This is a genomic window from Micromonospora endophytica (assembly GCF_003236305.1).
Taxonomy (GTDB): domain Bacteria; phylum Actinomycetota; class Actinomycetes; order Mycobacteriales; family Micromonosporaceae; genus Micromonospora; species Micromonospora endophytica.
Genome location: NZ_POTX01000024.1, coordinates 1 through 42717, shown reverse-complemented (window position 1 = coordinate 42717; position 42717 = coordinate 1). Strand labels below are relative to the sequence as shown.

The 42717-nt window shown below is 68.5% G+C and carries 49 protein-coding genes; 12 read left to right on the top strand and 37 right to left on the bottom strand.

Annotated elements, in window-relative coordinates:
* Window positions 1-3639 (bottom strand): carbohydrate binding domain-containing protein (locus tag C1I93_RS06075; protein ID WP_146603445.1); only part of this gene is annotated, 3639 nt, incomplete at its 3' end.
* Window positions 3639-6470, bottom strand: coding sequence for a phage tail protein (locus tag C1I93_RS06070; protein ID WP_111242231.1), 2832 nt, complete (start codon window positions 6468-6470; stop codon window positions 3639-3641). The genes C1I93_RS06075 and C1I93_RS06070, both read right to left, overlap by 1 nt.
* Before the next feature lie 105 nt (window positions 6471-6575).
* Here C1I93_RS06070 and C1I93_RS06065 point away from each other — a divergent pair, with 105 nt between their 5' ends.
* The 5 genes from C1I93_RS06065 (at window position 6576) to C1I93_RS31140 (ending at window position 10813) form a co-directional block, all read left to right on the top strand.
* On the top strand, window positions 6576-7427 hold the full coding sequence (locus C1I93_RS06065) for a peptidoglycan recognition protein family protein (protein ID WP_111242230.1): 852 nt from the start codon (window positions 6576-6578) through the stop codon (window positions 7425-7427).
* Window positions 7428-7437: 10 nt separating this feature from the next.
* The gene (locus C1I93_RS06060) at window positions 7438-7827 is read left to right on the top strand and encodes a hypothetical protein (protein WP_111242229.1); all 390 of its coding nucleotides are present in this window, start codon (window positions 7438-7440) and stop codon (window positions 7825-7827) included.
* Window positions 7824-8069 (top strand): hypothetical protein, encoded by a 246-nt coding sequence (locus tag C1I93_RS06055; RefSeq protein ID WP_111242228.1) that lies wholly within the window; start codon window positions 7824-7826, stop codon window positions 8067-8069. Before C1I93_RS06060 ends, C1I93_RS06055 begins: the two co-directional genes overlap by 4 nt.
* 265 nt (window positions 8070-8334) lie before the next feature.
* Complete coding sequence (locus C1I93_RS31145; RefSeq protein WP_146603444.1) at window positions 8335-10011, top strand: P-loop NTPase family protein; 1677 nt, start codon at window positions 8335-8337, stop codon at window positions 10009-10011.
* Window positions 10004-10813, top strand: a complete 810-nt coding sequence (locus C1I93_RS31140) for a hypothetical protein (protein WP_146603443.1) — start codon at window positions 10004-10006, stop codon at window positions 10811-10813. Before C1I93_RS31145 ends, C1I93_RS31140 begins: the two co-directional genes overlap by 8 nt.
* A 228-nt stretch (window positions 10814-11041) precedes the next feature.
* On the opposite strand, the gene C1I93_RS06050 is transcribed toward C1I93_RS31140, so the two are convergent.
* The 23 genes from C1I93_RS06050 to C1I93_RS05940 all read right to left on the bottom strand — a co-directional run bounded on the left by C1I93_RS06050 (window position 11042) and on the right by C1I93_RS05940 (window position 24688).
* Window positions 11042-11314 carry a hypothetical protein gene (locus C1I93_RS06050; protein ID WP_146603442.1) on the bottom strand — a complete coding sequence of 91 codons (273 nt, stop codon included), beginning with the start codon at window positions 11312-11314 and terminating at the stop codon, window positions 11042-11044.
* A gap of 38 nt (window positions 11315-11352) precedes the next feature.
* The gene (locus C1I93_RS06045) at window positions 11353-11703 is read right to left on the bottom strand and encodes a hypothetical protein (RefSeq protein ID WP_111242226.1); all 351 of its coding nucleotides are present in this window, start codon (window positions 11701-11703) and stop codon (window positions 11353-11355) included.
* Window positions 11704-11714: 11 nt separating this feature from the next.
* Window positions 11715-12146: a hypothetical protein gene (locus C1I93_RS06040; protein ID WP_220039556.1), complete on the bottom strand. Its 432-nt coding sequence runs from the start codon at window positions 12144-12146 to the stop codon at window positions 11715-11717.
* A complete protein-coding gene (locus tag C1I93_RS06035) occupies window positions 12146-12415 on the bottom strand; it encodes a hypothetical protein (protein ID WP_111242225.1) in 270 nt (89 codons plus the stop codon). Before C1I93_RS06035 ends, C1I93_RS06040 begins: the two co-directional genes overlap by 1 nt.
* 3 nt (window positions 12416-12418) lie before the next feature.
* Entirely contained in the window at window positions 12419-12964 is a 546-nt protein-coding gene (locus tag C1I93_RS06030) for a hypothetical protein (RefSeq protein ID WP_111242224.1), read from the bottom strand.
* A complete protein-coding gene (locus C1I93_RS06025; RefSeq protein ID WP_111242223.1) occupies window positions 12961-13743 on the bottom strand; it encodes a hypothetical protein in 783 nt (260 codons plus the stop codon). The genes C1I93_RS06030 and C1I93_RS06025 overlap by 4 nt, the downstream gene beginning before the upstream one ends.
* Before the next feature lie 7 nt (window positions 13744-13750).
* On the bottom strand, window positions 13751-14686 hold the full coding sequence (locus C1I93_RS06020) for a PKD domain-containing protein (protein WP_146603441.1): 936 nt from the start codon (window positions 14684-14686) through the stop codon (window positions 13751-13753).
* A 128-nt stretch (window positions 14687-14814) separates the two neighbouring features.
* Entirely contained in the window at window positions 14815-15198 is a 384-nt protein-coding gene (locus C1I93_RS06015) for a hypothetical protein (RefSeq protein ID WP_111242221.1), read from the bottom strand.
* Between the two features lie 83 nt (window positions 15199-15281).
* Window positions 15282-15569 (bottom strand): hypothetical protein, encoded by a 288-nt coding sequence (locus tag C1I93_RS06010; RefSeq protein WP_111242220.1) that lies wholly within the window; start codon window positions 15567-15569, stop codon window positions 15282-15284.
* Window positions 15569-15967 carry a hypothetical protein gene (locus tag C1I93_RS06005; RefSeq protein ID WP_111242219.1) on the bottom strand — a complete coding sequence of 133 codons (399 nt, stop codon included), beginning with the start codon at window positions 15965-15967 and terminating at the stop codon, window positions 15569-15571. The genes C1I93_RS06010 and C1I93_RS06005 overlap by 1 nt, the downstream gene beginning before the upstream one ends.
* Window positions 15964-16470 (bottom strand): hypothetical protein, encoded by a 507-nt coding sequence (locus C1I93_RS06000; RefSeq protein WP_111242218.1) that lies wholly within the window; start codon window positions 16468-16470, stop codon window positions 15964-15966. Before C1I93_RS06000 ends, C1I93_RS06005 begins: the two co-directional genes overlap by 4 nt.
* Window positions 16467-17009, bottom strand: a complete 543-nt coding sequence (locus C1I93_RS05995) for a hypothetical protein (RefSeq protein WP_146603440.1) — start codon at window positions 17007-17009, stop codon at window positions 16467-16469. The genes C1I93_RS06000 and C1I93_RS05995 overlap by 4 nt, the downstream gene beginning before the upstream one ends.
* A 135-nt stretch (window positions 17010-17144) precedes the next feature.
* Entirely contained in the window at window positions 17145-17516 is a 372-nt protein-coding gene (locus C1I93_RS05990) for a hypothetical protein (RefSeq protein ID WP_146603439.1), read from the bottom strand.
* Window positions 17517-17661: 145 nt separating this feature from the next.
* Entirely contained in the window at window positions 17662-17856 is a 195-nt protein-coding gene (locus C1I93_RS05985) for a hypothetical protein (RefSeq protein ID WP_146603438.1), read from the bottom strand.
* 115 nt (window positions 17857-17971) lie between these two features.
* Window positions 17972-18847, bottom strand: a complete 876-nt coding sequence (locus tag C1I93_RS05980; protein WP_181445030.1) for an N-6 DNA methylase — start codon at window positions 18845-18847, stop codon at window positions 17972-17974.
* Window positions 18848-19076: 229 nt separating this feature from the next.
* A complete protein-coding gene (locus C1I93_RS05975) occupies window positions 19077-19370 on the bottom strand; it encodes a hypothetical protein (protein WP_146603437.1) in 294 nt (97 codons plus the stop codon).
* Window positions 19371-19486: 116 nt separating this feature from the next.
* Window positions 19487-19813: a hypothetical protein gene (locus C1I93_RS05970; RefSeq protein ID WP_111242212.1), complete on the bottom strand. Its 327-nt coding sequence runs from the start codon at window positions 19811-19813 to the stop codon at window positions 19487-19489.
* 184 nt (window positions 19814-19997) lie between these two features.
* The gene (locus tag C1I93_RS05965; RefSeq protein WP_111242211.1) at window positions 19998-20390 is read right to left on the bottom strand and encodes a hypothetical protein; all 393 of its coding nucleotides are present in this window, start codon (window positions 20388-20390) and stop codon (window positions 19998-20000) included.
* 8 nt (window positions 20391-20398) lie between these two features.
* A complete protein-coding gene (locus C1I93_RS05960) occupies window positions 20399-21226 on the bottom strand; it encodes a hypothetical protein (RefSeq protein WP_111242210.1) in 828 nt (275 codons plus the stop codon).
* Window positions 21227-21289: 63 nt separating this feature from the next.
* Window positions 21290-22993, bottom strand: a complete 1704-nt coding sequence (locus C1I93_RS05955) for a major capsid protein (RefSeq protein WP_223256573.1) — start codon at window positions 22991-22993, stop codon at window positions 21290-21292.
* A 109-nt stretch (window positions 22994-23102) separates the two neighbouring features.
* On the bottom strand, window positions 23103-23552 hold the full coding sequence (locus C1I93_RS05950; RefSeq protein WP_111242209.1) for a SitI3 family protein: 450 nt from the start codon (window positions 23550-23552) through the stop codon (window positions 23103-23105).
* 15 nt (window positions 23553-23567) lie between these two features.
* Entirely contained in the window at window positions 23568-23966 is a 399-nt protein-coding gene (locus C1I93_RS05945; protein WP_111242208.1) for a CdiA C-terminal domain-containing protein, read from the bottom strand.
* Window positions 23967-24160: 194 nt separating this feature from the next.
* A complete protein-coding gene (locus C1I93_RS05940) occupies window positions 24161-24688 on the bottom strand; it encodes a DUF6244 family protein (protein WP_111242207.1) in 528 nt (175 codons plus the stop codon).
* A gap of 184 nt (window positions 24689-24872) precedes the next feature.
* Between C1I93_RS05940 and C1I93_RS05935 the strand changes: the two genes are divergently transcribed.
* Window positions 24873-25409, top strand: a complete 537-nt coding sequence (locus C1I93_RS05935) for an AAA family ATPase (protein ID WP_111242206.1) — start codon at window positions 24873-24875, stop codon at window positions 25407-25409.
* Window positions 25410-25532: 123 nt separating this feature from the next.
* On the opposite strand, the gene C1I93_RS05930 is transcribed toward C1I93_RS05935, so the two are convergent.
* From C1I93_RS05930 to C1I93_RS05905, 6 genes are read right to left on the bottom strand one after another with little or no spacing between them, the layout of a single operon-like run.
* Window positions 25533-26849 carry a thymidine phosphorylase gene (locus C1I93_RS05930; RefSeq protein ID WP_111242205.1) on the bottom strand — a complete coding sequence of 439 codons (1317 nt, stop codon included), beginning with the start codon at window positions 26847-26849 and terminating at the stop codon, window positions 25533-25535.
* Entirely contained in the window at window positions 26846-28147 is a 1302-nt protein-coding gene (locus C1I93_RS05925) for a PLP-dependent aminotransferase family protein (protein WP_181445029.1), read from the bottom strand. The genes C1I93_RS05930 and C1I93_RS05925 overlap by 4 nt, the downstream gene beginning before the upstream one ends.
* A gap of 14 nt (window positions 28148-28161) precedes the next feature.
* Window positions 28162-29061, bottom strand: coding sequence for a TauD/TfdA family dioxygenase (locus C1I93_RS05920; RefSeq protein ID WP_111242203.1), 900 nt, complete (start codon window positions 29059-29061; stop codon window positions 28162-28164).
* A gap of 12 nt (window positions 29062-29073) precedes the next feature.
* Window positions 29074-30336, bottom strand: a complete 1263-nt coding sequence (locus tag C1I93_RS05915) for a glycosyltransferase (protein WP_146603436.1) — start codon at window positions 30334-30336, stop codon at window positions 29074-29076.
* Window positions 30336-31085 carry an NTP transferase domain-containing protein gene (locus tag C1I93_RS05910; protein WP_111242201.1) on the bottom strand — a complete coding sequence of 250 codons (750 nt, stop codon included), beginning with the start codon at window positions 31083-31085 and terminating at the stop codon, window positions 30336-30338. The genes C1I93_RS05915 and C1I93_RS05910 overlap by 1 nt, the downstream gene beginning before the upstream one ends.
* Window positions 31082-32335 (bottom strand): aminotransferase family protein, encoded by a 1254-nt coding sequence (locus C1I93_RS05905; protein WP_223256574.1) that lies wholly within the window; start codon window positions 32333-32335, stop codon window positions 31082-31084. The genes C1I93_RS05910 and C1I93_RS05905 overlap by 4 nt, the downstream gene beginning before the upstream one ends.
* Window positions 32336-32637: 302 nt before the next feature.
* Between C1I93_RS05905 and C1I93_RS05900 the strand changes: the two genes are divergently transcribed.
* Window positions 32638-34134 (top strand): NsdA family TPR-like regulatory protein, encoded by a 1497-nt coding sequence (locus C1I93_RS05900; RefSeq protein WP_146603435.1) that lies wholly within the window; start codon window positions 32638-32640, stop codon window positions 34132-34134.
* 167 nt (window positions 34135-34301) lie between these two features.
* Here the strand turns inward: C1I93_RS05900 and C1I93_RS05895 are convergent, their stop codons facing one another.
* Both C1I93_RS05895 and C1I93_RS05890 read right to left on the bottom strand, forming a co-directional pair.
* The gene (locus C1I93_RS05895) at window positions 34302-34511 is read right to left on the bottom strand and encodes a DUF397 domain-containing protein (protein WP_111242198.1); all 210 of its coding nucleotides are present in this window, start codon (window positions 34509-34511) and stop codon (window positions 34302-34304) included.
* Complete coding sequence (locus tag C1I93_RS05890; protein ID WP_111242197.1) at window positions 34504-35406, bottom strand: helix-turn-helix domain-containing protein; 903 nt, start codon at window positions 35404-35406, stop codon at window positions 34504-34506. Before C1I93_RS05890 ends, C1I93_RS05895 begins: the two co-directional genes overlap by 8 nt.
* A gap of 689 nt (window positions 35407-36095) precedes the next feature.
* Between C1I93_RS05890 and C1I93_RS05885 the strand changes: the two genes are divergently transcribed.
* The 5 genes from C1I93_RS05885 to C1I93_RS05860 all read left to right on the top strand — a co-directional run bounded on the left by C1I93_RS05885 (window position 36096) and on the right by C1I93_RS05860 (window position 40061).
* The gene (locus C1I93_RS05885) at window positions 36096-36371 is read left to right on the top strand and encodes a hypothetical protein (RefSeq protein ID WP_111242196.1); all 276 of its coding nucleotides are present in this window, start codon (window positions 36096-36098) and stop codon (window positions 36369-36371) included.
* A 227-nt stretch (window positions 36372-36598) separates the two neighbouring features.
* Window positions 36599-37336: a GOLPH3/VPS74 family protein gene (locus tag C1I93_RS05875; protein WP_111242232.1), complete on the top strand. Its 738-nt coding sequence runs from the start codon at window positions 36599-36601 to the stop codon at window positions 37334-37336.
* 43 nt (window positions 37337-37379) lie between these two features.
* On the top strand, window positions 37380-38870 hold the full coding sequence (locus C1I93_RS05870) for an APC family permease (RefSeq protein WP_111242195.1): 1491 nt from the start codon (window positions 37380-37382) through the stop codon (window positions 38868-38870).
* A 14-nt stretch (window positions 38871-38884) separates the two neighbouring features.
* Window positions 38885-39541, top strand: a complete 657-nt coding sequence (locus tag C1I93_RS05865) for a GNAT family N-acetyltransferase (RefSeq protein ID WP_111242194.1) — start codon at window positions 38885-38887, stop codon at window positions 39539-39541.
* A gap of 187 nt (window positions 39542-39728) precedes the next feature.
* Entirely contained in the window at window positions 39729-40061 is a 333-nt protein-coding gene (locus C1I93_RS05860) for a hypothetical protein (RefSeq protein WP_111242193.1), read from the top strand.
* Between the two features lie 214 nt (window positions 40062-40275).
* Here the strand turns inward: C1I93_RS05860 and C1I93_RS05855 are convergent, their stop codons facing one another.
* From C1I93_RS05855 to C1I93_RS31395, 4 genes are read right to left on the bottom strand one after another with little or no spacing between them, the layout of a single operon-like run.
* Window positions 40276-41070, bottom strand: coding sequence for a hypothetical protein (locus C1I93_RS05855; protein ID WP_111242192.1), 795 nt, complete (start codon window positions 41068-41070; stop codon window positions 40276-40278).
* A 13-nt stretch (window positions 41071-41083) separates the two neighbouring features.
* Entirely contained in the window at window positions 41084-41398 is a 315-nt protein-coding gene (locus tag C1I93_RS05850) for a type VII secretion target (protein ID WP_111242191.1), read from the bottom strand.
* 1 nt (window position 41399) lies between these two features.
* A complete protein-coding gene (locus C1I93_RS05845; protein ID WP_181445028.1) occupies window positions 41400-42134 on the bottom strand; it encodes a YbaB/EbfC family nucleoid-associated protein in 735 nt (244 codons plus the stop codon).
* Window positions 42131-42553 (bottom strand): hypothetical protein, encoded by a 423-nt coding sequence (locus C1I93_RS31395; RefSeq protein ID WP_181445027.1) that lies wholly within the window; start codon window positions 42551-42553, stop codon window positions 42131-42133. The genes C1I93_RS05845 and C1I93_RS31395 overlap by 4 nt, the downstream gene beginning before the upstream one ends.
* Between the last annotated feature and the right edge of the window lie 164 nt (window positions 42554-42717).

The window sequence follows — 42717 nt, the reverse complement described above, 5'->3', positions numbered from 1 at the left end:
GTTCCCCGGCGACAGCCCCGCCCCGACACCGGCCAAGCCCGCCGCAGGCAGCGTCCCGTCGAGCTCCTGCACCGTCCAGCCCGGCCAGTAGCTGCCCGGCTCGTCCTTCCATACCGACGCCCGCACCACCTGACCCCGGACCTGCATGCGGAACCAGTACCAGTCGCCGACGCCGACCGGCACCTCCTCCCCCTGCCAGTCGCGCGCCGTCTCCAGCTCCGCCAGGACGATCGGCTCGCCGTCGTGCAGCATCTCCAGGCCGACGCCGACCGTGCCGTCCGGAACGAACGCCAGCCGAGCCGTGTACCCGTTCTGCTCGTCGACGTGCCGGCCGTGCAGGTACGCGTTGATCGGCTCCCCTCCCGGCGGCCGGGTGATCCGCACCCGCGCGTGCACCTCGACGTCCCGCACGGCAGGGCCGGTCACGACCTTCCTATCCACCGGCTCCGGCGTGATCCCGGCCTCGTCGATGAAAAGGCGATGCGACGGCGGAGCCTCGTCCGGCATGTACACGTCGCCGGCTACCTGCGCCGTGTCCTCAGGGGCCGTCCAGGAGAACGACAGCTGCACCCACGTGTTCGCCGGCACGGTCACCGGGTCGCTCTCGTCCAGGTCCAGCAGGTCGCCGTCGTCGTCGAACCAGTAGAGCGACAGCACCACGTCGCGGGACACGTCGCAGCGCACCCACGCTGCGAACCGCCACGTCGTTCCTGGCACCGTCTCGGGGCCCGGCTCGCACTCGACGAACACGAAGCCGTCTTCGCCGCTGGGCGTCAACAGACCCGACGCGACACCCTCATGGGCGTGCTCGGTCGACCGGACGAAAGTGCCGCCGGTCGGCTCCCAACCGGCCACGTCCGTCTCGAAGTACGGGTTCGCGTTCAGCGGCTCGGCCAGCTGGATTACCCCGACGCCGCCAGTCACCGACAGGTCCTCCGGCGGCCCGGACACCACCGCCCACGGGTCGCCAGGAATGTCGGTCGACCCGAACCCGCCGGCCGGCACCTCCCGCTCGAACTGGTCGTCCGCAGCCAACGGGTTCCAGCCGACGTCGGCCGGCGTGTCCGCTGCCGCGTACACCTGCGTCGTGTGGCCTTCCGGGCGCAGCCCCTCACACGGCGCCGGCCCACCGTCGACCGGCTCCGGCGTGTCCGCCACCTCGACGACCGTCACCTGCGCCAACTGCATCTGCCCGCGCTGCCGCTTGCGTCGCACCGACCCGGACGGCACCAGCAGCGTCGCCAGCCACCGGTTGTCCAGCTCGTCCCGCACGCACACGTACGGCACCTGGTCCCACGCCAGATCCCGCAGGCTACGAAACCCCCGGTCGAGGGTCTGCGCCGGCACCGCGACTGCGTTGACCAGCACGGTCCGAGTGAACTCCACACCGCCGCGTTCCAGCGGCCGAAACGCCGCCCGGTAGTCGCGGCCGTACATCGCCCGCAGCTCGACGTCACGCGCCTCCGGGAACGTGAAGTCCTCCCCCGCGTTGCGGTCCTGGTTCGTGACGTATGCCAGGTTGCCGGCCGGGTTGTGGTTGCTCGTCAGGATCAGCGCACCGACATCCACGCGGGTGCCGGTCACTCCCGGAGCGGGGATCGTCGCCGCGACCGGCGCCGACCAGGGCCCGGGAACCCCGATGCGGTGCACCATCCGAACCCGGTACCGCGACTCGACACCGACCCGCGCCTCGTAGTCGTCGACGGCGGTGACGTTCGGCGCGGCGACCAGCGCAATCGTCTCCCACGCCTCGTCGTCCATCGTGTCGTCCTGGCGCTGCACCTCGTACGCGCCCCACCCGGCCACGACCTCGCTGTTGACGGCATTCCACGCCAGCCGGTGGTAGCGGATGCCGGTCGGGATTCCGCCCGACGGCCGGTCGCACTGATCGTCGACGACCGCCAGCGGCTGCACAGCCGGCTGCACGACCAGGCCGGTCACCTCGTCCATCTCCCGGATCAGCATCAGCGTCAGGTCCGCCGACCGGTCGTCGGCGTCGTCGATGGTGGCGAACGCCTCCGCCCCGCCGTACGTCGCGTCGCTGATCGTGCTCGGCCCCCCGCTGCCCGGTTCGGCGTCCGCGCCGAGGACCTGCCACGGCGCTTCATCCTCGGCGGAGCTGGCGAACGCCCACCACAGCACCCCACCACCGCCGGCTGTCTCCAGCGGCGGATCCAGCCGCAGGGTGACCTCCCGCCACCCGTCGGCGACCTCCGGCAGCATCTCGAACTCGTCGACGCTGATCGTCGCCCTGGGGCCGAGGCTCATCCACGGGTCCGCCGGGTCGGCCTGGTACAGGTACAGCGGCTCCCGCGTGCCGGGCAGGTGCCGCGCGTAGAACCGCACCCACACGTACGTGCCGGCCTTGTCGTCGATGATCCGCTGCATCAGGTCGCCGCCGAAGAACCGCTCGGACACCGTGCCGATCGCCTGCGCCAGGTAGACGTGAGAACGGCTGTCGGCGTCGCCCGGCAGCGGCGACCCTTCGTACAGGACGATCGCCGGCAGGTCGTTGACCGTCTCCATGCTCGGCACGGCGCCCTCGCGGATCGTCTTGCGGAGCTGCACGCCGCGCAGGCTCGGCAGCGCGTCGACGGTGCCCAGCCGGTCAACCGGAACCGGCACCGTCGACGCCACGGACAGCTGTCCAGAGTGAGCCCGGCCAACCGTCACCGCGTACCGAGCACCCCGCCGCATGGACACCGGAAACCCGTAGTTGTACATCCCGAACAGCGGGATCTCGTAGTACGCCCCGCCCTGCTGGCCGGCACCTTCAGAGATGTCAAGCCCGCCGCCGCCGAGCCGGTTTTCCTCCCCGTACGTCACCTCCAACGCGAGGTAGTGCACGTGGAACACCGCATCCTCGAGTGCCGACCCGGCGACCTGGAGGCGCACGTTGATGTTCGTGCCGCCAGATGCCGCCCACGCCGTCAGCCCCGACGTCGGCGACGCCTGACCCGCCCAGTTGTACGGCATCCGCCACTTCGTGGTCAGCGGCGTCACCGCGGTGCTCCACCAGGGGTTGAGCTCGCCGAGCCGCGACCGCCGCACCTCCGTCGCCGCCTCGTGCAGCGCCGGCCCTGTCAGCGTCTCGTCCATCGGCCACACCACACCGGCCGACGGCCGTTCCAAGCCGAGAGTCACCGGCTCAGCCAAGTCGGCAAACGGGCCCGACATCACGTACAGCACCGACACGTCCAGGATCCGGCGCCGGAACAGGGCGGCCTGCGCCGCCGCGCCGGTCGTCGCGAACCAGAACCGGGCGGCGGCACCCGGCCCCGTCAGGGCGATGTGCCGAGGGTCGGACGGGTTCGCCACCGCGTTCTCCACGGACGTGGCGGACCCGGCCAGGGCCGCGCCAGCCAGCAGCGCCCCCGACGCGCAGGGAATCACCAGCTTCCGCACCGGTCCGGTGCCGGCGATCACGTCCGCCTGGTACAGGTTCACCAGCAGCTCGGTGCGCGTCGGCCGGCCCGGCGGCGTCGACGTCGACCGCAGCCACACTCGATCCACCTGCTCCGTGGCGGTCCTGAACGTGTACCCGACCTCGCTGGCGGTGTCCAACACGAGCGGCGCCTTCACCATCGGTGCCCACTGCATGCCCAGCACGTACGGCCGGTCCGGGTTGTACTCGCCCATCAGATCGTCCTCACCGTCGTGGCCACCGACCGCCGGGCCAACGTCTCCAACACGCCGTCGCCGACAGCCCGACCGGTGTCCAGGGCTTCCTGCCAGGTCGGCACGACACCCTCGAACACGACGGAGATCGCGCCCCTGTCGAACGTGATCGGCGTACCGCCTCCACCCATCTCTCCGGCGAGCAGAGCCAGCAGCCCGGACTCCTCGGCGAGCTGCCGGGCCCGCCGGGGCCGGGTCAGCGGGATAACCACCTCGTCCCCGGCCTCACCGCCGACGAACAGCGTCGGCCGGCGCAGGATCGCCCCGTTCGCCAGCATCGGGATTCGCGGCAGCGAGCCGGGGAGCACCGCGTCGACCCGTGCGATGCCCGAGTTGATCGCCCCAATGATCTTGTTCAGCTGGTGCCTGATCGTGTCCGAAATCGCCGACGCGATGCTGCCCAGCGACGGCACCTTCCGCAGCCCGTCGACGAGCTTCCGCACCAGCCCCGACCCGGCGGACAGGAACCGGCTGGCGTAGCCGGAGATCCGCCCCGGGATGCCGGCGATGAACGTCACGATCGAGTTGAAGCCGTTCACCGCTGCGGTGCGGCCCGCCGACACCGCGCTGCTGAACGTCGACTGGAGCCGCGTCCCCAGGCTCGACAACGCCGACAGCACCCGACCGGGCAGCGCCGTCGCGTACGACACCAGCGAGTCCACGCCCCTCAGGAACGCCGCCGCCGCCAGAGTCGCCGCCTGCTGGATCAGGTCACGCAGCCGGCCCGGCAGCGACGACAGGAAGCCGATGATCTGCCCCGGCAGCACCGTCACCGCGTACAGGATCAGCCCGATTCCGATGCCCAGGGCTTCCAGCGCCCGCCCGGCCGCGTCCGTGAACAGATCCCACAGGATCTCCGGCAGCCTCGACAGGAACGAGCCGATCTTGCCGGGCAGCTCCGCGAACCACGTCCCGATCGACTCGAAGAAACGCTTCACGGCCTGCCACGCCGAGGAGAACGCGCCGCCGATCGCTGACCCGACACCCGCCCAATCGATCGCGCTCAACCACGCGGCCACCTTGCCCAGCCACTCGGCGACCCCGGACAGCGGGGACAGCAGCCACACCAGCGCCGACGCGAGCGCCGACACCAGCGGCGCAACCGCCTTCGCCGCGAGGAACCCCACCAGCGCCGCCGCGACCCGGATCAGCGGGGCGACCAGGGCGACCGCGACGACCGCGAGCTGCGCCACCAGCTCGATCAGCGGCGTAATAGCCAACAAGATGTCGACCAGCGGCGGCAGCAGCCCCACGATCGTCGGGATCAGCGGCATCAGCGCCGACACCAGCTGCACGATCAGCGGCCCCAGCGCGGTCAAGATCGGCGCGAGGGCGGACCCGAGGGCGGCGACCACCTTGCCGAGCGGCGGGCCCAGCTGCGTGAACAGGTCGGCCAGCAAGCCGGCGACCGGCGCGAGAACCGCGGTGAGGGTCTGCCCAATCTGGAGCAGCACCGGAGCCAACGCGCTGACGACCGGCGCGAGCATCGGCCCGAGCGCGTTGAGGACCGTCGCCAGCGGCCCAACCAGCATCGTGATCAGCTCGCCGATCACCGGCAGCAGCGGCGCCAGCGCGAGAGCGATCGACGCGATGACCTCACCGACCGGGCCCAGCACCGGCGCGAGCGCCTGAATACCGACGGACAAGGCCTCCATCACCGGGCCAACCGCACCGGCGATCGCCGCGAGCGCCGGCCCGAGGGCCGTGACGACAGCTTGCATCGCAGGCACGATGGCCTGCGCCATCGACCCGAGCGCCGGCACCACCGACTCACCGATGATCGACAGCAGGGTCGTGAACACCGGCGCAAGCCCGGCCGCGAGGGTGCCCAGCGTGTTGAACACCCCGAGCAGGGCGCTGCTGCCCTCCGCCGTGGCGAAGAACTCCCGCACCCGGCCCGTCACCTCGACCAGGCCGGCGAGCAACCCTCCGGTGCTCGCCTCCGCAGCGGCTTTCAGGACGCTGGTCAGGATCGAGCCGACGTTCGCCGTCAGCTTGCCCAGCTGCCCCATCACCACACCGGCGCGGTCGATCGCCGTCACGGCGGCGCCGCTCTCCGCCATAGCCGACAGCCACGTACCGAACCGGACCGCAGCATCACCGGCGAGTTCGGACACCCGGCCGATCGACGGCAACGCCACCGCGGTGATGTCCCGGAACCCGGCCAGCAGCGGCTTGATCGACGTGGCCAGGTTCCCCACCGACAGGCGGGCGGTGTCGAGAATCCCCGACAACGTCTGCACGGTGCTCGTCTCGCGGGAGAACTCCAGCACCGCCCGTGCTGCCCGCCCCCACTCGGCGGCCACGCCGGTCAGGCCGGTGCGCAGCGGCCCGGCGAGCACCGAAGCGGTCGCGGACAGCTGTCCCACCAGTTGCGAGGTGAACGCGTCCTGCGCGGCGACCCGCACGTCCGACAGTGCCGGGAGGATCGCCCGGAACTCCCGTACGAGTCGCTGTGCCTGCGGCGACAGGTCCTCCAGCGCCTTCTCGAACTTCGCGAGATCGTCCTCGCCTGCGGCGGCGAACGCTTCGCCGAGGCCGCGGGTGGCGACCATCAGCGCGCCGAGCGCGGCCCCGCCGACACCGGCCGCCGCCGGCAGGGCGTACAGGGCGCCGCCCACCGACGCCAGCGACCCCGCCAGGCCGATGATCTGACCGGACGCGGCAGCGGCGCTCGCGCCGATCGCCGCGATACCGCTGACCTTCAGGGCCTTCGTCAGCCCCGCTCGTAGTTGCGGCGCAAACCGCGACACGTCGCCGATGATCTCGATGTACGCCCGCCCCAGAGCCACATCCTCAGCGTAAGCCAACCCGCACGGTCACTATTAAGCATTGCGGCCGTATAGTTGTGATGGTCGTCCCCCGACAGCCGATCGACGCTGCCGGAAGGACAACCAGTGGACATCATCAGCCGCGCCGAATGGGGTGCCCGACCACCCGAAAGCCGCGACGTGACCACCTGGACAAAGCGAACCGCCTTCATGGGCCACTACTCGGCCGCCAGCGCCACTCAAACCCCCCGCCAAATCCAGGACTTCCACATGCGGAAGCGCGGATGGGCGGACATCGGCTACAACTTCCTCATCTCGTCGACCAGCGGCGTGATCTTCGAGGGCCGAGGTTGGCTGACCATCGGTGCGCACTGCGCCGGCCACAACACCCCGGCGATCGGCGTCTGCGTCATCGGCGCAGACAAGCCGGACGTGCAGGACGTCTCCGACGCCGCCCGCCGCTCCTTCAAGTGGCTCTACGAGGAAGCCAACCGGCGTAAGGGCGGCAAGCTGACGCTCCTCGGCCATCGCGACCGCGGTGCGACCGCCTGCCCCGGCGACGAAATCTACTCGTGGCTCAAGGCCGGTCTGCCCATAGTCGGGCAGCCGACACCCGCTCCGAAGCCGCCCGCCGGCAGCAAGCCCGCGCCCGGCACGTCGCTCGCGTTCCCCTTGCCCGCCGGTTGGTACTTCGGTCCGGCCTCCGGCCCCGACTACTCGGTGTCCGGCCTGTACGAACGCTACTTCCGCGGCCGCACGGACCGGGCCTGGCTCAAGGAATGGGCTATCCAGCTCGGCCGGCGCGGCTGGAACGTCGGCAAGGGCCGCCGCTGGCTCAGCCAGCACGGCAACGACGGCATCTACGGCCCCGAGTACCGCGCCTTGGCGCTAGCGTTCCAGCGCGACCAGCGTCTCCGCCAGGACACGCTAATCGGCGTCAACACCTGGACCGCCGCCTTCAACAACCCGGTCACCTGACCCGCCGCCGATGACGCCCGAAGTCATCTTCCTGCTGCTCGGCGGCGGGTCGGTCGTGGGCGTCGTCGTCGACCGTCTCGTGACGTGGCTGGTCGGCCGGCGCAAGGAACGCATCTCGCTGGCCGACCAGTCGACCCAGATGGCGGAACGTCTGCTGGTCCGCATGGACGCTCAGCTGGCCGGGGCCGAAACGAAGCTCCAGCTCGCCGAGACGCAGATGGCGGCCGCGAACCTGACCATCGCACAGCTCCGCGAGGAGCTGACCCGCACCAAGGGCGAGGTCGCCCAGCTACGCGCTGAGCTACGCAGCCGCCAAGACGTCTCCGCTGAGCGTGACCGGCTCCTGGTCGAGAACGCCCAGCTCAAAGCTCAGGTCATCTCACTCGGAGGACAACCGTGACTCACACGACCCAGACCCGCCACCCGTGGCGGGCGACCCTTCGCACGATCTTCGCCGCCGTCATCGGCCTGCTGTCTCTCCTGCCGACCATCGCACTCGCGGCCGGCGTCGACGACGTGCCGCTCATCGCCCAAGCCCTCGGCGTCGCCGCCGCGGTGACCCGGATCCTCGCGATCCCCGGCGTAGACGCCTGGCTCCGGCAGCACCTGCCGTGGCTTGCCAGCGCGCCTGCCGATGGGTAACCGCCCGTGGGCATCCAACCGGGAGACGTCGCTGCCGCGCACCACCGCCCGGAGCAGTCAGCGCCACGGACCCGAAGGCCCGAAGACAAAGGGGTGCCCGCGCATCAGTGGTCGCTTCCGGAGTTGGTGACGTTGCGTGATGGGCGTTGACGGGGGCCGGTCGTCTCCTCGGTTCCGGTCAGACGAGAAGGGTGCTTGGCTGACTGCCTCCAAGGGGTAGCAGCATGTAGCCTGGCACAACGAATCACGATAGACGGGAGCAGTGATGCCCGAGGACGGCCTCGCAAGCGTCTTCGAGGAACGGGCTGAGTATCTTTCGGAAGAAGACCTACGAGCATGGACCCAACGAACTCCACGAGATTCCGAGATACTGTCCCGGCTTATAGGTCCGGGCCCAAAGCTACTCACTGGTCCACGCGGTTCCGGCAAGTCAACCTACTTGCGGCTAGCATACTTCAAGATGCTTGAAGAAGGCCAAGTACTTCCCATATATGTCAATTACGGCAAATCGCTCGCCCTGGAGCCATTGTTTCACCAGAAGGCCAACGCCTTGGCACTCTTTAGGCAGTGGGTCCTGGCAAAGATTATCGCGGGTGTTCCTCGATTCGCAAGAGAGTCACTGGCGGGCACTCCGTTCGATCAGACTCGCGAGATTGCAAACCGGCAAATCCGCAGCCTTGAAGCAGGCCAGGCACCCAACTCTCTAGAGTTCTCCTTATCTCCGTCCGAATTGGTTGACTCTCTTGAGGAGTGGGCGGCTGCGGCTGGTCGCCGGCGAGTTGTACTCCTGCTCGACGATGCGGCCCACGCTTTCTCGTCAGACCAGCAGCGGGAGTTCTTCGGCATCTACAGAGACTTGCGCAGCCGCTACGTGGCACCCAAGGCCGCCGTGTATCCCGGAGTAACAACCTATACTCCCACCTTTCACATCGGCCACGATGCCGAAATGGTTGAGGCATGGATGCGGCCGGATGACGATGAGTACCTTCCTGTAATGCGAGGGATTGCTGAACGGCGCCTACCCGAGGCGATGCGTAAGCGTCTTGAAGGTCGCGAAGAGTTGCTAGACCTCCTAGCCTTGGCGAGCTTTGGCCTGCCACGGGGCTTCATTCTGATGCTCTCAAGCCTTCTAGGCGTGGAGGAGGCAGCATCGCCACGCATCACGCGATCGCGCGCCGATGCGGCTATCAGCGAATATGCCTCTAACACGAGGGACGTGTTCAAGGCGCTAGCAGTGAAGTTGCCAAGATTCAAAAACTTTGTTGAACTCGGGATGCAGCTTCAATCATCGATGATTGCTTCCCTGCAGCGGTATAACCGGGGCAGGGCGGCCGAACCGGTTCGAGCCACGATCGTAGCAATAGGGGAGCCCGTCGAGGAAGAACTGAAGCGTATCCTCGCCCTGTTGGAATACGCGGGGATCATACGTCGAATGGGTAGCGTTAGTCGTGGCGAGCAGGGTTCGTTTGAGCGCTACTGGGTCCACCATGCACTACTACTTTCCGAGAACGGCCTTGCGCTCGGCCGGAATCCGTCGACAGCCTCCGCCCTTCGAGCACTTACTGGCAGAAACGCTCAGCTTTATCCGCGAACTAAGGGAGCCCAGCTCCTCGGCCCTGACTTCCGCGAGCGATGCACACTGGACCTTCCGCCGTGCGGTGCATGTGGTGAGCCCCGCCTCTCCGCCGAGGCTCGCTATTGCATGAAATGTGGTTCCAGGCTGACCGAGGCTTCTATATACAAGGAACTCTTGAGCGCAACGATTGACGCGTTACCAATTACACCGAACAAGATTGACAGCATCCTTGTCGGGACGAACCTACGGACAGTGCAAGACATTCTTTTGGACGACGAGGCAACTCAGCTGCGGTCTGTCCCGTACATCGGCCCCGTTTGGGCTGAACGAATCCGGAGGGCCGCCGAGGAGTTCGTGTATGTCTGAGCCGGCTTGGATAAGAGTATCGCAAGCAGGGGTTCCCGCAAATCTCCGCACAGAGAACCTAATCCAAACCTGGACCCCGTCACTTCGGTCGCCGATAGACGAATTCTTAGATGATCTCCGAGTTGTTGTAACCTCTGCCACGCCCATCCTGATCGAACGCGACCCACGAGCGGCGTCGATGCTCGTGGTTCGCGTTATTGGCAGCGTTGAGAGCTACATCAGGTCCGTCCTATCACGCGCAGCCTGCATCTGCCCTCGCGCCCAGGGCGTCAGCGATTCCAGTCAGGTTACTCTGTTCGCCGCGCGTCGCTACGAAGGAGACTTTCTTGCACTCACCGTGCTCGAAGGGAGCAGTTTGGCAGATGCAGGTGAGATCAAGAAGCGAACGAGGACGATGCTCGGCATCGAGATCAGGAATGGATCCGACCTCGACGAAGCTCTACACGAATTCTCGAAGGCGTGCCACTTTCGCCACGCCGTCGCCCATGCTGCTGGCATACTAAGTGCTCGGAATATGCTTGCCTTAGGCGTTGAGCCACCAAGCCAGCCACAGCAGTTCGCGATGACGGTCGCTGGGATCCAGGAAATATCGGCAGTATGCGAAACGATCGTTCGGACCTACAATCGCTACATTTTCCAGCGACTTGTTGAAGGCTGGCTGGGAGATGGCAGTCTAATCGGCACATGGGAAGACGATCAAAGGATATTCGAGCCAATATTTTCACTCTTCCATTCCGCCACCGACAACAGTGTTCAGATGAACCCGGCAGATATTTGGCGCGAGGTGATGAGAATTTCGTAAACAGTTGTTTCCTTGGCAAGGCTACAGGCCCGATCGCCGTAGACCGAATCTCGCATGCCGAGGACGACTCGCGTGCACAACGCTCTGAGCCCGGCCGACATCAGCTAAAACAAGCGGACGGAGCGCCCTTGCTCGTAAATTCACATCACTGCGGTCCGGTGCAAATACGGCCCCTCCGCTACGACGAAGCTCGCCTGCGCCATTAAAGCCACAGTCCAATCGCCGTAATCAACGGGTAGCGCCTCCCCTGCTCCGAATTTCATCCTGCCCCCGTACCGTCCGCCGCATCCCGCCCAACGCCCGGCTAAACGAGCCGTCCGTCTCGTCGTCCGACCATTCTTCGCGGCCATCCAGGTCGGCACCGGCGGGTGACGTCTCCAACGTCTGGCGAAACTTTGCCACGTCTTTCTCGGTGCCGCCCTCCACCCACCAGGCGTAGATCACGTCCAGCAGCGACGGCAGCGGCAGGTCCAACGGCTCCCGGCCGGTGCGCAGCAGCATCGTGCCGTGGAACTCGGGCCAGCGTTTGACCGCCAGGGTCAGGAGGCGCTGCCCGACCCAGTAGGGCGGCCGGACCACTCCTCACACACGTACTCGAAGATCCCCATGGCGTCGGCGAAGTCGAAGCTGTCCGTCGTGTTCAGCAGCCGGCGCCGGAACACCACCAGGCTGGCCGGGTCGAGGGTCTGCTCGAAGAAGTCGAGTACCGCCGCCACCTGGTCCGCGTCGGTACGGCTCGATGACGCCGCCGCCATCAGGTACGCCAGCTGGGCGTCCTTCGGCGCCCGGCAGACCATCTCCACCGTGTCCAGCTTGAACGTCACATCCGGCAGCTTCTTGCCATCGCCGGCCGCCTGCGCCGTCTTGGCGCTGGTCGTGAACTCCCTCATCGTGTCCTCCCCTATCTGCGGACGAGCCGGAACCCCTCCTGGCGCGCCACGTCTTCCATTGCCTCTCGCAGCCACGGCTGCGCCTTGGTGCCCGGGTGGTTCACCAGGCTGGTGAACACCACCTGGCCGCCTGTCACAAACCGCAGCACCCCACCCGTCCGCCGGGGGCGGATCACATGCGCTGCGGTGCCGTCGTGCACGGCCGCCGCGTACTCGACCGTGTTCTCGACGAACCCGTACACCCGGCCGACGCGCACCCCAACCTCTTCGCGGTGCGCCGTCCGCAACCGCCCGGTGTCCACCGGGCAGGTCAGCACCGCCCTGGTTCGCACCCGCCTCGCCACGCTTCCGATGAACCGCACCACCGGGCCGACCGGCCCGTACAGCAACCGCCGGATCTCCCCCGCGTTCAGGTCGATCCGCACATCGGTCCGCACCGCCATCAGCGCCGCCGCGACCGTCTCGCCGGCAGCGGCTCACCGTCGCCGGCCGGCGGCTCGTCACCGTCGTCGGCCGCCGGGCCCGACGGAGCGTCCTCGATGGCAGCCAACGGGCCCGCCGGAGGCTCGCCGCTGTCCAGGACCTCGTACCGGCCGGCGTCGACCAACTTCGCCAGCTGCGGCGTCCACTCCACCCCGTGGCGCACCTGCCTGTCGGCGACGCCGGGCATCGCCGTCAACGCCCGCACCGTCACCGTCTGCCCGTCCCGCATCGGCTACGTCTCCTCACACACGCAGATGTTCGTCATCACCGCGACCAGCACCTCCTGGCCGACGCAGCCGCCGGACGGGCCGACGCTGGACTGCTCACCGATCCACACCGACTCGACCTGCGCGCCGTTCTGCAGCTCGCACAGCACCGTCCGGCGGATCCGGCCGGCGTCGTCCGCGAGCTCACCGGCCGACCGTTCCAGGTCCGCTCCGGTCGGCGGGTTCCCGCCGTCGTCGATGGTGGGCGCGCACCGGGCGGTGCCTACGCCCAGCTCCACCGCCCAGAACGCGCCCGGGTCCGCGCCGTCGTCGAGCGGCGTGCCCCGCCCGCCAGGGAACTCGCCGGGCAGCACCGGGTAGGTGCGTACGATCCGCACCCACGCCTGCCCGTCGCAGCACGAGTCGATGGCCACATCACGGCCCGGCACCACCGCACACACCGCCGGGGGGCCACCGAGCGCGTCGGTCAGCGCCTCGTCGACGAGGGCCCGTAGCCGCACCGCGACCGGCCACGCCACCTCGTCGGCGACGATCAGCTCCGGGAGCGTCACGACGTTCGTCTCCTGCCCCTGTCCAGGTCCGGCGACCACACCACCGAGTCACGAGGCAGCCGGTGCGGGTTCACGATCCGCAGCCACTGGTCAACCTCCGGCAGACCGGTCATGCCGTCCCTCAACAGCTGCGACGGGTCTACGAACGTGGCCTGTACGCCTTGCCGCACCACCGACTGCACCCGCCTCGGCAGCCGGCAGGTGCTGTCGTTCGTCAACGCCTTCGCCACCTCGCAGGCGTACTGTCCGGCGGCGATCCGGCCGCCCGGCGGCACCGGAACACCACGGCGGTACGTGACCGCCCACGCGCCGGGCTCGTCGTGGCCGAGCCTCAAGTCCTGCGTCCACGGCCAACCCTCACCGTCGACGCGTACCAGCCACCGCCGGTCCTGCACCACGTACGCCTCGGCAGGCACCACCTCGCCGTCCACGACCACCCGGGTGACGTCGTTGACCGGGCCGGGCAGCGAAAGCTCAGCCGCCGACGGCACACACTCGCAGCTGCCGGCCCCGACGCAGCCGCACCAGGTCACCGCCAGGCTGCCGTACGGCATCGTCAGCCACGGCTCCCGCCGCAGCCACGCGTCGTAGGTACCGCGCCGGCACGGCCGCACCGTCGATGGGCACAGCCCGTACCGGCGGCCGGACAGCGACCACAGCACCTCCGTGGCGAGGTCCGCAGCTGCCGTCCGGGCCGCCTCGTCGATCGTGTCCCAGCCCTTGCAGTACGCCGTGTTCAGCGTCCACTCGCACGGGCCGGTCCGCGCCGGCTGCGTCACCGCAGCCTCAGGTGGCCGGAGCGACGAACGACAGGAACCGCTGCGCTCCCGACGCCGTATGCGTCACCGTCACCAGGTACGTTCCCGGGCTCGCGTACTGATGGCTCACCGACGCCGCCTCAGCTGGCCCCGCCGCCGAGGTGCCGTCACCCCAATCCACCGTGTACTCGGCGCCGGGTGGGCCCGGCACCCACGTCGCGGTGAACTCGGCGGTCATGTTCGTCTCGTCGCTGTCGTCGGCGGCCACGGTGCCGTCCGGTGGCCGCGGCGTCAGCCCGCACGTCGGTGCCGGCGGCGGCAGCAGCGTCCAGTCGAGGTGCAGCAGGTCGTCGTCGCCCATCGGGTCGGTCAGCGGCGCGACACCCGTCGTCCGCAGGTACACGTCGTACGGGCCGACACCCCACTCCGGGTTCTCGATCGCCTTGCCGGTCAGCGTGAAGTTCGCCGCCCCGTTCTCAATCGTGAAGTCCCCGATCATCCCGTCGATGATCTGCGGCAGCAGGAAGTACCCGAACCGTGGCCGGGCCATCGTGCCGCACCGCTTGAGCTGGGTACCCGACCACACCTCCAACGCCACCGCCGAGTCGAGGTTCAACCGGCTGGTGATCCGCAGGCCGGTGGCGGTGCCGTCCTCGTCGAGCAGCACCGGCTGCCCCGTGAACAGCGTGTACAGCTCCGGGTCGACCCGACCGCACGTGACGGTCACGTTGTACAGCTTGATCCGCCGCCGAGCCGGCTCGTACACCAGCCGGTCGCCGTTGGCGTCTTTCTGGTCGATCTCCTCGCCGTCGTCGACCTCGGCGGCGTACTCGACCGAGATGAAGCCCTTCGACGTGACGTGGACCGGCCAGCCTCCGGCGCCCAGGATCGGGTCGCCGCACACCCCGAGCTTGGTGGCCCGGAGCATCTTTCCCTTCACGGGGGTGTCGCACACCGCGGACATCGGCACATCCTCAGCAGGAGAGTCCCATGCCCGGCCCGCAGCCAGCGGCGTATACCCCGCCAGCGTAGCCGAGAGGGCGCCGGCCCTGGGTGGGACACAGCGCCCTCGTCAACGAGCTGTCAGCCGCACTACCGGGGTGCCGCCGGGTGAGTGCCGAGCACCAGGTCCCGCACCAGGGCCTCGATCTGCTCTGCCTGCCCGTGCGGCACCCGGAACGAGATCGTCGTCGCGCCGGCCACCACCGCGACCGCAGTGTGCAGTCCGTCGCGCTGCGCGGCCACCGACTGCACCGCCCGCATGGCGAGCATCTGCCGGCCCTGCTCCTTGAACCGGGGCCGGCACGCTCGGAACAGCAGCGTGATCCCGACCGTGTAGACCGCGAGGATCACCAGCAGTACGTTCGCCACCTTCGTGCGGCCGGGCTGGCTCCACTCGATCCGGTCGGGCCATACCACGACCCGCGCGTTCCGTCCGGCTACGTGGCTCTCGAACCGCGCCAACGGCTCCATCATGGTCGCTCCACAGTGAACGGGGCCACACCCTGGCTGGGTGCGGCCCCGATCCTAGACCGACTGGCACAGTGCCAGCCGTCCCATCAGGTCAGCTGACGGCCGTCGATCACCTTCACCGTCGCGCCGATCTCCGCGAGTTTCGCCCGCACGTGCTCGGCCACCTCGTCCCACGCTTCGCCCGTCAACACCGTGGCGGTACGCCGCCCGTCCTTGATCGCGGTCACCATCACCGCCGAGTCGACGTCGAGTGCCCGGCCCGTCCGCTCGCACGTGATCCGCCGCTGCACCGCGTACAGCAGCGTCTCCCGGTCCAGGTGCCGGTTCCGCTCTTCCTCGTTATCCGCCATCAAGGCCCTGAGCACGTTGTTCATCAGTGCCTCACCGGGGTCAACCACGGGCCGAGCGGCTTGTTCGACCGCGCCCGGCAGCCCACGCACAGCGGCTGCACGTCCACACCCGCCGCCACGTCGACGCGCACCGGCGTCGTCGAGGGGCACCCGGCGCAGCGCAGCTGGAGAGTCCGCTCCACACGCAGGCCCATCAGCAGCATCCCGCGCGGCACGAGGGTTTCCCTCGGCTGCCCGCCGCCAACCGGCATGATCACCAGGTTGACCGTCGTCGGGAAGTCCCCCACGGACTGCACGTCGGCGATCTCAACCAGCCTCCCGAACAGCAGCACCTGGTCGCGGCGGACCAACTCCTCGGTCCGGATCGGCTGGCCCTGCCTCGGCCTCGGCCTCGGCATCGGCTTCTCGTTCGACTCGCTCATGCTGCCTTGTCCTCTCCTTGGTCCAGCCAGCACCAGCGGGCCTCCACGTCGACCACCAACTGCTCCGTCATCCCGGCCCACACGTCGGCCGGCAGCGTCGCCAGGTGGTGCCACCGGCCGCCCCGGGCCGCGTAGACGTGCAGTGCCCCCATCTCGTGCTCCCACAGGTAGGCCCACCCGTCGTCGGTGGGCGTGCCGCCGCCCAGGTCCCCCGCCAAGGCCGGGCCGGGCTCGCTCGTGTTCGCCGCGAGCCCCAGGCCGCGCACGTACGCCCACTCGGGGCGACGCTCGGCGACGGCCTGCTCCGGCCACGGCTTGTACGCCAGCACCGACCAGTCGCGGCCCAACAGCGCCTCGACCATCGCGGCCGTGTCCCGCCGGAACTTCGCTGCCCAGATCACCCGCATCTGGGCGAGGGTTCCGCTGGGCTGGCCCTCCAGGGCGACCCGCCGGGCCTGGAACCGTCGGGCTCCGGGCTCGAACTTCCCGACCAGCGCGTTCACTGCGCGGTCACCTCCTTCATGCGTTCCCGCACGGCGTCCATGTACATCCGGAAGTCGGCCGCTCTCCACTGCGCCGAGTAGCCGGCCTTCTGGACCGACAGCACCTCGTCGAGGGGCAGCGTCGGCAGCTCGTGCACCGACCAGCACGCCCACGACCGCCACCGCTTCGGCCCGCGCTCGGGGAGCACCCCGAGGTAGACGTGCAGCCGGTGACCGCCGAACAGGTACGCCCACTCCCGGTCGTACGCGTTTTCGGTCGCGATGTGGCCGCGCAGCGGCTCTTCGTCGTTGGGGCTCGGCACACCGACCAGAGGCCCGGCGTCGCCGGTTCCCGGCAGGGTGTAGAGCCGCGACCAGTCGGTGCGCATCAGCTCGTCGACGGCCGCCTGCACGTCGTGCGCCATCAGGTCGTGCACCAGCACGGACAGGGCGGGCACGATCATCGTCGGGCACGCGTCGTGCTGGACATGCCGCGCCTGGTAGAAGCCGTCGGCACCTTCGGTGCCGACCAGCGCGCGTAGACCCACGTCAACCTCCACGTGAACTGGGTCTTGCTCGGACAGATACCTTGCCGCTGTCCGGCCGCAATCGTCAATAGCGGCCGGACAGCTAGAGCCCGGCTAGGGACTCCGCACCGGGGCCGGGCGACCAGCCCGACCCCGTCTACGCAGCCACTAGGCGCGCTGCGGGACCGTCACCACACCGATCCACTCACCCCACCCCTGCGCCGGGTCCGCGTCCGACTTCCGGTGCACCGCCACGGCTGGGCCACGCACGTCGAAGCCCTCGCGCAGCAGCACCTCGACCGCCCGGCGCATTTCCTCCACGCCGTTGTCCTCGCTGCGCAGCTCGATCACCGCCTGCGACACCACCATCGGTCGCGCGTCGCACTCGTCGGCCGGCTCGCCAGCGTGCACGCAGCGCGGGGCGTGCGGGTCCGCAATGTGCTCGCGGCAGTGCACGCACCGGTCCTCGCCGTCGTAGCAGGCACCGTTCGGCCCGCACTCCGCGACCCGCAGGCCGCGCTTGATGCTGTGCTTGCCCATGTTGACCTCCACGTGAACTGGGCAGTTCTCCTCACTCGTACGGCCACCTTTGTAGTTGGCGGCCGTACAGGTCGAAGCCCGGCTAAGGGCTCCACACCGGGGCCAGGCACCGCCCGGCCCCGCCTACGCAGCCACCAGACGGCCGCTACGCCGCCCTGGCCACGCCCTCGAACTCGGCCGGGCCGTGCTCCTTCTTCCGCCACACGCCGGCCCTGTCGCGGTGCAGCTCGAAGCCGGCCTGCTCCAGGACTGCGAGGATCTGGCTGGCGGTGGCCATGCCGTCGACCGCGCGCACCTCGACGTGCACCTCGAACGCCTCGGCGGGCCTTGCGTCGCTCATCTCGACCTCCACGTTGGGGACTGCATTGCGTACATATACATTGTATGCGATCGAACCTCACGCGCACATAGAATATGTACACACGAGGCTGTGTAGCGGGTCACACAAGCGCAGGTCAGAACAGGCGCCCCTGCCGGTACGCCGCCTCAGCGTCGAACGTGGACGAGGCCGGCGGCGACGGCGGGGGCGAGGGCTGCCGAGGTGCCGACTTCGGCACCGCCTTCCGCATGTGCCGATCCAGCGCACTTTCCGGCGTCGGCAGCTCCAGCAAATCCCGCACCGCACGGATCTGCTGGGCCAGCTGCCAGGCCCGCCGCATCTCATCGATGGCGATCTGCCGGGTCCGCAGGGCCTCGTGCATCCACGCTTCCAGCAGCCCGTCACCGCAGCCGACGACCACCCGCCAGCCCAACCCCCACAGGTGCATGTTCACCGCGCACAGCGCCGCCGCGAGGGGATCCAGGTCGTTCGCCCACCACTCGCACGTCGCCGGGTCGAAGCCCTTCTCCCGCATGGCCCGGGCCGCGCCGAGGAACATCGTGCCCGTGCCGGCGCACGGCTCCAGGACCCGCTGGCCCTCCTCCGGCCCCGCCATCTGGCCGATCAACTCTGTCACGTCGACCGGCGTCAGGAACTGGCCGATGCCCTTCCGCCCGCCGTGGCTCTTCATCTGCTGGAGTAGCGTCCCCAGCAGGTCGTAGTCACCCCACCCGTCCGGCCCGAACCGGCCGAGCACTCCGCGCCGCAGCGCCGCCTGGCCAACGGCGTGCACGGCGCGCTTCGTCGTCTCATCCGGCTCATCCTCGGTCCACTTCCACAGGTGCATGGTCCGCGGGTTCAGGTCGGGCCTCAGCGCCGCGAACTCACACCACAACCGCTGCATCAGCAGCCAGAAGCCCTCGTGGTCCAGGCGCTCCGCCATCTCGCCCACTCGGGCGAGATGGTCGGGGTCCGGCGCCTCTCGCGCCAGGATCGCCAGAACAGCCACCACCGACATCGGCACCTCGACACGGGAGCCGCCATACCGGCTGTGCCATGCCTGGTCGACCGCCTCCGCGATACCCCGCGCGTGCTCTCGCGGGTCTGACGGCACGGCGTTCGCGCGCCACGCCACCGTTGTTGACGTCATCTCTCCTCCACGTGAACGCCGCCGGCTCTTCCGCCGGCGGGAACGGCAGCGCCCCCGCAGCCAGGGCGGCTGCGGGGGCGCTCGGTGCGGCTCAGCGCAGCCGCAGCACCTGCATCTCGGGCACGCCCACCACCGTGGGGTGCGACAGGTCGTAGAAGTTCAGCCGAACGTTGCCGCCCAGGTCCTGGACCACCGCCACGGCGTGCGCGTCGGCGTACACCTCGGTCCAGTCGACGCGCGGCACGCTGTCGCGGCGGCGTTCGCCCAGGGCCGCCAGGTCGAACGACACGACGTCGCCGTCCTCCACCTCGGACAGCGCGACCGGCTTCCACTGGTCGGCGGTCGGAATCTGCTCGAACAGCTCAGCTCGCATGGTCGCGGCCATCTCGTTTCCCTCTCGTCTCTCTCGCTCGGTCAGCAGCAGGTGCCGCACGTGCCCGACGTCGGCAGCTAGCAAGAGCGCGCCGGCCGGGAAGCCCCGGCCGGCGCGCGCCGGTTTACTCAGCTCGCCCGGTGGGCCTTCACGGCCTGCGCGACGAGCGCGAGGGCCGTCCGCCGCTCGGCCACCTTCATCAGCGCCGCGTCCACCACCGCCGCCTTGTCGGTCACGGCGGCCAGCAGGTCGCCGCGCACCGACGTCCGCAGGTCACCCGCCGTCGCGACCGCCACGGCGCTCGCGGTCGCCTCGGTCAGCCCGGCGGCCTGCCGCTCCAGCTCCCGCTCGGCCTCGACCAGCCGCACGGTCAGCTGGAGGATCATGCCGCACCGCTCGGCGCCCTCAGCCTCGACACCGAACTCCTTGAGCAGCTCGTTGATCCGGTTCTCCATCTCGGTCCCTCCTAGCGGGATGGCGCGTTTCGTACATATTCATTGTATGCTTCAAGCACTCTCCACGTACATATTTTTTGTACGAAGGGGGTGTGGAGCGAGTCACACAACAACGCCGCCCCGCCCGGTCCACGGGGAAGGGACCAGACGGGGCGGCGCAGCCCGAGGCGTTGGGGTCAGCCGGTCAGCGGCTCCGCGATGACCGCGACCGGACCGCCTTGCTCGGCGGCTGGGACGCACCGCTGGCCGGCTCGGCGTCCATCTCGGATCCATCGGCCCGGGCGACGACCGACGCGCTCTCCTCACCGACCTCAAGCGGCGCACTCTCTCCGCCGACCTCAGCCGACGTGTTTTCCTCGCCTCCCTCGGCCGCCACGTTCAGACTCGGCTGCACCACCCGGCTATCGCCGGTGCCGAGAACCGCGTCCGCGATGTCGTCCGGCACCTCGAACGCCAGGCTCAACGCCCCGTCCGTGTTCGTCCGTACCTCGTGGTGCCGCTCCGGGCCGGCCAGGTCGAGCAGCTGCCGCGCCAGCCGCCCAGCGTCCTTTCGGTCCGTCGGGTAGATCAGCGTCATCTCTCCTCCTACGCCGGCACACCCGGCAGCTTGACCTTCACCGCCGCCACCGTGCAGCCCCACCCCACCGTGTAGAACCGCTCAGCAACCGCGAACACCTCGTTGCTTGTACGGTCCAGGGCCTCCGGAAGCCTCGGCAGGAACACCGCCGACCTGCGCACCATCACCGGCCCCGTCGCGTACAACCACGCTTCGTCCGCGTCCGGCACGTCGCCGTCCGGCCCGATGCCGGTCGTCTGCACGAAGGCCACCGGGTTACCCAACGGCGCGACGAGCCGCGGCCCCTCCAGGCGGGTCAACTGCTTCGACACACACCATCCGGCCGTCCACCGCGGAGCCCACAGCACGCCGAGCACCCCCGCCGCCTGGGCCAGGTGCGACTCCAGCAGGCCGACGCCCGTCTCCAGAGCGACCGGCGCCGCGTCGGAGCCAGCGAGCACCGGCGTGCTGGCCGCCGCCAGGTGCGGCGTTGTGCCTTCATCGCCGCTCCACACGTAGTGCTCCAGCGACTGCTGCTCGACCAGGCCCATCGCGCGCCGGGCCCGGTCCAGCAGGTCCGGCCTGCCCGGCAACACTCCGGTCAGACCCGTGTACAGACGGATCACCTGGGACTGCGCCAGCGGTACCCCGTCGGGTAGTTCCATCGCCGCCCGGTTCGGCTCGGACGCCGCCGCCGTGTTCGTCGGCGCAGGCGCATCGACGCACTGCGGTTCCCACTCCACCCCGGCATGGAACTCGCGTTGGTCCGCTGGGTCGACCACGGCCGCCGCCGAGAACAGGCCGTACCGGTACGGCATCGCCGTAGGGGCATCGACGTATACAAAGGGCTGAGTCACCCGCCACCTCCCTGTGAAACTGGCGGCCGCACCGGTAGGGCGCGGTCCCCGTCTACGGGTTGCTCAGTCCTCGGACGCCGCGCAGGAGAACGCGACGGTCTGCCCGGTGACACCGGCCGGGCACAGCGGCACGGTGAGCTTGTACGACACGTAGCACCGCTTCACCAGCAGCGTCGCCTGCTCCGTGAACAGCGCGATGTACTCGTTGTCCTTCAGCTTCATGCTGTCGTAGACGGCCGACAGGTCGATGATCGGTTTCGTGCCCTTCACCCAGGTACCGGGCGCGTAGATCAGGAAGTCGACCGCGCCCGGCCACTGGCCCGGCGCGGTGGCCCCGCCGAATCCGGCACCGCCCGCGTTGACGTAGCCGTCCTGCCAGTCGTAGATGAACTGCGGACGCAGGTGCCTCCGCGTGAACCATGCGGTGATCTGCTCGTCGGTCACGTCGAAGTAGTTCACCCCCGCCCGGCGCGCCATGTCGGCCCGGATCCAGTCGAGCAACCACAGCGGCGCGACGCACTCCAGCAGGGCCCGCCGGCTCATCCGGTACCGGTACCGGTAGTCGGTCGCCGCGAGCGACAGCGCACCAAGCACCGCGGTGGTCGTCTCGTCGCCGCCGATGTCGCCGCCCAGGGTGAGCGTGAACTGCGTCGACTGGGATGGCGCGGTGGCCATCCGCTGCACCATCCGCGCGTTGATCTTGTGCTCGTGGGCGGTCATGGCCCGCCGCACCACATCACGGGTCAGCTCCGGCCACACCGCGTTCTGCACGATGTCCTGCTCGATCTGCACCCCGTCGACTTCAAGACGCGTCTCCATGAACTCGACCGTCGGCACCCGGTAGCTCAGCTTCTCCGTACCGGCAATCGAGTCGGCTTCCGTCTGCACGAACCCGGTCGCCGAGTACAGGGTGGCGAAGTCAAGGTTCGCCGGCACCTTGATGCCGCCGCCGCGCGGGATCGAGATACCCGGCAGGTCGAGGATCCCCTCGGTCGTTTCCAGCCCCTCGCACAGCTCCCACAACGTCTCCGATGGCGCACCCCAACCACCTGCCGCAACGAGGTTCCCGCCGGTCAGGCGCGACTCGCTGCCGGCCAGGTCGATCAGTCCCAGGTCGACCAGGCCGCTGCCCCCAGCCACTAGGGCCTGGTCGACCGGCAGCTCCACCCGAGCCACGTTCTGCTTGATGCGCGTCTGCACCTGCGACCCCACGCCACGTGGGAACCCCGCGAACTTGTCATCGAATGCCGCCGCGACCTCGGTCACCGACGAGAACACGTGCCCGTGCGGCACGTTCGGCACATCCGCCGCCGCCTTGATGATCGCCGATCGGCCGCCCTGCGTCACCCTCGGCTTCGGCTGCCGGCGGGCCGCCCGCCGCGCCAGCGACGCCACGACCGGCGTCGGCTCCGGTACAGGTTGCTCCTCGACGGGCGTCTCCCCGACCGGGCTGCCCTCGGCCTCGTCTTCGCCTTCACTCGATTCCCCGTCGCTGTCGTCGCCCTCGGGCTCATCCGCGTTGCCGTGCACGGCGGCGTCCAGGTCGTCCAGCTCCGACGCGACGGCCGCCGCGTCCTGCTCGATCTGCTCCTGCCGGGCGCGTACCGACGTGACGAACGTGGCCAGCTCCCTCAACTGGGCTAATCCGGCGGCGTCAAGGTCCGGGGCGTCGCGGAGAGCGTCGAACGCGGCTACCGCTTCAGTCTCCAAGCGGTCCAGCGCATCGAGGTCGAACCCGTCCAGGCTCGAAGGGATCTCAAACTCCACCGTCGGCTCCTCAGCACGGTAGGGATCTCATCCCGACCGGCCCGCAGCCAGCATCGGCGGTACAGCACCCAGACTAACGCAGCGTGGAGTGCGCAGGCTCAAGGCGGGCTTACGGAAGGAGTTCCCCGACGCCGTAGTTGTCCCACCACGAGAGCTGGTGCGTGGTCAACGTTCCGGCTACGCGGGTGAGCAGAAGCCAGTTGCCGTTCAGGACCAGCGCGGCGTCTTCGGACCGACCAGCGAGCACCCGGGCCACCGCCGCGACCATGTCAGGCGTCGCCCTGCCTGCGGTGTCGTCCTTGGGCATGTGGAAGACGATGTTGACGTACGTGTCGGGTTCCCATTCCCATTGGGAGCCGTCGTCGTCTTCGGCGTCGAAGTAGCCGTTGCTGCCGCCATAGACGCTCACCGAGTACCCGGAGGTGTGCATGAGGTCCGCGCTGAGCAGCCGCGGGTAGCCCGGCACGGTCGACTCCTCGACGCCTTCCGGGGCGGCGAGTGCGGCCACCTGCTCCAGCGGGATGTCCCCTGCCAGGGTCAATCGGTACTCGATAGCCACGCGTTGCCTGCCTTCTCAGTCTCGCCGGACGATTTGAATGATCTCACCGTGGCGGGTCACGGCCGTGAGTTCCTTGAGGTGGTGGACGGGCCAGTCGTTGAACTGCTTCTGCAGGGCGCCGAGGTCACCGCGCCAGTCGTGCAGGTTCAGCACCACCCGTTGGGTCTGCTGGCTGGTCACCTTCTCCGACACTTCCGTCCACACGCCTCGCACACCCTTTGTGGGCGTCGGTGAGTAGCAGTCGAAAACGTGACCCTCGATCAGATAGTCCGGTGCCTTGTCCGGCTTCCCGATGTCGCCGGTGTTCTGGCGCGCTGCGGCGATCTCCGGTCTGGACGGGTTCTGATGGACCCAGTAACCCTTGCCGGCGACGGTGTCAGCGCAGGCGTTCTCCAACTCCAGTGCACGCCGCACCCGGGCGTCTTCCCGCGGTGGGATCCGAGTCCGCGGGCCGCTCGGCGATCCGCCAAGGACACCGGTGGGCTGCCGGCTCCACGGGACCAGGCCGTGTTCATCGGAAGCGCCACCAGCGTGCGGGGAGCCAGGGTTAGTCGACTCTGCGGCGGTAGACGGGTTCGGGCTGGCCGGTCCGTGACCGCCAGCCCCACTCAGTTTCCCGAGGAACCGAGCTGCCGCGCCTCGGCGACCGCCGACTCGACGTACTGCCGGGCGGTGCCGGTGCGTTGGACCACCATCACCAGGACCTGCTTGATGCCTTCCAACGCCTGCAACAGCGGACCAGGCTGTCCACCCTGCAACACCATGGTGACGAGTTGCTGGGCCTCACCGACCTGCTTGATGGTCCCGGCCGCCGCATCGCGGGCACTGTCCACCGCAGCCTGAACGGGTGTCAGCCCGGAGACTGTCTCCTGCGGAGTCGCTTCGCGCGGAACCGCCGCGGTCGCCTTCGTCGCCTCACCAATCGCACCGGAAAGGCTGCCCAGGCCGCCCTGGATAGCGGTGACGGCGCTACGCACCCGGGTCAACCCCGCCGCCACAGCGGCAAAGCCAGCCCCTGCAGCCCGTACGGCCACTTCCTGCGCCTGCCGGTCAGCAGCGGCCGCCAGTCCCTGCGCGCGCTCGACGCCCGTCAGCAGTGCACGCAACTCACCAGTGATCTTGTCAACGTGAGACATCCGACCGCCTATCGACCGAAGCTAGCAAAGGTGCTCGACCGCGAAGGTACGCCGCTCATCCCCGGCGCTCGCGGCGTGACTCGACAAGGCTACGCAAGAGCCGTTATCACCGACCCACGCGGTACGGTCCTGAGGTCTAGCGTGAGGTCGGACGTCCGGATCGGCCGATGAAAGGGGTTGCTCCATGCGGGTGATCTGGCTGAATGGCGCTTTTGGCGCGGGAAAGACGACTGTTGCCGAGCGGCTGATCAAGGACGATCCGCAGCTGTTGCTGTTTGACGCTGAGCTGCCGGGTTTCATGTTCCGCGAGATTGTGCCGCTCCCATCTAGCGGAGACTTTCAGGATCTTCGGGTATGGCGCCGCGGGGTGGTGGATACGGCAGTATCACTGCTGGAAGAGTACGGCCGTACGCTGGTGATCCCGATGACGGTCGTGGTGCCTGAGTACCTCGACGAGATTTTCAGCGGCCTGCGGGCGCGCGATGTTCACGTCGACCATTATTTCCTTGATGTCCCAGCGAGTGTTCTTCGGAAGCGCTGCGAGGCGCAGTCGATTTGGCCGAATGACCCCGAGCGTGACGCCGAGGTTCGTGCATGGCGGTTGGAACAGGTTGATCGCTGTGTCGCTGCGGCAGGCGCGGTGCCGGCTGGAACGACCGTCCTCGATGGCGACTTGCCGGTGGGTGAGCTGGCGGCACTGGTCGCTCGGTCAGCAAGCTGAGTCAGGCATCTGGCTTCTGTCCAAGATCGCCGTTCCCCCGCGATCTACACATGATTCGGCCCAGCTTCCTACTCGCAGCGCTTCGGAACCGGCAGGGCCTCCGTCCTTCATGGCAGCAGTGATTTACAGGCTGTAGTGGATCAGTGGTGGACTATCCGTGGCGGTGCTGCTGACAGCAACGGCTTCGGTCGCCTTCCGGTGCAGGTCATCGACGTCGGCAGAGGCCGCGGGAAGGTGAAGGTCGATGAGCGGTGCACCCGCAGTGACGTGCTGGCCGATGTGGACGTGTAGCCAGAGTCCGACGGCGGAGTCGATAGGTTGGTGGAGTCGGGTGCGGCCGGCGCCGAGGTACTGGCTGAGGTAGCCGAGGGCTTTGGTGTCGATGTTGCTGACCCATCCGGCCACCGGCGCGGTGACGGTGGTGACCTCGGCGGCACGCGGTAGCCGGTCTGGGCGATCGATGACGACGGGGTCGCCGCCGTGGTGGTCAACCCATCGGCGCAGCGCAGTGTGGGCTCGTCCGTCGCTCAGGGCGGCGGTCAGCTCCTCACGGATTTCGTCGGGGGTGCGATGCGGCCAAGCCTCAATGGCGATAAGGGTGGCCAGATGCAGCACGAGGGGTACCAGGCCGGGAATGTGCTGACCGCGTAGGGCAGCGATGGCTTCGGCGACTTCGAGGGCGTTGCCGATGGCATGACCGAGGGGTTGGTTCATGTCGCTGACGACGGCGCGGGTGGTCAAGCCAACGCGGGCACCGATGTCGACCATGAGCTGCGCCAGGGTAAGGGCATCCGCTTGGTCGTGGAGGAGCGCGCCGCTGCCAGTCTTGACGTCGAGGACGACGAGGGAGGCTCCGGCGGCGATCTTCTTACTCATGATCGATGCGGCGATAAGGGGGATGGATTCGACGGTGCCGGTGACGTCGCGGAGCTGGTAGAGGGCATGGTCGCCGGGAGCGAGGTCGGGGGTCTGGCCGGCGATGGCGAAGCCGACGGTCCGCAGGGCGTCCTGTATACCGATGGGTGTGTCGGGGAGCCGGAGCTCGGGGATAGCGGCGAGCTTGTCGATGGTGCCGCCGGCGTGGCCGAGGCCTCGGCCGCTCATCTTCGCCAAGGGTATGCCGACGGCAGCCAATAGCGGGGCGAGGACGAGAGTGGTCTTGTCGCCGACTCCGCCGGTGGAATGTTTGTCTGCAACGAACGCGCCGGCCCGGACATGAAGGCGGGTGGGGCCGATCATGGCCTGGGTGAGCGCGACCGCTTCTTCAGCGTCCATGCCTTGGCAGGCGATGGCCATGAGCCAGGCGGCGGCCTGGTAGTCGGGGATCTGCCCGGTCATGTAGCCGGTGACCATGCCGGTGATGTCAGCGTCGGTGAGACGTCCTCCGGCGCGTTTGCGGTTGATCACGGCGAGCGGATCGACGGCAGGCCGGGCGGTCATCGGGTGCCCGCCGATGCCGCCAGGGGCGTACCGAGGATCGTCGCGAGGGCCGGGTCGGCGGACAGCCGATAGCGGCTGGTGCGAGCGGCGCGCAGCGCGGCGACGTCGGCGGCGATGGCGGTGGTGGGGCGAGTGGCGCGGATCGCGGCGGTCATGAGTGCGGCGAGGTAGGGCATGTCGTCGGGGTCGAGTCCGCAGGTGACGGCTTCGGCAGTGCCGAGGCGCAGGGTGGGAGTTCCGGCAAGGCCAGGTAGGTCATCGAGAACGTTGACGTGGATGCCTGCGGCGTCGAGGCGCACGGCGGCGGTACGGGCATCAATCCCGGCCGGGGTGGTGTCGAGCCAGAGTTGGTGGCAGCCGGTGTAGCCGAGGTCGGCGGCATGTGGCGGGAGGCCGGCTGCGGCGAGGGCCGCGGCGAGCACCTTCGCGGTGGCGACAACGGTGCGGGCGTAGCGGGGGCCGTCGGTGAGGGTGAACTCGGCCAGCGCTAGGCCGAGGCTGCATACCCCGGCAAGGTGGTGGGAGGAAATCATCTCGTACTGGGCGTCGCTGATGGCTGCGGCGATGTGGGGGATGTTGGTGGCGAGGAACGCCTTCGGTGGGCCGGGAAAGGTCTTGTGGGTGGAGCCGCCGAAGCTGTCCGCTCCAGCGGCCAGCGGGTTGGGCAGATACGAGCCGAGGACCAGGCCCATGGTGTGAGAGACATCGGCGTGCACGCGGGTGGCGGTGCCGGCCGCCCGGACGGCGGCGACGACGGCGGCAATGTCGAGGGGGAACAGGCCGTGAGAGACGTCGAGGTAGACCAGCGCTGGCTGGTGCCGCGCGGTGAGAGCGGTCAGCGCATCCAGGTCGAGATGGTGCGGGGTGGGGCCGGCAGCGTGGAGGCAGCGCAGACCGAGGCGACGGGCAAGCGAAGCGGTGGCGTAATGACCGCCGCTGCGGGGGTCGATGGTGATGATGGTCTGTCCGGGTCGGGTGAGCGCGGACAGCAGCACGGTCATGGCGTGTAGTCCGGACAGGGGGCGGACGTTGACGTGGTCGGCGGCGGTGAGGTGGCGCAGCAGCGGCACGGTCAGCTGCGTTTCGATGCGGCCGGCGGTGCGGCCAGCGGGGAAGCGTCGGGCGTCGGGGTCTCCGTCGGCGAAGAAGTACCGGTTGAGCGCGTCGGTCAGGTACGGCAGCTGCGCCAGCGGGGAGCAGGCGTTCTCCGATGGGATCAGGGTGATGGTGCGCTGTGCGGTGGTGTGCTGGGTGGTGAGGTCGCGTAGGGCTTCGTCGAGTAGCCGGGTGGCGTCCATGCCGGGCTCCCTGGTCATCGGGGGGTGAGGTCGGTGGTGAACAGGGCGCGCAGTAGTTCGCGGGGCTGGTCGGGGTCGTCGGTGTAGGGGGCGCGGCCGTGGCAGACCCGCGAGTTGGCGAGGACGATGCCCTGCCCGGCGGTCATGGTGAACTCCAGCCGGTACGGCGAGCCCGGCTTCGCCAGGTCGTCGAGTGCGGTGAGTGCGCGGTCGACCGCGTCGGGATCGGTGCTGGCGGGTAGCCACCGGTCGGTATGGGTTCGGGAGTAGCGGGTCATTAGCCGCTGGTCGATGACGGCGAAACCGGGGCCGGCGGTGCTGTCGTCGCTGCCGTTGACGGTGGCGGTACGCACGAGGACGCCGGGTGTCATCAACGCGGCGGCGGCACCCGGGTCACGGTCGGCGAGGTCCAGGAACGCGGCGGCGGCGTTGAACAGCAGGGACTGTCCGCCGGACGCGGCGGGGCGTACGCACAGCAGCAGCGTGGTGCGGACTTCGCCGAGGTGTTGCAGGGTCCCGTCGACGTGCCAGTTCTGGCCGATCGCGGAGGTCGCGGGGTGCATCGGTGCCTGGGCATGGGTGCCGGCGGCGGTCAGGCGGGACACTCCGGCCGCGCCGACCTGCACGGTGCCGGGCCGCCGGTACAGCGGCGGCACGAACGGCTCGCCCAACCCCAGTGTGTCGGCTAGGGCTCGCAGGTCGTCCTGGCGCGGCGGCCGGTCGGCCTCGACCAACGCGAACCCTGCAGTGTCGACCCGGGCGCACAAGGTGTCGTAGGTGGCGGCTGGGATGCTCTGCCAGGTGGGCAGGCGGAGTGGGGTGCGGTCGCGGTCGGGGTCGAAGGCGGGCACTGTCGCGCGGGTCGTGGCGTCGGCGAGGAGCTGCCGCAGGACGCGAGGCGTGGTGGCGGGCATCAGGATCTCCTTCTAGATCGGGTTCGACGGGGCGGCGATCAGGCTCGGCCGGCGGCGCAGCAGCTGCGCCACCGCCGCCTGCTGTCGAGGGCTACCGGCGTCGGGAGCGCGCGTGCCGGTGCGCAGGAAGGCGAGCAGGTTGCCGATGTGGGCCTGGTAGCGGTGGGCGAGCCGGGCGCGGTCGATCGCGTCGAGGCACCGTTGATAGGTAGCCGTGTCGAAGACGAGCCGGGTCAGCGCGTCGGCCACGGCGTCCGGATCACGGGTGTCGACCGCGAGGCCGATGCCCCACTGGGTGACCCAATCGGCAGAAGCGCCGAAGGAGTCGATGACGACCGGCAGCCGGTACAGCAGCGCATCACGTAGCCGCAGCCGCAGGCAGGTGTGGTTCTCCGCGCCATCGCGGGCGAGGCAGACCAGCACCTTGCTCGCCTTGACCGCCGCGTCGCGGGCGGTGTGCGCAAGCGCCCCGTGTGGGTAGTCGATCAGCTCGTGCAGATCGAGCCGGTCCACCGCCGCCCGTAGCCGACGGGCCTCGGCGATGTCCTGCTCGGGCGGCGGCGCGTAGAGGAACCTCAGCCGGGCCGGGTGACCGGCGCCGCGCATCCGGTCGAGGGCTTCGGCGAGTACGACGGTGTCGTAGTAGTCCCAGATGCCACCCGACCACACCAACTCCGCCCCACCAGCGGTGACGGGGGCGGCGTCGGCGAGGGCGGCGGCCTGGTCGGTGAACCCGACCGGCAGCAGGGTCAACAGGTGATGCAGCGTGCGGGAACGGGTGTGGTGTGACGGGCCAAGCCGACCGATCGCGGCCAGCGTGCCGAGCACGCTGGCCCGCTCGACCGACGAGCGAACCAGAAAGTGATCACAGGTCCAGGTCTGGAGCAGGTATCGCTCCAACAGGTCGTCGTAGACGCCCTCCGGGTCGGTGGCCCCGGCGACCTGCCCGTAGTCCAGGTGCTCGATCGGCGTGGCGTTCTCGCAGACCAAGATCTTGCCGAGCTGGTGGGCATGGAGCAGCACCCGCTGGTCCGGCAGGTCGGTGGTCAACACCGCATCGGCGTCCTCCACCAACTGCGGCCAGGTGTCCTCCTCGAAGACCTCCACCCGGAGACCCGGCTGACTCCACGACACCGCCGAGCCGGGCGGTCCGGCGATGACGGTCTCGATGCCCTCGGCAGCCAGTGTCAGCGCCAGTTCCCACAGCCGCAGCCCGACTCCGCCCAGCCTTTCACCGACTGGGTAGGGGCCGGTGAACATGGTCAACCGCATCATCACTCCATCCCGCCGCGCCACAGCGCGGTCACCGACGGCCAGGTGCCGCAGTCGACGAACGGGGCAACGGGTACGACTGGCGCCCCGGACAGCGGCCCGGCCGCGAAGGCGTCTGCATCGAGCTGATGACGTTGTGCCGCATCGAGCTGATCGAGCACCTGATTCGCCGCCTCGCGGCGGAACCCGAAGCCGAACCAGACCGCGTTGAACGCGTTAGCCGCTGACAAGCCAGGCTTGTCCCCCAGCCCTCGCACCAGACCCAACCTGCCGCCGGTGTCCGCCGGATCATCCACCCGCAGCGCACCGTCGACAGCGATGCGCTGCGGGTCATTGCACGGTGCGGCCAGGAAGCACATCGCTGCTCCGTCGGCCAACACCTGAGCGGCATCGCGCACTGGGCTTGGGTCGGGCACCTGGCACAACCGCTGGTCGGGCAGCAGCACTACCGCCCGGTCGCCGATGAACGGCACCGTCGCGCGTATCGCCCCGAACAGCCCGACAGCATGTCCGGGCTGCCGGACCGACGCCACCGGCAGCTGCGGGTAGGTCCGGTGGATGTGGCTGATCGTCGGTCCCCGGTCAGGGCCGGTCACCAACACCAGCCGGGCATCGAGCCCGGCAACGAGGTCGAAGACCTGATCCAGCAGCACCCGACCGTCTGGCGTGGGCAGCAACTCCTTCGGAAAGGGCAACCCGAGCCGGCTGCCCGCCCCAGCGCAGGGCACCACCACCGACAACACGCCGCTCACGACATGGTTTCGGCGGTGTCGGTGGTGGCCTGCGTCAAGGTGTCCGCGATCCGGGCGGCCTGGGCTGACGTGACGATCAACGGCGGCGCGACGGCGACGACCTCTTTCTGCTGCCGCACCAACACCCCCGCCCGCTGACACGCGGCAGTCACCGCCGCCGCCCGTACGACCGAGTCGAGCTGCACCCCGATCAGCAGACCATGGCCACGTACCTCCCGTACTCCCGGCACCCGCCCCAGGTCGGCCCGCAGCCGACCCAACAACGTCGCGCCGACCTCAGCCGCGTGTGCCACCAGGTCGTTATCGGCGATGACCTGAAGCACCGCCAGCGCCGCTGCCGCCGCGACTGCATGCCCACTGGTTGTGTGACCGTGCCGCAGCCCGCCGACCACCGGATCGGCGGCGAACACGTCGAATACCCCCTGCCGCGCGGTCACCGCCGCCAACGGCACATATCCAGCAGCCAGGCCCTTCGCCGTCGTCACCAGATCCGGCAGCACCCCGGCCGCCTGGTGGGCGAACCACGCCCCGGTACGACCGAACCCGGTCAACACCTCATCGACGATCAATAGCACCCCGTGCTCGTCGCAGATCCGCCGAACCGCCATCAGGTAGCCGGCGGGCAGCGGCACGATGCCTCCGACGCCCAGGACCGGCTCCACCATGAATGCGGCCACCGCCCCTGGGCCGAGCCGGACGATCGTCTCCTCCACCGTCTGCGGTCCGGGCACCACGCAGTCCCCATGAAGGCTTCCTCGACCGCAGTCCACGCAGCGTGGTGTCGGCACCGTCACGAAGCCCTCTGGCAACGGAGCGACCCCGGACCGGGTCGCCTCCAGCCGAGTCATTGCGACCGCGGATGCCGTCGTCCCGTGATAGCCGTCCGCCAACGACAGAATCACCTGCCGCGACGGCTCACCTCGCAGGGCGTGATACCACCGGGCGATCTTCACCGCCGCTTCCGTCGCCTCCGACCCCGAGTTCACGAACAACGTCCGCGTTAGCGGCCGGCCGAACAGCTCAGCCAACTGGGCGGCGAGCCGCACCACAGGCGGCGTCGACGCCGCGCCGAGTCCATAAGTCATCAGGGCGGCGGTCTGCTCCCGGATGGCCTTCACCACCTCCGACCGCCCGTAGCCGACCGTCGCGTTGAACAACCCTCCACGCGCGTCCAGGAACCGCCGCCCACCGACGTCGACCACGTCGCAGCCGTCCCCTGCCACGAGCATCAGCCGCGGCTCTGCAGGCACTGAGGCACTCCACGGGTGCCACAGGAACCGTGCGTCCCACCTCCCCAGAGTTGACGGATCGTCGACACACCCCACTGTCGAAGGTGCTGAGCGGACACCTGGCATCGGATACCTCCATCGATCCCGGCATTGATGTCTGCCGAGGATGCGGGGCCGAGCGGGTGTCCGGCAGTGTCAGCGGCTCGCACTCACCCCAAGATGTGCCAGCTGTTCACGCTCTTCGGTGCGAGCGCCACCCACTTCATGTCGTGACGAAATGTGTTGGCATTGCTACCGTGGGCGCTCCTTGCCTGGAGGTGTCAATGCGACCGGAGGAGCACAGACCGGCGTGCGCCCACCACCGGCGCCGCGCGTTGCTCGACGACGGAATTGATCTCAGCCCGGACAGCCCGCGCCTGCACGATCTCGCTGCCACGATCGCCGCCTGCTGCCACATCCTGCCGCTCAAGGCATACCGACTGGCCCGGGGCCTGAAAGTCCAGGAAGCCGTAGACGCCCTGCACCAGGCTCGCCGCGACGACGGACTGCCATCGTGCAGGCTCAGCCGGGAACAGCTCACCCACTTCGAGAACGGCCCCGCCCGTCCCGGTGACCAGTACCGCGACACCCTCTGCCGCTTCTACCGCACCGGGCCGGTCCAGATGGGCTGGGCCACCGACTACACCGCCGAGCCCAACAATCCACCGTTCACGATCCGGTCCGCCCCTGGTCAAACACGGCCCGCCAGTGCTTGTCTGGACGAACCAGAAGGCACCGCGAAGGAGGCCGCCGTGCAACGCCGGGAAGCACTCCGCCTCATCCTCACCACCAGCGGCGCTGTCCTGCCCGCACCCCTGCTCGAACTCCTCGACCAGCTCCGCGCCGACATGGATACCATTATCGGCTCCTCCACCGTCAGCACCATCGCACTCGACCGGTGGGAATCCGCCGCCGAAGGATACGGCTACGCCTTCAAAACCCGACCACCTCGCGCGGTCCTCGAAGACGTTCTTCTCGACTTTGCCGACCTACAGGCCCACGCCGCCCGCCGGCAACCCATCGACAGTCAGACACGCATTTACCGCATCACCGCACAGCTCGCCGGCACTGCCGCGAACATACTCACCGATCTCGGCCACCACCGCCACGCCCGCGAATGGTTCGCCACCGCAGCCCTCGCCGCCGACGAAACCTCAGACCGCACCCTTGCAAGCTGGGTACGCGCCCGAGAAGCCACCGTCAGTCTTTACCACCAACGACCACCACAAATCGCGATCACCCTCGCCGCCGAAGCACAAGCCCGCGCCGGCAACACCCCCTGCGCGGGGGCCGCGCTGGCGGCCGCGACCGAAGCTCGCGCCTGGGCGAGGCTCGGTCACACTCAACAAGCCCTCACCGCGCTGCGACACGCTGAAGCCATCTCTTCACGCCTCAGCGAAACCCAACAGGCCAACAGCATCTACGGATATCCCAGCCAACAACTTGCCTTTCACCGCGAGGCGACTCTCACCATCGTCGGCAATCTCAAGGACGCCGAGGCCGCTCAGCGCGAAGCCCTCGCGCTCTACCCCGCAACTGAACACATCAACCCGACCCTCATCCGACTCGACCAGGCTGCCTGCACCATCCGAACCGGCGACATCGCCGGCGGTCAACAACTCGCGCTCCACCATCTGTCCGGTACGCCCCAGCAGTACCGCACCCCACTGGTTCTCTCCAGGGCCCGAGAACTCGCAGACCTCGGTGCCACAAGACACCACATCATCGACCTCCGCGTCCAATATTTACAAGCCGTGGACGCGCTCGCCGTGGCGCGATAATCCCGGAATCGTCCGGGTACGGGCGCGCCCCGTCTGACCTCCAACGCCGACGGTAGAGGCTGGTAGATGGCAGGCACTGCGACCGCCCCCTGGTAGCCCGCAAGTCCTACGCCGGCTACCAGGGGGCCGAGAGTGGCCGGCACCTTCAGGGTGCCTCTACGTCTTGGTTACAGGCTGAGAGTGCCGTCCCGCACGGCGGCCGTGAAGGCCGTCCAACTCCTAGCCGTGACGGCGAGGTTGCCGCCCTGAGGATCCTTGCTATCACGGACGAGGACCGCGTTCCCGCGGTCGAGCAGGTTCGTCGCCACCTCGACGCAGTTCCCCCCGTTGCCGCTGCGGGTGCTCTTGCGCCAGATCGCGCCAGCCGAGTCAGCCACTGGTGTATCCCTTCTGTGCTTCCAAGATCAGTCTCTTCGACGCCGCCTGGTTGAGGGCGCGTTTCTCCAGGTCAGCCCACGCCAGCCGGTAGGCGTTGACCTCGTCGGGCTTGTTCAGGTACATCGCACCAGTCAGCGTCTCCGCGTACGCGAGCGGGGGCTCCAGTGGATCTCCGAACTCGTTGGTCGGAAAGTCCAGGATGGTGAACGGGCCACAGGCAGCCATACCGCTGTGCACGCCTGCGGAGAACGGCACGATGCGGACGCTCACGTTCGCTTTGACGCCAACATCCAGCAGGTGGGCCATCTGCTGGGCCATCGCTTCCTTGCCGCCGACCGGACGGTGGAGCACCGCCTGGTTGAGGACGACCTGGAGGCGCGGGGCACGGGGGCGGGTGAGGAGCGACTGTCGCTCGACGCGTACCTGGACGCGGCGGGTGATCTCGTCCTCGGCGAGGTAGCCCGGTGGTACGCGAGCGACCTGTTCGGCGTAGGTGGGGGTCTGGAGAAGGCCGGGGATCAGTTCCGACTCGTACTGGAGGATCGTCTCGGCGCTGTCCTCCAGCGTGACGTACAGGCCGAACCAGGCCGGCAGCGCGGTCTCCGTGTAGTCATGCCACCAGCTCTTACGTCGGCCGTTGCGGGTTTCAGCTGTCAGGGCAAGCAGGACCTTGGTGTCGTGCTCTCCCGCCCCGTAGATGTCGAGCAACGCCTTGACATCTACGTCGCGGAAACGGACGTTCTCGTGGCCTTCCTCCCACCGGGCGATGGTCGTACGACCCTTCTGGAGCTGCTCGGCCGCCTGCTCCTGCGACAGCCCTGCGTGCTTTCGTAGCGCCTCCAGACGACGCCCGATGTGGCGGCGCAGTAACGCCGAGCCCACTGCCTCAGACACCTAGCCCACCCTTTCGCTCACTTTGGGCGCGTGCTGCGCCCAATTAAAACACGCATTCGGAGTGTAGCCCTGGAGGGCGAACCCCTTATGACCTGCCCAAACACAGTGCACCACAAAAGTTTCTCTCAAAACTGATAGACCTTTTTGGGTGGTTGATTTCTGGGCACGCCCAAAGTGTAATGAGTGACAGAAGGGCCTGATAGCCGCTGAACGGGTCATCACATCGACGCCGATCGCGTCGGTCGGTTCAAGCGGTGCACCACGAGCTGCGGGCTTCTTCAACCAGCTCAACACCGAGTACATGCGGGAAGCAGTCCCGTCCGTGAGCCAGGTGCAGGACTAGCCGTGCTTCGTTCAGGACGGTGCCTGCACCCGATCGGGTGTGCGGTCGGTGCCAGGGAGGGCACGGCCGCGCATCTCACACAGGAAGAGGTAATGGCAGTGCGCGTCAAGTGGTTCGTCCCCGCCGACCGTGAGCATCCGTTCAGGCCCTTCGGCATCGACAGCGCCGGCCCCGCCATGCTCTTCGCCCACGGAAGTGGGGCCACGCGCCCCATCAGCAACAGCGACGGCAGTTCCCAGCGCGCCAATCCCACCCGCCGGCACGACCACAGACTATGGCCGAGCCCCGACCGGCCGGCCACGGGTAGCGGCCATGGTCCGAGTTCGGCCGGGCGAGGGGCACGGCCGTGAACCGAAGCCGGCAGCCTCTCCCCGACATCCCTCCGGGCACCCTGCTCCAACTGGAAGCGAACGACTGGTCCTACGGCCGCGACCTCACCCCCGGTACATCCGTGGCCGTCACCGTTGCAGGTGTCCGCGACCTGCCGTACCGCAGCGACGAGTGGGTCTGGATCCTCGGTCACCGTCCCGAATGCGACTACCCGCACGTGGATCTGCACCCGCCGTGCATGGAGGTGCGGGTCAAGGTCACCGCACTGCACCGCCAGCTCGCCGCCTCGTGACCGGCACCGACGACAGCGATCGTGGCGTCGATCGCTTCGAGTCGGCGCGCCTCACAGCGCTTCAGCACCGCAACGGTGGCACCTGCTTCCAGTGCAAGGACGGCCGATGCGGACAACACGCCTGGGCGATCGAGGAACTCGGCCGCCATCCGGGCGGCCGAAAGCTCCTTCGACAGCTCGGGCTTCCCGCGCCTTCTAACCCATCGACCGAGGAAGGCCAGCCCGCGGTGAACACCACACCTCCCGGTGGGGAGTACGCCCCGCACCTGCACGAGCACCGGGCACCAGGAGAACCGGCTCGGCCGGTGCGCGCCGCCGCGAGCGCCGCCGCACCCACGCGTCTTGCTGACGAGTTCTTCTATCTGGCGCACGACGACCAGACGGGGCGTTCGCGTCTGTTCGAGTCCGCGACGGCGCACGGCCTAGCCGCAGCGCTGTTGCTGGAGTTGTACGGCGAGGGCCGGATCACGTTCGAGGGTCGGCATATTCGCGTGATCGACACGTTGCCGCCGAGGGACTGGCTGCGGCACCTCGTGCTCGACCGGCTGGTGGCCGAGCCGCGTCACACCGCGACGCGGACGTGGTTGGCGTTCCTCGGCACCACCGCCTACGAGCAGGTGGCGACCCGGATGTGGCAGCGCGGGTTCCTGCGCCAGCAGCAGGTCGGCCGGCTGTGGCGCCAACGCATCATCTACATCCCCACGGATGTGAACACCGCCGCCTGGTCGTGGGCCCGCCTGTCCTATCAACTGCGCAGGTACCAACGGCTGAACGCCTTCGACGCGGCCCTCGCCGGGCTGGCGTTGCACACCGCGCTCGATCCGATCCTGCTCGACGGCGCACCTCAGGCCACCCGGGCGTTCCTACGTGAGCAGGTCAATCAAACACCCCTGCCGCTGCGTGACCTCCTTGCTGATCTTGGCGCCGTCGTTGGCGGTGCCGTGCTGAGCCACCGCACCACCTGAGTGCGGCCAAACCCCCAACCATCCCTCCTGGCTGAGAGAACTGATGTCTCATTCGAAACCTGACACCGTGTCCGCCGTGCTGGCCCGTGGACGGCTCGGTATTCCCTCGGTGGTGTTCTTCGTCATCGCCGCCGCCGCGCCATTGACCGTCGTCGCCGGAGGCGCGACCACCGGGTACGCGGTCACCGGCGTCACCGGCATCCCCGTGTCCTATCTGGTCGTCGCGGCCGTGCTCGCGTTGTTCGCGGTCGGCTACGTGGCCATGTCCCGGCGGATCGTCAACGCCGGCGCGTTCTACACCTACGTCACACGAGGGTTGGGCCGCCCGGCCGGTGTCGGCGCCGCGATGATCGCCCTGGTCGCCTACAACGCGATGCAGATCGGCCTGTACGGCGGGGCGGGGGCGGTCACCGCCCAGTTCCTCAACCGCTACGGCTGGCACCTCACCTGGTGGATCTGCGCCCTCGCCGTCTGGGCCATCGTCGCGGGACTCGGGGTCGCGCGGATCGACCTCAACGGCCGAGTTCTGGCCGTTGTCCTCGTCGCCGAGTGCGTCGTCGCGCTGACCTTCGACGCCATCATGATCAACCACCCCGCCGACGGGACTATCAGCTTCGACACCCTCGCTCCCTCGCACGTGTTCGCCGCCGGCATCGGCGCCGCACTGGTCACCGCGATCACCGGGTTCGTCGGTTTCGAGGGCACCGTTGTCTTCTCCGAGGAGACCAAGGATCCCCGCCGCACGATCGCCCGCGCCACCTACATCGCGGTGGCCGTCACCGGCCTGCTGTACGGACTCTCCGCGTGGGCCATGTCCGTGGCCACCGGCCCCGACCACATCGTCGAGGCGGCCCGCGCCGACGGCACCGACCTCATCTTCAACCTGGTATCCCCGTACCTAAGTCAGAGCGTCATCACCGTCGCCCGGGTCCTTTTCATCACCTCGCTGTTCGCGGCCCTGCTCTCGTTTCACCACACCGTCGCCCGGTACCTGTTCGCACTCGGCCGCGAACGAGTCCTGCCCGCCGTGTTCGGGCAGACCAGCCGGCGTACCGGCGCCCCGAAGGTCGGCTCGCTGGTACAGAGTGGCCTCGCCTTCGCGGTGCTGGTCGGCTACGCGCTCGCGGGGGCGGACCCGATCGTGCACCTGTTCTTTTGGATCGCCGTCAGCGGCGGCCTCGGCGTACTGATCCTGATGACGATCACCTCCGCCGCCGTCATCGGCTTCTTCGCCCGGATCACCCACACCGAAGGACCATGGCGCTCGCGGATCGCGCCAGGGATCGCGACGCTCGCGCTCGGCGGGATCCTCACCGTGACCCTGCGAGAGTTCGCCACGCTCCTCGGCGTAGAGCCGGACTCCCCGCTGCGGTGGGCGTTCCCTGCCGCCTACGCCGCCGCCGCGCTCCTGGGCATCGTGTGGGCGCTGGTCCTGCGCTCCACCAACCCCGACGTGTACGCCGCCATCGGCCTCGGCGCGGACAGCGACACCGGACCGCTGCGCGCCCCCGATCTCATTCGCCAACCCAGCTGACCAGGGAAGATCTCATGGCTATCACCAACAACGACCTCATCGTTCGCCCTGCGACCGAGGCCGATGCCGGCCGACTGATCGCCGTACTCGCCGAAGCGTTCCACGACGGACCCGTCGCGGACTGGCTCATCCCTCACCCCGAGCCGCGGCGCGCCGTCTACTACCGGTACTTCCGGGACGCGTTCCACCACGGCCTAGCCCACGGCGAGGTCTACACCACCGACGACCAGTCCGCAGTCGCGATCTGGTACCCGCACCTCGAACCCGCACCCACCGACCCGCACCACCGCCTGCAAACACTCGAAACGATCGCCGGTGCCCACGCTCCGAAGTTCGTGCTGCTGGAAGAGATGTTCGAGGCTTTCCACCCCGACGAACCTCACCATCACCTCGCCTACGTCGCGGTCGCCCCGCAACGGCAGAACCACGGCATCGGCGCAGCCCTGCTCGACCGCTACCACCGTCGCCTCGACCGACTCGGCCTGCCTGCGTACCTGGAAGCCACCAACATGCGTAACCGGCAGCTCTACCTTCGCCTCGGCTACACCGTCGGCCCCACCATGGCGCTGCCGACACACGGGCCGACGATCTGGCGCATGTGGCGTGGAGCGCTGAACGCCACCAGGCGTTCTCCGTTCCCGCCCACCAGGCCACGCCGGAGGTCGCTGTGACCACCCCAGCCGCCGCCAGGCACAGGTCGGGATTTCTGTCGCTTCGACCACGTCGGCGGATAGACCCCTCCTACCGGCAGCGTCATCACAGAGGAGAGTCGGATTAGACGCTGCGAAGGATGCGGATGGCCGAAGGGTGGCGGATCGGCTGAACCGCCATGGGTCATACCTGCTCTACGGTGGACGGATGCCTGAGACGTTCGAGGTCGACCGAGTCGACCGTATCGCGGACATTCTTTTCGGCGTCGCTACAGCGAAGGGGCTGATCGGCTATGGCCCCCTCGCGAAGCGGGTGGACACCAGGCCAGATTTCCTGAGCCAGCCGCTCGATAAGGTCTCCCGTCAAGCGTTCGACAAGGGTGAGCCGCTGTGGAGCGCGTTGGTCGTCTCCCGTAGCACCGACCGACCAAGTTCGGGCTTCTACGGCTTAGCCCGGAAGATGCGCCCCGAGTATGCCTTGCTGAGCGACGACGAGTTGTGGGAGCAGGAACGCGAGCGCTGCTACGAAGCGGCCTCCTAAGATCAAAGACTGACGGCCTAACCGGCAGGACCAGATTGGCGTGTCGGACCTGCTCGGACCATCGCGCCTTCTCGGCGGCGGATCCACGCACGCTCGAAGCGAGTCCCACCGGAGGCTGTTCTGCAACGAGGGATTGAATGACGTCTCGATGAGGTCGGGATGGATAGGACCGCCCGCCCAGAAGTGCGAGGCGTCCTTCCGGACCTTCGCCGCATCAGCCGCCGGCGAGTGACCAGTCCGCGTCTCCGTCTGTGACGGTCGCGTCGTTGAACGTCGATGTGTTGGAGGTAGGCCACTTGCCGGCGGGGAAGGCGGTGGCGTCGACTGCCTCACCATGCAGCACGATCATGGTTCCGGCCTGCGCGGCGAGAAAGGTGCCGAGAGTGGTGAGGGCGGCCCCGATGATGGCGGTGTTGACGCCGGCCTCCTCCAACATGAGAGCTACGCCTGCCGGCGAGAAGATGCCGGAGCCGAAAGCAGCTACCGCAGCGATCGTCGCGGCGATGAGCTTGGCCAGGACAATGCCAAGGGTGATGTAGAAGGCAGACCCTGCCACGGCGCAGCCAATCAAGCAGTTGGACGTGCTGGAGGCGACGGCACCGATGCGGGCCGCAGCATTGGAATGATTGGAAACGCTCCCGACGTAGGCGTCACGTGCCTTGCCGGACCAGTCAGAGTTGTCGACGACCAAGTGTTGTTCGGTCAGTGCACTCGCGATCCCAGTCGCTGATCCGCGGATGTCCATCCACTGCCAGGCATCGTGGAACATGAAAATCGGGGCGGTCGCGCCCTTCAGGACGTCGATGAAGAGCTGAAGCAGTTCCTTGCCCACCTCGATGACCTTGTTGGCCATCGCAATGATGCCTGCACCCACATCAGAGGGGACGTACCAGCGGTTGGCCGCCGCCGTGGCGGCCGGGCCGACCCTATCGAGATGATGGGAGAGGTCACCCAGCCCCGACGTGATGTCCTCTATCAGTGCCTGGAACTGGGCCTTGCTGAAGTCCACGACTGGTCCCCGATCAGTAGAGGTTCCGCAGCTTATGCGCGTTGTTGAGGTCTTCTGCCTCGTAGGTTTCAGCGACCTCGCGCAGGGTCTGAGCGACCTCGACCATCGCTGCCTGACCCTCACGGCAGCGATCCGCGACCGCCTGCACAACAGCGTTGTACGGCGACACGATGATCTGGAACAACCCGGCCTCGACCCGGCCGAGCTCCAGGCCGCTGCTCTTCGCCATGACTCCACCGACGGCGACGGCCTGCCGATCCCACTCGCCGGCTTCGCGACGCAGCACGTCGGTCGCTACGGTGACCTGATCGCGGCTGGGGGGTGGCATCTCAGGCTTCCTTCCGTCGGTCAGTTGTCTCGGTGATGGATGCGAGGGTCGCCAATGCCTCACCGGCGAGGGTGTCCAGCATCTGCGTCTCGGTGCGGCGCCGAGAGGTGGCATCGCTCAGCGTCCTTCGGGCGGACCTGAGCGCCTGGCCCAGAGCATCGTTGATGGACGCTGCGCTGTGCCGGGCCGCCCACGCCGGGGTGATGGAGCAACTCTGCAAACCGGAAGTCGACAGCGTGACGGACACGTTCTGTCCACCAGCCTGCCCCACGTGATCTGTCGCAACAGCAGCCGGTCCGGCTCGCACCTTCCCAAGGGCCTTCATGACTTCCTCGGCAAGCGCTAACGGATCACGGGGCTGTCCGTACACCGACGGCGGCGGCAGAACGGCGGCAAAATGCTGCCTCCTGGCCTCCGCCTGCTCCGTTGCAGCACGCCAGCCGTCGGCGGTCAAGCCAGCGGCCAGCGCCTGCATGACCTGGCGGGCTGCCTCCTGGTAGGCCAGGAGAACACATTCGCTCAACTGCTGAGGTTGGACACGCCGCTGCCAGCCCGGCTCGACCTGGATCGACTCCGGCAGGCCGTTTGCGTCCACGCTGATGCGCACCACACCGGATGGATCGGTGGCAGTCGTCGACGTACGCGTGGACCGTGCCTGCACCTGGTCGACCAGCGACCGCAGGTCTGCCGTGTACTGACTCAACTGCCGCAGCTTCTGGACGATTTCATCGCTCATCGGCTCGCCACCGCCGTCGGGTGCTGGTCGGCCCAGGCTCGTGTCACCTGCTGGGCGATCATGAACATCGACACGGCGGAGTGCGCCAGCAGGATGCCGTACACGAACCACCGGCCACTGATGAAGAACCAGATCATCATGACGGCGACGACACCAGCCAGGATCCACAGCGCGGCGGCAACACCCCACCGGGAAGTGGACGACGGGCGGGCCGGCCGCCAGGCCGTCACGACTCCGGCCAGGGTCGTGCACAGCGCCACGACGAGGATGACTTCGGTCCATGGAGATCCGAAGACAGCTGCCTCAGCCACCTCGGGGAACGCCGAGGTGGCCGCGGCGACCGCCGGTAGTTCGAGGATCGGACCGATAGCCCAGAGCAGGAGGTGCGTTCGATTCGGTCGAGGGGCGTCGTCAGTCATTGCCGCCGAGGTCTTCCTTGGCGAAGCGCCGGTGACCTGGAAACCACGTCCGTCTCCCCCCGCTCTTCATCTCCGGAGGCCGCTAGCTTTCGGCAACCGCGATGTCTCTCCACGTGACGGTCCAGCTTGTCTCATCCCGTCGAAGCGACGCAACCCACCCCCTG

Excerpts from the sequence above, each read along its gene's own strand:
- C1I93_RS05975 (WP_146603437.1), bottom strand. The coding sequence starts at position 19,370 with ATGGCCGCGACCATGCGAGCTGAGCTGTTCGAGCAGATTCCGACCGCC.
- C1I93_RS05845 (WP_181445028.1), bottom strand. The coding sequence starts at position 42,134 with ATGAGCGATGAAATCGTCCAGAAGCTGCGGCAGTTGAGTCAGTACACG.
- C1I93_RS05985 (WP_146603438.1), bottom strand. The coding sequence starts at position 17,856 with ATGAGCGACGCAAGGCCCGCCGAGGCGTTCGAGGTGCACGTCGAGGTG.
- C1I93_RS05930 (WP_111242205.1), bottom strand. The coding sequence starts at position 26,849 with ATGACCGCCCGGCCTGCCGTCGATCCGCTCGCCGTGATCAACCGCAAA.
- C1I93_RS05925 (WP_181445029.1), bottom strand. The coding sequence starts at position 28,147 with ATGGACGCCACCCGGCTACTCGACGAAGCCCTACGCGACCTCACCACC.
- C1I93_RS31395 (WP_181445027.1), bottom strand. The coding sequence starts at position 42,553 with ATGACTGACGACGCCCCTCGACCGAATCGAACGCACCTCCTGCTCTGG.
- C1I93_RS06060 (WP_111242229.1), top strand. The coding sequence starts at position 7,438 with ATGACGCCCGAAGTCATCTTCCTGCTGCTCGGCGGCGGGTCGGTCGTG.
- C1I93_RS05920 (WP_111242203.1), bottom strand. The coding sequence starts at position 29,061 with ATGCCCGCCACCACGCCTCGCGTCCTGCGGCAGCTCCTCGCCGACGCC.
- C1I93_RS05915 (WP_146603436.1), bottom strand. The coding sequence starts at position 30,336 with ATGATGCGGTTGACCATGTTCACCGGCCCCTACCCAGTCGGTGAAAGG.
- C1I93_RS05850 (WP_111242191.1), bottom strand. The coding sequence starts at position 41,398 with ATGCCACCCCCCAGCCGCGATCAGGTCACCGTAGCGACCGACGTGCTG.
- C1I93_RS06050 (WP_146603442.1), bottom strand. The coding sequence starts at position 11,314 with ATGCTGCTGCGCACCGGCCGGGAGCCGTTGGACCTGCCGCTGCCGTCG.
- C1I93_RS05990 (WP_146603439.1), bottom strand. The coding sequence starts at position 17,516 with ATGGGCAAGCACAGCATCAAGCGCGGCCTGCGGGTCGCGGAGTGCGGG.
- C1I93_RS06010 (WP_111242220.1), bottom strand. The coding sequence starts at position 15,569 with ATGAACAACGTGCTCAGGGCCTTGATGGCGGATAACGAGGAAGAGCGG.
- C1I93_RS05965 (WP_111242211.1), bottom strand. The coding sequence starts at position 20,390 with ATGACGCTGATCTACCCGACGGACCGAAAGGACGCTGGGCGGCTGGCG.
- C1I93_RS05970 (WP_111242212.1), bottom strand. The coding sequence starts at position 19,813 with ATGGAGAACCGGATCAACGAGCTGCTCAAGGAGTTCGGTGTCGAGGCT.
- C1I93_RS05870 (WP_111242195.1), top strand. The coding sequence starts at position 37,380 with ATGTCTCATTCGAAACCTGACACCGTGTCCGCCGTGCTGGCCCGTGGA.
- C1I93_RS06045 (WP_111242226.1), bottom strand. The coding sequence starts at position 11,703 with ATGAGGGAGTTCACGACCAGCGCCAAGACGGCGCAGGCGGCCGGCGAT.
- C1I93_RS06015 (WP_111242221.1), bottom strand. The coding sequence starts at position 15,198 with ATGATGGAGCCGTTGGCGCGGTTCGAGAGCCACGTAGCCGGACGGAAC.
- C1I93_RS31140 (WP_146603443.1), top strand. The coding sequence starts at position 10,004 with ATGTCTGAGCCGGCTTGGATAAGAGTATCGCAAGCAGGGGTTCCCGCA.
- C1I93_RS05860 (WP_111242193.1), top strand. The coding sequence starts at position 39,729 with ATGCCTGAGACGTTCGAGGTCGACCGAGTCGACCGTATCGCGGACATT.
- C1I93_RS31145 (WP_146603444.1), top strand. The coding sequence starts at position 8,335 with ATGCCCGAGGACGGCCTCGCAAGCGTCTTCGAGGAACGGGCTGAGTAT.
- C1I93_RS06005 (WP_111242219.1), bottom strand. The coding sequence starts at position 15,967 with ATGAGCGAGTCGAACGAGAAGCCGATGCCGAGGCCGAGGCCGAGGCAG.
- C1I93_RS05935 (WP_111242206.1), top strand. The coding sequence starts at position 24,873 with ATGCGGGTGATCTGGCTGAATGGCGCTTTTGGCGCGGGAAAGACGACT.
- C1I93_RS06040 (WP_220039556.1), bottom strand. The coding sequence starts at position 12,146 with ATGGCGGTGCGGACCGATGTGCGGATCGACCTGAACGCGGGGGAGATC.
- C1I93_RS05865 (WP_111242194.1), top strand. The coding sequence starts at position 38,885 with ATGGCTATCACCAACAACGACCTCATCGTTCGCCCTGCGACCGAGGCC.
- C1I93_RS05940 (WP_111242207.1), bottom strand. The coding sequence starts at position 24,688 with ATGTCTCACGTTGACAAGATCACTGGTGAGTTGCGTGCACTGCTGACG.
- C1I93_RS05900 (WP_146603435.1), top strand. The coding sequence starts at position 32,638 with ATGCGACCGGAGGAGCACAGACCGGCGTGCGCCCACCACCGGCGCCGC.
- C1I93_RS06020 (WP_146603441.1), bottom strand. The coding sequence starts at position 14,686 with ATGTCCGCGGTGTGCGACACCCCCGTGAAGGGAAAGATGCTCCGGGCC.
- C1I93_RS06035 (WP_111242225.1), bottom strand. The coding sequence starts at position 12,415 with ATGCGGGACGGGCAGACGGTGACGGTGCGGGCGTTGACGGCGATGCCC.